This is a genomic window from Spirochaetota bacterium (assembly GCA_017999915.1).
GTDB lineage: Bacteria > Spirochaetota > UBA4802 > UBA4802 > UBA5550 > RBG-16-49-21.
The window spans coordinates 102,800-160,470 of the sequence record JAGNKX010000011.1 but is presented as its reverse complement, the minus strand read 5'-3'; the positions used below and the strand labels follow the sequence as shown (position 1 = coordinate 160,470).

The 57,671-nt window shown below is 56.9% G+C and carries 51 protein-coding genes (1 of these 51 cut by a window edge); 17 read left to right on the top strand and 34 right to left on the bottom strand.

Features of this window, described 5'->3' with window-relative positions; genetic code table 11:
• The 3 genes from KA369_16510 to KA369_16500 all read right to left on the bottom strand — a co-directional run.
• Nucleotides 1–417: the 5' end (the start) of a helix-turn-helix transcriptional regulator gene (locus tag KA369_16510; GenBank protein MBP7737585.1), read on the bottom strand. Its footprint begins 474 nt before the window's first position; the window shows 417 of its 891 coding nt (coding positions 1–417); its start codon is at nucleotides 415–417; its stop codon lies off the left edge, out of view.
• Nucleotides 418–531: 114 nt separating this feature from the next.
• A complete protein-coding gene (locus KA369_16505) occupies nucleotides 532–2,985 on the bottom strand; it encodes a TonB-dependent receptor plug domain-containing protein (protein MBP7737584.1) in 2,454 nt (817 codons plus the stop codon).
• A 476-nt stretch (nucleotides 2,986–3,461) separates the two neighbouring features.
• On the bottom strand, nucleotides 3,462–3,674 hold the full coding sequence (locus tag KA369_16500) for a hypothetical protein (protein ID MBP7737583.1): 213 nt from the start codon (nucleotides 3,672–3,674) through the stop codon (nucleotides 3,462–3,464).
• A gap of 228 nt (nucleotides 3,675–3,902) precedes the next feature.
• Between KA369_16500 and KA369_16495 the strand changes: the two genes are divergently transcribed.
• A complete protein-coding gene (locus KA369_16495) occupies nucleotides 3,903–4,130 on the top strand; it encodes a hypothetical protein (GenBank protein ID MBP7737582.1) in 228 nt (75 codons plus the stop codon).
• 1 nt (nucleotide 4,131) lies between these two features.
• Here KA369_16495 and KA369_16490 read toward each other — a convergent pair whose 3' ends face one another.
• The 10 genes from KA369_16490 to KA369_16445 all read right to left on the bottom strand — a co-directional run bounded on the left by KA369_16490 (nucleotide 4,132) and on the right by KA369_16445 (nucleotide 14,761).
• The gene (locus KA369_16490) at nucleotides 4,132–4,677 is read right to left on the bottom strand and encodes an ECF transporter S component (protein MBP7737581.1); all 546 of its coding nucleotides are present in this window, start codon (nucleotides 4,675–4,677) and stop codon (nucleotides 4,132–4,134) included.
• Nucleotides 4,674–5,183 (bottom strand): hypothetical protein, encoded by a 510-nt coding sequence (locus KA369_16485; GenBank protein ID MBP7737580.1) that lies wholly within the window; start codon nucleotides 5,181–5,183, stop codon nucleotides 4,674–4,676. Before KA369_16485 ends, KA369_16490 begins: the two co-directional genes overlap by 4 nt.
• Before the next feature lie 3 nt (nucleotides 5,184–5,186).
• On the bottom strand, nucleotides 5,187–5,921 hold the full coding sequence (locus KA369_16480) for an energy-coupling factor transporter transmembrane protein EcfT (protein MBP7737579.1): 735 nt from the start codon (nucleotides 5,919–5,921) through the stop codon (nucleotides 5,187–5,189).
• Complete coding sequence (locus KA369_16475; protein MBP7737578.1) at nucleotides 5,918–7,342, bottom strand: ATP-binding cassette domain-containing protein; 1,425 nt, start codon at nucleotides 7,340–7,342, stop codon at nucleotides 5,918–5,920. The genes KA369_16480 and KA369_16475 overlap by 4 nt, the downstream gene beginning before the upstream one ends.
• 181 nt (nucleotides 7,343–7,523) lie before the next feature.
• Entirely contained in the window at nucleotides 7,524–8,213 is a 690-nt protein-coding gene (locus tag KA369_16470) for an ABC transporter substrate-binding protein (protein ID MBP7737577.1), read from the bottom strand.
• 265 nt (nucleotides 8,214–8,478) lie between these two features.
• The gene (locus KA369_16465) at nucleotides 8,479–9,390 is read right to left on the bottom strand and encodes a hypothetical protein (protein MBP7737576.1); all 912 of its coding nucleotides are present in this window, start codon (nucleotides 9,388–9,390) and stop codon (nucleotides 8,479–8,481) included.
• A gap of 41 nt (nucleotides 9,391–9,431) precedes the next feature.
• Entirely contained in the window at nucleotides 9,432–10,289 is an 858-nt protein-coding gene (locus tag KA369_16460) for a hypothetical protein (protein ID MBP7737575.1), read from the bottom strand.
• A gap of 1 nt (nucleotide 10,290) precedes the next feature.
• Nucleotides 10,291–11,037 carry a hypothetical protein gene (locus KA369_16455; protein ID MBP7737574.1) on the bottom strand — a complete coding sequence of 249 codons (747 nt, stop codon included), beginning with the start codon at nucleotides 11,035–11,037 and terminating at the stop codon, nucleotides 10,291–10,293.
• Nucleotides 11,038–11,052: 15 nt separating this feature from the next.
• The gene (locus KA369_16450; GenBank protein ID MBP7737573.1) at nucleotides 11,053–12,114 is read right to left on the bottom strand and encodes a hypothetical protein; all 1,062 of its coding nucleotides are present in this window, start codon (nucleotides 12,112–12,114) and stop codon (nucleotides 11,053–11,055) included.
• 82 nt (nucleotides 12,115–12,196) lie between these two features.
• Nucleotides 12,197–14,761 carry a TonB-dependent receptor plug domain-containing protein gene (locus KA369_16445; GenBank protein MBP7737572.1) on the bottom strand — a complete coding sequence of 855 codons (2,565 nt, stop codon included), beginning with the start codon at nucleotides 14,759–14,761 and terminating at the stop codon, nucleotides 12,197–12,199.
• A 311-nt stretch (nucleotides 14,762–15,072) separates the two neighbouring features.
• On the opposite strand from KA369_16445, the gene KA369_16440 reads away from it, so the two are divergent.
• From KA369_16440 to KA369_16425, 4 genes are all read left to right on the top strand, one after another.
• A complete protein-coding gene (locus tag KA369_16440; GenBank protein MBP7737571.1) occupies nucleotides 15,073–15,894 on the top strand; it encodes a substrate-binding domain-containing protein in 822 nt (273 codons plus the stop codon).
• Between the two features lie 3 nt (nucleotides 15,895–15,897).
• Nucleotides 15,898–16,593 (top strand): ABC transporter permease, encoded by a 696-nt coding sequence (locus KA369_16435; protein ID MBP7737570.1) that lies wholly within the window; start codon nucleotides 15,898–15,900, stop codon nucleotides 16,591–16,593.
• On the top strand, nucleotides 16,590–17,684 hold the full coding sequence (locus KA369_16430; GenBank protein ID MBP7737569.1) for an ABC transporter ATP-binding protein: 1,095 nt from the start codon (nucleotides 16,590–16,592) through the stop codon (nucleotides 17,682–17,684). The genes KA369_16435 and KA369_16430 overlap by 4 nt, the downstream gene beginning before the upstream one ends.
• A gap of 613 nt (nucleotides 17,685–18,297) precedes the next feature.
• Nucleotides 18,298–20,673 carry a response regulator gene (locus KA369_16425; protein MBP7737568.1) on the top strand — a complete coding sequence of 792 codons (2,376 nt, stop codon included), beginning with the start codon at nucleotides 18,298–18,300 and terminating at the stop codon, nucleotides 20,671–20,673.
• Nucleotides 20,674–20,739: 66 nt separating this feature from the next.
• Here the strand turns inward: KA369_16425 and KA369_16420 are convergent, their stop codons facing one another.
• Entirely contained in the window at nucleotides 20,740–21,390 is a 651-nt protein-coding gene (locus KA369_16420; GenBank protein ID MBP7737567.1) for a LysE family transporter, read from the bottom strand.
• Between the two features lie 419 nt (nucleotides 21,391–21,809).
• Between KA369_16420 and KA369_16415 the strand changes: the two genes are divergently transcribed.
• From KA369_16415 to KA369_16405, 3 genes are all read left to right on the top strand, one after another.
• Nucleotides 21,810–23,828, top strand: coding sequence for a HAMP domain-containing protein (locus tag KA369_16415; protein ID MBP7737566.1), 2,019 nt, complete (start codon nucleotides 21,810–21,812; stop codon nucleotides 23,826–23,828).
• A 304-nt stretch (nucleotides 23,829–24,132) separates the two neighbouring features.
• Nucleotides 24,133–24,702, top strand: a complete 570-nt coding sequence (locus KA369_16410) for a flavodoxin family protein (protein MBP7737565.1) — start codon at nucleotides 24,133–24,135, stop codon at nucleotides 24,700–24,702.
• Nucleotides 24,703–24,794: 92 nt separating this feature from the next.
• On the top strand, nucleotides 24,795–25,052 hold the full coding sequence (locus KA369_16405) for a hypothetical protein (protein MBP7737564.1): 258 nt from the start codon (nucleotides 24,795–24,797) through the stop codon (nucleotides 25,050–25,052).
• Between the two features lie 269 nt (nucleotides 25,053–25,321).
• Here KA369_16405 and KA369_16400 read toward each other — a convergent pair whose 3' ends face one another.
• Nucleotides 25,322–26,647: a hypothetical protein gene (locus KA369_16400; GenBank protein MBP7737563.1), complete on the bottom strand. Its 1,326-nt coding sequence runs from the start codon at nucleotides 26,645–26,647 to the stop codon at nucleotides 25,322–25,324.
• A gap of 258 nt (nucleotides 26,648–26,905) precedes the next feature.
• Between KA369_16400 and KA369_16395 the strand changes: the two genes are divergently transcribed.
• The gene (locus tag KA369_16395) at nucleotides 26,906–27,754 is read left to right on the top strand and encodes a hypothetical protein (protein ID MBP7737562.1); all 849 of its coding nucleotides are present in this window, start codon (nucleotides 26,906–26,908) and stop codon (nucleotides 27,752–27,754) included.
• Between the two features lie 16 nt (nucleotides 27,755–27,770).
• Here KA369_16395 and carA read toward each other — a convergent pair whose 3' ends face one another.
• The 6 genes from carA to KA369_16365 form a co-directional block, all read right to left on the bottom strand.
• On the bottom strand, nucleotides 27,771–28,856 hold the full coding sequence (gene carA / locus KA369_16390; protein ID MBP7737561.1) for a glutamine-hydrolyzing carbamoyl-phosphate synthase small subunit: 1,086 nt from the start codon (nucleotides 28,854–28,856) through the stop codon (nucleotides 27,771–27,773).
• Between the two features lie 148 nt (nucleotides 28,857–29,004).
• The gene (locus KA369_16385; GenBank protein ID MBP7737560.1) at nucleotides 29,005–29,688 is read right to left on the bottom strand and encodes an SH3 domain-containing protein; all 684 of its coding nucleotides are present in this window, start codon (nucleotides 29,686–29,688) and stop codon (nucleotides 29,005–29,007) included.
• Between the two features lie 193 nt (nucleotides 29,689–29,881).
• Nucleotides 29,882–30,439, bottom strand: coding sequence for a DUF3592 domain-containing protein (locus KA369_16380; protein ID MBP7737559.1), 558 nt, complete (start codon nucleotides 30,437–30,439; stop codon nucleotides 29,882–29,884).
• A complete protein-coding gene (locus KA369_16375) occupies nucleotides 30,436–30,768 on the bottom strand; it encodes a hypothetical protein (protein MBP7737558.1) in 333 nt (110 codons plus the stop codon). The genes KA369_16380 and KA369_16375 overlap by 4 nt, the downstream gene beginning before the upstream one ends.
• Nucleotides 30,769–30,783: 15 nt before the next feature.
• Nucleotides 30,784–31,545, bottom strand: a complete 762-nt coding sequence (locus tag KA369_16370) for a class I SAM-dependent methyltransferase (GenBank protein ID MBP7737557.1) — start codon at nucleotides 31,543–31,545, stop codon at nucleotides 30,784–30,786.
• 140 nt (nucleotides 31,546–31,685) lie between these two features.
• Nucleotides 31,686–32,141: a DUF4019 domain-containing protein gene (locus tag KA369_16365; protein ID MBP7737556.1), complete on the bottom strand. Its 456-nt coding sequence runs from the start codon at nucleotides 32,139–32,141 to the stop codon at nucleotides 31,686–31,688.
• 108 nt (nucleotides 32,142–32,249) lie between these two features.
• Between KA369_16365 and KA369_16360 the strand changes: the two genes are divergently transcribed.
• Nucleotides 32,250–32,666 carry a hypothetical protein gene (locus KA369_16360; GenBank protein ID MBP7737555.1) on the top strand — a complete coding sequence of 139 codons (417 nt, stop codon included), beginning with the start codon at nucleotides 32,250–32,252 and terminating at the stop codon, nucleotides 32,664–32,666.
• Nucleotides 32,667–32,707: 41 nt separating this feature from the next.
• Here the strand turns inward: KA369_16360 and KA369_16355 are convergent, their stop codons facing one another.
• Nucleotides 32,708–33,187, bottom strand: coding sequence for a GNAT family N-acetyltransferase (locus tag KA369_16355; GenBank protein ID MBP7737554.1), 480 nt, complete (start codon nucleotides 33,185–33,187; stop codon nucleotides 32,708–32,710).
• Between the two features lie 162 nt (nucleotides 33,188–33,349).
• Here KA369_16355 and KA369_16350 point away from each other — a divergent pair, with 162 nt between their 5' ends.
• A complete protein-coding gene (locus tag KA369_16350) occupies nucleotides 33,350–34,003 on the top strand; it encodes a hypothetical protein (GenBank protein ID MBP7737553.1) in 654 nt (217 codons plus the stop codon).
• Nucleotides 34,004–34,071: 68 nt separating this feature from the next.
• Nucleotides 34,072–34,254, top strand: coding sequence for a hypothetical protein (locus tag KA369_16345; GenBank protein MBP7737552.1), 183 nt, complete (start codon nucleotides 34,072–34,074; stop codon nucleotides 34,252–34,254).
• A 47-nt stretch (nucleotides 34,255–34,301) separates the two neighbouring features.
• On the opposite strand, the gene KA369_16340 is transcribed toward KA369_16345, so the two are convergent.
• Nucleotides 34,302–35,057 (bottom strand): hypothetical protein, encoded by a 756-nt coding sequence (locus tag KA369_16340; GenBank protein ID MBP7737551.1) that lies wholly within the window; start codon nucleotides 35,055–35,057, stop codon nucleotides 34,302–34,304.
• A 296-nt stretch (nucleotides 35,058–35,353) separates the two neighbouring features.
• Here KA369_16340 and trkA point away from each other — a divergent pair, with 296 nt between their 5' ends.
• Together trkA and KA369_16330 are read left to right on the top strand one after the other, a co-directional pair.
• Complete coding sequence (gene trkA, locus KA369_16335) at nucleotides 35,354–36,697, top strand: Trk system potassium transporter TrkA (protein ID MBP7737550.1); 1,344 nt, start codon at nucleotides 35,354–35,356, stop codon at nucleotides 36,695–36,697.
• 13 nt (nucleotides 36,698–36,710) lie between these two features.
• Complete coding sequence (locus KA369_16330; GenBank protein MBP7737549.1) at nucleotides 36,711–38,162, top strand: TrkH family potassium uptake protein; 1,452 nt, start codon at nucleotides 36,711–36,713, stop codon at nucleotides 38,160–38,162.
• Between the two features lie 13 nt (nucleotides 38,163–38,175).
• On the opposite strand, the gene hisD is transcribed toward KA369_16330, so the two are convergent.
• From hisD to KA369_16305, 5 genes are all read right to left on the bottom strand, one after another.
• Entirely contained in the window at nucleotides 38,176–39,480 is a 1,305-nt protein-coding gene (gene hisD / locus KA369_16325; GenBank protein ID MBP7737548.1) for a histidinol dehydrogenase, read from the bottom strand.
• A 303-nt stretch (nucleotides 39,481–39,783) separates the two neighbouring features.
• Nucleotides 39,784–41,340, bottom strand: coding sequence for a PAS domain S-box protein (locus KA369_16320; protein MBP7737547.1), 1,557 nt, complete (start codon nucleotides 41,338–41,340; stop codon nucleotides 39,784–39,786).
• Between the two features lie 126 nt (nucleotides 41,341–41,466).
• On the bottom strand, nucleotides 41,467–42,132 hold the full coding sequence (locus KA369_16315; GenBank protein MBP7737546.1) for a response regulator transcription factor: 666 nt from the start codon (nucleotides 42,130–42,132) through the stop codon (nucleotides 41,467–41,469).
• Nucleotides 42,133–42,376: 244 nt separating this feature from the next.
• Nucleotides 42,377–45,112, bottom strand: a complete 2,736-nt coding sequence (locus KA369_16310; GenBank protein ID MBP7737545.1) for a PAS domain S-box protein — start codon at nucleotides 45,110–45,112, stop codon at nucleotides 42,377–42,379.
• Nucleotides 45,113–45,123: 11 nt separating this feature from the next.
• On the bottom strand, nucleotides 45,124–46,794 hold the full coding sequence (locus tag KA369_16305; protein ID MBP7737544.1) for an NAD+ synthase: 1,671 nt from the start codon (nucleotides 46,792–46,794) through the stop codon (nucleotides 45,124–45,126).
• Between the two features lie 353 nt (nucleotides 46,795–47,147).
• Between KA369_16305 and KA369_16300 the strand changes: the two genes are divergently transcribed.
• Complete coding sequence (locus tag KA369_16300; GenBank protein MBP7737543.1) at nucleotides 47,148–47,780, top strand: MarC family protein; 633 nt, start codon at nucleotides 47,148–47,150, stop codon at nucleotides 47,778–47,780.
• Nucleotides 47,781–47,837: 57 nt separating this feature from the next.
• Nucleotides 47,838–49,526, top strand: coding sequence for an AsmA-like C-terminal domain-containing protein (locus tag KA369_16295; protein ID MBP7737542.1), 1,689 nt, complete (start codon nucleotides 47,838–47,840; stop codon nucleotides 49,524–49,526).
• Here the strand turns inward: KA369_16295 and KA369_16290 are convergent.
• The 5 genes from KA369_16290 to KA369_16270 all read right to left on the bottom strand — a co-directional run bounded on the left by KA369_16290 (nucleotide 49,506) and on the right by KA369_16270 (nucleotide 54,289).
• Entirely contained in the window at nucleotides 49,506–50,381 is an 876-nt protein-coding gene (locus tag KA369_16290) for a hypothetical protein (GenBank protein ID MBP7737541.1), read from the bottom strand. The two genes, KA369_16295 and KA369_16290, sit on opposite strands and share 21 nt — an antisense overlap.
• A gap of 350 nt (nucleotides 50,382–50,731) precedes the next feature.
• Nucleotides 50,732–51,937 (bottom strand): InlB B-repeat-containing protein, encoded by a 1,206-nt coding sequence (locus tag KA369_16285; protein ID MBP7737540.1) that lies wholly within the window; start codon nucleotides 51,935–51,937, stop codon nucleotides 50,732–50,734.
• 202 nt (nucleotides 51,938–52,139) lie between these two features.
• Nucleotides 52,140–52,583: a thioesterase family protein gene (locus KA369_16280; GenBank protein MBP7737539.1), complete on the bottom strand. Its 444-nt coding sequence runs from the start codon at nucleotides 52,581–52,583 to the stop codon at nucleotides 52,140–52,142.
• Nucleotides 52,584–52,683: 100 nt separating this feature from the next.
• Nucleotides 52,684–53,787: an acyltransferase family protein gene (locus KA369_16275; protein MBP7737538.1), complete on the bottom strand. Its 1,104-nt coding sequence runs from the start codon at nucleotides 53,785–53,787 to the stop codon at nucleotides 52,684–52,686.
• Nucleotides 53,788–54,097: 310 nt separating this feature from the next.
• Nucleotides 54,098–54,289 carry a hypothetical protein gene (locus tag KA369_16270; protein ID MBP7737537.1) on the bottom strand — a complete coding sequence of 64 codons (192 nt, stop codon included), beginning with the start codon at nucleotides 54,287–54,289 and terminating at the stop codon, nucleotides 54,098–54,100.
• 149 nt (nucleotides 54,290–54,438) lie between these two features.
• Between KA369_16270 and KA369_16265 the strand changes: the two genes are divergently transcribed.
• Nucleotides 54,439–54,633 carry a hypothetical protein gene (locus KA369_16265; GenBank protein ID MBP7737536.1) on the top strand — a complete coding sequence of 65 codons (195 nt, stop codon included), beginning with the start codon at nucleotides 54,439–54,441 and terminating at the stop codon, nucleotides 54,631–54,633.
• Between the two features lie 45 nt (nucleotides 54,634–54,678).
• On the opposite strand, the gene KA369_16260 is transcribed toward KA369_16265, so the two are convergent.
• Complete coding sequence (locus KA369_16260) at nucleotides 54,679–57,402, bottom strand: cation-transporting P-type ATPase (GenBank protein MBP7737535.1); 2,724 nt, start codon at nucleotides 57,400–57,402, stop codon at nucleotides 54,679–54,681.
• Nucleotides 57,403–57,671: the final 269 nt, after the last annotated feature.

The window sequence follows — 57,671 nt, the reverse complement described above, 5'->3', positions numbered from 1 at the left end:
GGCGATCTTCCTGTCCGCCAGGTGCGAGGATATGTACGGAATGTTGTAGGTCTTGCTCTCCGGGTCGAAAAGGTGGCACCAGGCTATGTCGGACTTCGATTCCTTGAGGAACTCCAGGCCCTGGGTGCTGCCGATGTTGCAGGAGAAGATCGAGAAGTGCTCGGAGTTGTTCTGGCTGATGAGGAGGTCCAGGACCGGGTCGTTGCTGCCGGCCGCCAGGATGCGGCTGCCGTGGCCGTTGGCGGTCCTTTTATCGGGGCTGTGGCGCGCCGACGTGTCGATCCACTCGTCGATGAGGTGCTTCGGGAAGATCCACTTGCCGGTGACGCGGGTGCACGGGATGGAGCCGGTCTTGATGAGGGCGTAGACCTGCTTCTCGTTGATGCCGAGGTATTCGGCTACCTCTTTGGTGTTCATCAGTTTTTCCGGCATTGTTGTCCTTTGGAGATATGATACTCTTGATGTTTATATATCGTCAATGAAAAAAGTAGGATATCATCGCGAAAATGTTATATTAATCGTTCATATGGTTTAATATTTAAGATTTATACCGCCATAGAACATCCGTCCCGGCCCTGGGTTGAAGGGATCGGCGAAATAATCATCCAGAATGTTTTTGCAGAGAATATATACCGTAATATATTTATATATTTTTTGTGAAATTTTTACATTCAGCATGAACGGATTATGTAGCTTTACCGGCTCGAAAAAGCTGCGTGAAAATGCGGCGAATTGTACATCCGGCGCCGGGCGGACACGCATGGCATACATGATCTGGTTGAATTTGGCGTTTCCCCATAATGCCAGCATAGTATCACTTTTAAACAGTAGCCGCAGATCGGCGACAATTTGATGCTCGGGAGTCAGTTCAAGATGGGGCCCCTTGTTGACTTTTGCGTTCCATGAATCGTCCATGTTCACGCAGTTGAGATACGTATAATAGAATGAGGCGTTTATCTTTTTGAAAATCGATATGTTTTTCTTCTCGAAGGTAACGTAGGCTTCCGCGCCCTGGGAGACGATTTTTTCTATGTTAACCGGCGGCTCATCGGAGCCCGCAATCTTCTCGATGCGGTTCCTCACCAGGCTGATGAAGTAGTCCGCGCCGAAACTCAGGCTTCTATCCAGGAAATAGAACTGGTACCCGGCGTTGCCGTTGTACGATCGCTCCGGCTTCAGGCCGCGGTCGTACAACGAGGCGATGACCTTGTCATACTCCCCGAGTGTGGGAAAACGCGTTTTCATGGAGCCGGCGATCTTTATGTCGAGCAGGTCTGGAACGGCCGTGATGACGATGCCGGCCACGGGATTGAAGGAGTCGCGTGTTCCCCAGATGGTGGATTTGTCGCGCACGATATAGGCCGGGCCGTAAAAATCCGGGTAATCTTTGTTGCGTGATTTGAATTTTGTGAAATTTTGCGCGTCGTATGATATGCCTGCGGAGAGGCGCAGGCGATCCTTGATGTTGACCTCGTCCTCGATGGCCACGGTGAGGAACGAAGCCTTGAGATATGATACCGTGTATTTGTCGAGGCCGAATCCGGCGGTAATGACGGGCCATGACTCGATCAGGGACTTGGCCTTCTGCCGGGAGGTGAAGCGGTCCTCGCGCCAGGTAACGGCCATGTTCAGGCGGTTCCATTCCGTGATACGGTAGGAGGGGTAGACATTCACGCCATAGGACATGTAGGTTTCGTAATCATAAACGGGGCAGTATCGTCCATCATTGGGCCTCGCGGCAGGGGCGTCCTTTTCATAGAAATGCCAGTTGTCAGCGTATCCTAACTGCGACGCGTAGTCGTAGGAGACAAACACATTGGCCCTGATGAGGAGCCGGTCATAGTCAATGGTGATGTAGGGGTACACGGTGTACCGGTATTTCTTCGGCCACACGAAGGATCGGTTCCTGAGGGCCGCTTTCTTGACGTCACCCTGGGTGGGAACCTGGAACAATGGGTCCTTCCACCAGAGGTTCTGGAGCTTGTAGTCGCTGAAGCAGTTGTTCTCGTAGGTGTTGGTTTTTGCCGATCCATAGCGGAACAGGGCTGCAACGCCGACGTCCACGTGATTGCTGAACTCGTACCCGATCTTGGCCGCCAGGTTGTATTTGCGGTACTCGTTATGGTTCCACTTTCCGTCGTCGAACAGGTAGCTGTACTGGGCGGGCATGGTTACCTGGTCGTAGGTGAAGTTGTACAGGTAAGGCTTGATGAATTTAGTGTACCAGCTTATCTTTTTCGCGCGGTCGAGTTTCGCAGAAGGTCTGTATCCGCCGGAGTTGTGGAAAGAGCCGGTAATCCAGTAGTAGAACTTTCCGAAGGGAGCGCCATGGGCGAAGCTGGCTGACCCGTTTTTATATTGCCCATATTCGCCGTTCGCCTCCGCGAAAAGACGCGTCGGCTTCCTGGTCACCACGTTGATGGAGCCGACCGCGCCACCGGTGCCGTAAAGGGCGGAGGACACGCCCCGGTTCACGTAGATGCGGGACACGTTCATGACCGGTATATCTGAAAGGTCCACATCGGTTGAATAGATGTCGATCACGGGGATGCCGTCTACCAGGACCGCGATCTTGTCCTGGTCGAATCCGCGTATCTTCGCGCGCACGTGTCCCTTGGTATGGCGTTCGATGGCCACGCCGGGCACGGTCTCCAGTGAATCGTCAAGGGTCTTTTCGCTCCGGTCCCGTATGTCCTCCTGGTTTATTGTCGTGGTGATGGCCGCGGCATTGATATTGGCTATCGCTTTTCCGGAGACTATGATTTCCCCGGCTGAAAAGACACCACTATGCTTTTTCTTGCGTTGAAATGGATCCCCTGCTTTCTTCGTGGCGCTCGATTTGCCGAATCCGCCGGTAATATTATTATTGTTTCCCAGTACCTGTGCTTCGATTCCGCGGGATAAAAGAGGAAAAAATACTAATGCGATTGTAATTGTTATAAATGATAGAACGTGATAATTTTTCTTTAATAAAATTATTATCATATCATTTTTATCTATTCCTTGCCAAATAACTTGACAGGAAGTATTCTCAATATACCTCATTGTAACAGCATATTGGAATACTCCCTTCTTGTTTAATAATATCTAAGTCAGCTGGTCATAAACTACATAAATTTTTACGGGCAACTGGTAGAATCAAACATAGCACCTGCGCCGGTGCCGGCGCCCGTAGGAAAATCATAGGTGTCGTTGAATGTTATTGTAACGGATGAAACAGTTGGTATACTCACTGTTGTCGCTTGAGATATGCAATAAGTGCCATCGGCAGTTGTATCATATAATGTATAGAAATCGCCTTTATTGTCAGCATTATCCCCGCTCTTGTAGTCATAGAACACCATAAGGTAATAATCACCCGACCATATGCCTGTAATGGTTATAGTTTGTTGCGTACCATCAGTTACAGGGCCAGATGTTCTTCCTGAATATACGCAAACTGGAGATCTGGTATATGTGGGTCAAACATTGTAAAGATATGCATATATGTATTGTGTGCCAGTACTTGCAACATAAGTACCTGTATACGTCACATTAACCGTCAGCGTCTTGTTCCCTAGTAAAAATAATAAGTTCGTAAGATTTGTTTCATTTTTATTAGCTTTTTCCTCATCGCAGCTGAAGATAGGCGTAATCATTAGCAGCATCACAAAAACCAACAGTTTCTTTTTCATAACTATTTATCCTCCTTAGTAACAAAGTATTACAAATCAATTATACAAATAATTTATGTCAAATACAAATAATTATACAAAAGTAAGAAATAGTCATTATTTGGGAATATTTTTCTTTCATGGAAATTTTTTTCGAAATGGTCACTTCTTTTCCAACTGGTACGTGAAGAACCCCGCCTTCCTGAGGGCCTCTGGGGCACGGCGCTGAACGACCAGGTCGCGTAAGCCATGAGGTATGCGCCGCCCTCGGGGACCACCTACTTCTATTCGCGTAATTTCTTCGACACGGTGAAGCTCCACAACCAGTTCAACCTGAACGTGAAGGTGTCCCAGGAGATATGGAAGCGTTTCACCCTCTATGTTCTTTTCAAGAACATCCTCGACGACTACAACCCTGACCCCTTCAATCCGGGGCCCGGGTTCCTCTGCTACGGAGGGTTCGAGGCGAAGCTGTAAGCTACTTCTTTTCCAGCAGGTACGTGAAGAACCCGGCCTTCCGGAGGGCCCTGAGGGTGAGGGCGCCGAGGAGGCCCCCCAATGCGCCGAAGACGATGTAGCCGACCAGGGCCTTGGCCAGGCCCAGGGCTATAAAACCAACAGGCGCCCCTGCTACCATGCCGAAGATCCACTTGACCATGAACTTGCACAGGTGCCCGAACACGCCGGCCAGGGTGGCGCAGGCGAAGTTCTCCGGGTCGCGCAGGAGGAGGAGCCCCAGGTCGGCGCCGACGCCGGCCATGGCGTAGGAGAGGAGGGTGTTGAGCCCCCCCAGGTCTCCCATCCCGAGGAAGGCGGCCATGATCCCCGACGTGAGGCCCACCAGGCTCGCTGCGCCCCGCTTCGGCACCACCCGGGCCGCGACGATGATGATGGCCATCCAGAATATCCCCGAGTGGCCCGAAAGCTGCAGCGGCAGGTGCAGGGCGATTTTGGCCACCACGATGAGGGCCGCGAAGAGGGCCAGGAGAAAGAGCTGGAAGGTGGAAAAATAGCGTTCCGTCACCGCCGGAGCACCTCTATCCTGTCAACGTCCTGCACCCATCGCTCCCTGGTGTCAAGGCCCTTCATCGTGGAAACCAGCTTCAGGTTTCCCTGCTTCGACAGGGCCAGGATGATGTTGTTCCGCCTGTCCGAAATATCTCTCCACGACACCTCGGCTTTCTTGCCCCGGGCCGTGCTCTCGACGCGCACGATGGTATCCATGGATATTTCTTCTTTTTTAACATACAACTTCAGAACATCCCCGAGGAGCCATCCCTCCTGGAGCTTGTTCTCCGCGCCGTCGCGGAAACTTGTTTTCCCGAGGCCCGCCGATTCTTTCCGGCAGAAGCTCCCTATGACCTTCCCGCCGGAGGAGACCGGAACGCACCCTTCCGAATACTCCTTCTGGCCCTTGTCGCGGGAGCGGTAGAGAAATCCCCCCCTGCGGGTGGACTCTATGGCCAGGATGGCCCCCGTTACAACCGCTATAATGACGACGGCGATGATGATGCGGCGCGTGGTGCTCATTTGTCACCTCCAGAGGATAAATATGGCTGCCAGGGCCAGGGCCCCGGCCAGGATGGCCCAGTCCATCGGCCCGGTGGAGAGTCTCCGGTATGGGCTCCGGCCCGGCGATTCGAAGCCGCGGGCGTAGGCGGCCTCGGTCATGGACCAGGCGCGCCGGGCCGTGAGAACCACCGCCGGCACGGTGAGGCAGACCAGGTTGCGGACCTGCTCGAACAGGTAACGCCACCCGCGCGGCGCGGTAAAGGCGCCCCGGGCCCTCTGGGCCTCCAGGATGGCGCGCCATTCCGCGTCGATGCCGCCCACGGCCTGGAAGGAGAGGCTTACGCTGAAGGCGTACCGGTACGGCACGCGCATCCACACCAGCGCCATGCAGAGCTCCGACGGCGTGGTGGTGGAAAAGAACATGGCGAAGACCCCGGCCATCAGGAGGAGCCTGAGTGTCACCACGACCGCGAGGTCGAGGGAGACCGCCAGCCAGTCCACCAGGAAGAGTACCCCCAGTATCCACTTGAGCTTCCACGCCTGGCGGGCCGCTTCAGGGAGGAGCCGGGCCCACAACAGGAACAGTACATATACCGAAGTGAAAACCAGCAGCTTTTCGAGGGGGAGCATCACCGCCAGGGAGGCGCACAGGCAGAGGGCGAGCTTGGTGCGCGGGTCGACGCTCCGCAGGGGCGATTGTTCCGACAGGGCGGCGACGGCCGTTCCATAGGAAAAATATTTCAGTATCTTCATCATGCCGTTATGCCCTCCCGGCCCGTGTCGGCCGCCCAGGCCGGCACGAACATGCCGGCCCGCTCCCATGCGGCGGCGTCGAGGAAAACCTTTTTCGGCGGCCCGTCGGCGGCGATCCCTTCCGGGCCGAGGAGGATCAGGCGGTCCGCCATGGCCGCCAGGTGCAGCTCGTGGGTGGTGAAGAGGACTATCCTGCCGCCGGCCGCGAGGCCGCGGCAGATGTCGATCAGCATCATCTTGTGGGCCGTGTCCTGTCCCAGGGACGGCTCGTCGAGGAGGATGCCGTGGGCCGCCTTGCGCATCAGCACCGTTGCCAGGGCCACGCGCTTTTTCTCTCCCTCGCTCAGTATCAGCGGCGGCGTTTCCTCGTACGTCCCGAGGCGGAGGGTCTCCATGAGCCAGGCATACCAGGCCATGTCAGGATCCTTGACGCGGTAGAGGATCTCGGCCCGGACCGAGGCGTTGAAGAGCTGGAGGTCTGCGTTCTGGTAGACCTGGCCGAGATCGGGGCGCCCGCCGCCGATGGAGACCGCGCCGTCGTGCTTCTGGAGCCCGGCGAGGGCCCGCACCAGGGTGGTCTTCCCGCAGCCGTTCCTGCCGACGACGGCCGTCACCTCCCCGGGCTCGATCGCAAGGTCAAGATCCCTGAGGATATCCTTCCCGCCTATTCTTACGCCGAGGCCGGCTGCCTGCAGCGGCCAGCCATGGCGGGTACCCGGGGCCGGCGCGGCCCCGGGCCATTTCCCCGGCGCGGCGGCGCGGCCGGGGACGGTAATTTCGTCCAATGCAGCCACCCTCAAGCCCGGCATGGCGGCGAGGTAATCCGAACGGTGCTCGAAGATGACGATGGTGACGCCGGCGCGGGTCAGCTCCGAGAGGTGGCGGACCAGCTCCGTCGCGGCCGTGACATCGAGCATCGAAAGGGGCTCGTCCAGCACCAGCACCGGCGGACGGCGGGCCATGATGGCGGCCAGGGCCAGCTTCTGCTGTTCCCCGCCGGAGAGTGTATGGGGGTTTCTCCGGCGGAATCCCCCGAGGCCGAAGCGCCCCAGGGCTTCCTCCATGCGGTCCCGGATCTCAGCGCGTCCGAGGCCCAGGTTTTCCAGGCCGATGAGGATCTCCTCCTCCACGGTATTGCCCAGCATCTGCATGGAGGGGTTCTGGAACACGAACCCGGCAGTCCCGGCGAGCTTCCAGAGGGGCGTGGCGGCCGTGTCGAGGCCGCCGACGCAAACGCTCCCCTTCATGGCGCCGTGATAGATGTGGGGGATGAGGCCCGTGATACAGCGGGCCAGGGTGCTCTTGCCGCACCCGGAGGAGCCGGTCAGGTGGAGCATCTCCCCTTCCTTCACTGAAAAATCAAAGGGCCCGATTCCCCTGCCGTGCTGGGGATATGCGTATGTCAGTTCGTGTATCTGTATCATATAGTTCTAACCCTCACCCCCCAGCCCCCTCTCCCATGAAATTTTGAAGTAAGGAGAGGGGGATAAGAGAAATAGCCTTTAACGCGGGAAACCCTCTCCTTTTTTCAGATCTTAATGGGAGAGGGTGCCCCGGCTTGTCCCGAGCCCCATCGAGGGGAGGGGCGGGCGAGGGTATATTGTTTTAATTCAGCTTCAGGGGCTCCCAGCGGCCGTCGCGCCATTCAACATAGGCGATGGGCCTGCCGCCGCGGCGCGCGGGCCTGATCTTGTCGGCAAGGACCATGCCGGAGGTGACGGCTTCCTCTTCCAGGGTGCGTATCTCCGCCACGCCCGCGTCGAGGACCGCTTCCGCCGGGACCAGGCCCGCCAGGTCGCGCACCCTGCCGCAGAGGAGGTAGCGGCCGTCGTCGCCCGTTGCGGTGAGCCCCACGGACGCCAGGGCGCCGATGACGCCGTCCTGGGTTCCTCCCAGGCCCTCCAGGGCCATGCCGTGGGACCGGGCCAGGTCCCGGGCTTCATCCTGGGTGACCAGCCGCGTCTGCGCGTTGCGGCCGTGCTCAATCACCTGGACGGGTATGTCGCGGGTCACGCAGAGCCCGGGATCGCTGCCGACCTGGAAATCGGAGAGCATCAGGGCCTTTACCATATCGAAGATCCCGACTATATCAACCCTCTTTTTTTCGCGAAGGATGATGGTGGCGCTGCTGTTATGGCTGGTGAAGGGCACGCGCGGATCTTGGAGGAGCTGGTGGCGCACCACGCCCTCAACGGAAAAATCGGTTGATAGGACGGCGGCGATGTTCCGGGCGAGGCGGCCCGTGCCGCGGGAGTTCAGGGTGTCAGTGTCATCAATGCCTATGTAAATCATCACGCACCGCGATCAATGGGTTTATCCGGATCATGACCAGGACATACCGGTTAAGAGAAATCGGAAGGAAGAACAACCTGGTAAAGTGAAATGTATTTAACCGGGTCTTTGGAGTCAAGGAAATTGATGAAAAACGGTGTCTTTTCGTAATATTTTGTTTTTTTGATATGGGAGACCGCGAAATTATTCCCAAAGAAAAAATATCATAAAATATTACAAATTATCGCAACGATCCGATCACGGGAATGATCCCCGGGACGCCGCCTTTTCATTCTTGGCGGCGCCCGGTAATCTCCATGGTCACCGGAGGATGCCCCGGCGTGATCTCAGGCACATGGTCCTTGCGGATCTGTCCCACCTTGAGGAATTTACCGACGAGAAGGATGTGTCTCGCCGCCGGCAGGTTCCTATAGTCCACTTCATTCAGGAATCTGCCGACACTGCTGCTGATCACTTTCTGCGTGTCCGGGTCTCCGGCGTTTTGCACGACGGCGACCGGGGTGTCTTCGGGATAATACCGCTTGAGCCGCGTAAAAAACCGGGGATAATCAAGGAGCATGGTGTACACGACAAGGCTGCTTCCGGCTGCCATGAGTTTTTCATTCATGTCGACCCTGCCGTTCCAGTCATCCATGGTCAGAATGACCGCGCTGGTGTCGTATCCGAAGGTGGGACTCATCTTGACCGCGGCGCTGGCCGCCTGGAAAGCGCCTATGCCGGGGACGATCTCGGTCGCTATGTCCCCGGGAAGCATCTCGAGCATGAACGTCAGGCCGTATACCATGGGGTCGCCGCTTTGCAGGTCCGCCACCGTCTTGCCGCCGCGGACGGCGGCCGTTACGCGATCGACAAGCGATTTCCTGGCCCTGATGCCGAGCTCAGCCCTGGCCCGGCGCTTCGGGTCCCGTATTTTTGATGGGTCGGCGCCGTACATGATGCGGAGGCCGACGGTGCGGTACCACACCTCTTTTCCCCCGAGATATTCCTTCCATGACTCCCTGTCGCGGTCGCTTTCAACAAGGACAATGTCCGCGTCTTTGATGACATTGACGGCCCGTACGCTGATAAGATCAGGGGCGGTTCCCATGCCGACAATGTAGAATTTTCCCGGCCCCGGTTTTTTACAGGAAAGAAAGGCCATGAACAACAGGGCCAGGCAGACGATCGCTTTGGGCTTCATGATAGCTCCTCGGTGTTAATTAAATATGGTTATACCCGGTTTCACGCTTCGTTGCGTTTTCTCAAAATCTCTATGAAGTACCATGTCATGATGACCAGGATGAGGGTGAAGCCGGCGATGATGATCGGCAGTCCCGGATCCGATATCACCAGCAGCTGGACCGTCTGGCTCGGCTCCCGCTTCCTTTCCTTTGACCTGAATGTTTCCGACCTGTTGCAGGTTTCCTTGTTTTCCACGATCTGCGCAGGCTGATTGAGACGGGCTTTTCCCTGCTTCTGCTTCACCATGTCGAGGTGAAGACGGTAGCCCTTGTATCTCACCGATTCGAGATAGGAAATTGATATATCGCCGCCATCTCCGCCTGTAAGGGTAACCCTGGTCTGCATGATCCTTTTCGAGAGGCGGGATCCCTCGGGGAAATATGCGTCCGCGATCCGTTGTACGGTCAAGGGAGGGACCGAGGGATTGATAACGATTTCAGCGCCTTCGGAGAGGGGAATCCTGGTCCAGGACCCCATGGTAATGGTCATTGCGTGGCCGATCATGACCGCTATGAATAGCATGTGCACGATCGACGGCAGGAGAGAAATGACAAAGCGGTAATCTTTTGCCGATGAGCCCGCTGCAAGCTCCCTCAGACGGTTAAAGGTGCAGGCAACGGTGTTCAGCCCCAGGAGCGCCAGCACGGTAATCAGCGCCGGCAGCCACCAGTTTACGGCCGGTCGGGAAGAAAGCTCCCGTGCCAGCCAGTCCTGGATCCGCAGCTCGTTCATTGTCTTAAAATAGGCGAAGTCCATCGAGGTGTAAAACATCCCCGTGATAAAAAGCGCCGCCGCCGCCATAAGGAGCCAGAATGACAGCCTGATATTTCCGATGGCGTTCAATATTTTTTGTACCATGTCATCCTCCAATCCGGGGAAAGCTGTTCTCGTTCAGGTATGAGCTGCTGGTGACGGCCAGGACGATGAGCGACGCCAGGATGACGAACCAGGCCCGCCGCTTCACGTTCCATCCGGATATGTACCGCAGGTGGATATATGAGGCGTAGATGAGCCAGATAGCGGTGGAGCTCATGTGCCGGGGTCCCCACTGGAAGGTGTTGCCCCAGCCCAGGAAGCACCATACGGCCCCGATAACCTGCGCGATCGAGTAAAGAAGAAAGCCCCAGACGGCCAAATCGTGAAAGGTGTCAGTGTTTTCCTTCCCCGCCAGCAGGGCTGCCGCAAATAAGGCCGCGCAATAGAAACAGGCGTGGCCGAAAATCTCAACGGTGAAAAACGCGATCGCCCAGAGGGTGAGCTTGTTCGGCGTGGGGGGAATTATTCCCTTGGCGTACCACGCGGCGAAACAGACGGACAGGAGCAGGGGTATGAGAACGAGCCCCCATCGTTCGCTTTTTTTCAGACCCATGATGATCAGGATCACGGCCAGGTACCAGGGCAGCAGGAAGGGTCCTTCAACCAGCGGGTTGGGAAGGAAGGTGCCGGCTATCCAGCCCCGGCCGAAGAGGTACAGCGTATACAGGAGGAAGCCGGCGCACAGGACGATGAGGCTGGCCGTTCTCTTCCTGAGGAGATAGAGCAGGGCGGCCGCGGCGAAGATGCCGCCGGCGGCGTACAGATAGACATGGTTGTTGGTGGTGAACATTGCGTCCTCCGTTATTTACTTAAAGTCCCTGATGATGACGACGTGGGTGAGACCCCACACGTCGCGGTCCACGAAATAGTCGTCCACCGGCGCCAGCATGTAGGTGCCGGTGGTCTTCTTGCCGTCCAATTCCTTGAGGATCATGGAGGAGGCGCCGTCGCCGGAAAGGAATATCTCCCGGCCCGACATCAGCACGCGGTAGCCGTCGCAGGCCACGAAAAGAAAGAAATCGTCGGGACCGCAGTCCCTGAAGTTCTTTGTGAGAAATGACCGCAGGCCGTAGCCGGCGGCGGAGGATACGCCCTTGAATCCCTGGCCGTGGCCCACGCGCACCCACCGGTCCGTCTTCTGCTCCGTGACGCCGTTGAAGGTCACGGCCTTCACGGCGGCTCCGTCAATGGAGGAGATGCCGGTGGATTCGCATTTGGCGCCCTTCTTCATGACCGGGAGTTTGTCGTCGGGCGTTCTCAGGACAACGAGCTTGATCTGGGTCACGTCATCGAGGTACCGCGACGTGTCCGGGTCCCGGGGGCAGATGAGGCGCAGCCCTTTTATGTTTTCCTTATACTTGTTCTTCGTGTATTTCTGCGGGTCCTTGCTGGGGAGCACCTGGCGGCGGTGAAAGGCCAGGGTGAAGGGATGGCGGTCGTCGGTCATGATGAGCTCGCCGTAGCTGAAGCGCGCCTTCTTCCCCGAGCTCGAGTGGAACACCACTGCGATGTCCAGGGGCCGGTCGAAAGCGGCGTTCTTCGGCTTCTGCGGGGTGACCCCTTCGAGGATGTTGTACAGGGGTATGCCGGTATACACGTAGGTCCCCTCGAATTCACCGGCTGATGATATTTCCCTGGTGCGGATCCGCGTGGTGGCGAACTTGTTCAGGGTGTATGACGACAGATCGTATTCTTTTTTCACCAGGCCGGAGATTTTAAGGGAGAGACCCGATGGCGCCGATTCCTGCAGTGCCAGGGGGGTCGCGCCGGTGACGGTCATGATCTGGTACAGGTCTTTTCTGCAGCCGATGCCGGATACGATGAAGCACGTGATCAATAAAGCGATAACCAGAATGTTCTGTTTCATGATGTATGCCTGCCTTTGGTATCTGAGAATAAAAATCCCCTGCGCTGGCGCGCAGGGGACGGGTGAATCAAATATTTCCCTGTTAGAACTCCGCGTCGCCGCCGAAATACCAGGTCCTGCCCGGACCGGGGTTAAAGGGATCGGCGTTGTAGTCGTCGGTGACGTTCTTGCACATGACCCACAGGGTGAAATGATCGACGATACGCTGGGATACCCTGATGTTCAGCATCGTGGGATTATGGAGCAGCTTGGTGGTATACACCTTGTTCGTGTATACGGAGCTTGCACCCAGAATGGAAGTCGGGAATTGCTGAACATAGAGCGATTGGTTGAAGAGGCTGTTGCTCCAGAGGGTGATGCCGGTTCCGCTGATGAAGTCGAGCTTGAACTGCATGATCACCTGGTGAGCGGGCGTCCTTTCGACGGTCGTTCCCTTGACGACGGGGTTGTCAAACCAGTCCCGGGCATGGGTGAACACGTAGGTCACCGAGGCGCCCAGCTCCACCACCTTCAGCTTGTCGGTGCCGAGGGTGGTCCCGATGGAGCCTTCCGCGCCATGGACTTCCCGGCCCTTGACGTTGACATAGCGGCTTTGCCTGCCGACGGCGGAGTTGGGGTCCCGTATGGATTCAAGCTTGTTCCTGTAAAAGGCGTAGAAATAATCTCCCCTGATTTCCAGGGCTTTTTTAAAGAAGTTCAGCTCGAAGCCGGCGTTGCCGTTGTAGGATGTCTCGGGCTTCAGCTCGTTGAGCTTGTAGATGAGCGGAAGCCATATGGCCTGCCCCGCCGTGGTCGCGTAGCGGTCTATGTAGTCGGCCAGGTCCGTGTACTGGTGCAGGGTGGGGAATTTCGTCTTCTGCGACAGGGTTCCCCGCAGCTTCAGCATCTCCTTGACCGGCTCGTACACAAACGAGAATACCGGGTTGAATCCGTCCCCGGTGCCCCACACCGTGGAAGTGGGGTGCGGTTTCAGCCGCGGGCGGAGCATCCCGGTGATGTCCTCCTTCCAGCCCGTCACCGCCGGCACACCGGTGAAATAGTTCATCCTGCCGCCGAAGTTCCGTGACAGCATCTGCGCGTCGTAGGATATGCCGAGGGAGAATTTTACGTCTCCGCCGTCGGTATTGAACTTGAATTCATCCTCGATGGCGACGGTAACGTATTTGGCGGTCACCTCGGCGGTCTTAAACCAGGGAGTCGGGTAATTGGGGACGCTCATGAAGCCGCTGGTGGGCGCAAAGGCCGCTATCCGCTTTTTGAATTTTTCAAAAAGATCGAGGCGGTAATGCACAACGGCGTTCAGCTTGTTCCATTCCGCGAACTTATAGGAAGGATATACATAGAAGCCATGGCTTGTTTCCTTGTGCTCGGAGAGCTTGCCGGCGTCAAACATCGCCGTTTCGGCCTGGTTGGTCCATCCGGTCAGGGCGTTCGACTGCTGGTTGAAGTAGTAGATGGCCCTCATGTCGAAATCGCCGAAATCAAGCTTGAGATACGGGGCTACATTGAGGCGGTAGTCCTTGGTCCATTCCCAGGCGCGGTTCTGGACCATGTTTCCGGCGGCGGGATCGCTCCAGGTCCCGTCCAGGTTGTAGGCTGAATAGCTGCTTAATTCAAAGCCGTTGAATTTGGAGCTTCCCTCGTAATAGTCGGTGGATATGCCGAATTCGATGTTTTCCGTTATCGAATACCCGGCCTTTCCCGACGCGTAATACTTTATTGAGTTATTATGGTTCCATCTTTGGGTATCCATGATATATTCCAGGCCTATGGACGTCAGGGCGGTTGTCGCAGCCGTATAGGCCGCGGACGTGGCCCCGTACACATAGAAGGGGACAAAGTTATAGAGCCAGCGCATGCGCTTGTTCTGGCCCAGTTGGCTGGATATGTTATAACTGTTGTTCTTCATCACCGACGCCGAAAGGGTGAAGAAGAAATTCTTGTACGTTCCGCCGCCCGCCGCGTTGGCGGTGAATCCTCCGTAATGATCGAATTCGGTGGAGCCTTTAAAGAAGAGGCGCTCAGGCTTTATGGAAATGACATTGATGGCTCCGAAGGCGCCCCGGGAGCCGTACAGCGCGGAGGACGTTCCCCTGTTGATGACGATTTTCGAGGCGTTCATGACGTTGATCCGGGAAATGTCTCCGCCGCCGCCGTCATAGACCTCCTCAAAAGGAAGGCCGTCCACGAGCAGGGCGACGGTACTGTGCTGGAATCCGCGCATGTCAAAGTTCATCTGCCCCTTCTGGCCCTGGCGCACTATCATGCCGGGCACGGTCTGGAGCGCCTGGTCCAGGGTTTTTTCAGAGCGCGATTTCAGGTCCTCAGCCGAAAGCACGGTGGTGATGGCCGCGTCCTCGACGCTGGCGAGGGCCTTTTCCTTGATGACGATCTCGCCTATTGAATAGCCGCTTGTTCTTTTCGGGGCCACTTCTTTTTTATCTTCAGGGGCCTGCCCTTCCTCTTTTCCGGCAATTTCCTTGTCTTCCTTTTTGTCGGCGTTTTTATTCTGCTTAACGGGCTTCTTCTCCTGCTGTACAACTTTTTTATCCTGTTTCTCCGCTGCCTTTTCCTGCGCCATGACCGGTGAAATACCGATTAAAGCTGCCAGCGACAATAATAGTAGTCCAAACTTTATCTTTTGCATAAATCCTCCAATCAGTTAGTCTGCGCGTATTATTGAAAATGAAGATATCTATTATAAAAAAAATAGATAGATCAATATAAAATATATGTTAATATTAACATGTATTTTATACAGAGATTTTATTTGTCAAGAGAATTGTAATTTTTTGTAATAAATTATCATTTTTTGTAACAAAGTTGTTATTTGTCCGTATTTTATTGCGGGCCGCTTCAACATATAAATCATCATTGACATTTATCGGGAAACCGTGGAAAGAAAATCACAGAGGACCATTCAATATGACAATCATGATTGATTAATCCGGAGGGAATATGAGAAAGACGGTTTTTGTCATGCTGCTCATGGCCGCGTGCCTGTCGGGCTTCGGCCTGTCAGAGGCGAAGCAGAAGGACATCATCTTCGCCACCACCACCAGCACCCAGGACACGGGCCTCCTGGACGAGCTCATCCCGGTGTTCGAGAAGAAGAGCGGCTACCGGGTGAAGACCATAGCCGTGGGCTCGGGCCAGGCCCTGGCCATGGGCGAGCGGGGCGAGGCGGACCTGCTTCTGGCGCACTCAAAGGACGCCGAGGAGAAGTTCATGAAGCGGGGATTCGGCGTGAACCGCCGCATCGTCATGCACAATGATTTCGTGATCCTGGGACCGAAGGACGATCCGGCGAAGATCAGGGGCCTCGGATCGGCGGCGGTGGCGTTCAAAAAGATCGCCGCGTCGAAGTCCCTCTTTGTGTCCCGGGGGGATAAATCAGGGACCCACGTGATGGAGCAGAAGCTCTGGAAGAACGCCGGCCTTGAGCCGGAAAGAGAAAAATGGTACCAGCAGACGGGCCTCGGCATGGGCCAGACCCTGGCGGTGGTCGTGGAGAAGAAGGGCTACACCCTCTGCGACCGGGCCACCTACCTCTCCCGGAAGAAAAAGATCGACGTTGTCGTCCTGGTGGAAGGAGACAGGGCGCTGCTGAACATCTACCATGTCATCGAGGTGAACCCGAAAAAGTTCCCGAAGGTCAACGCGGAGGGGGGAAAGGCCTTCGCCGATTTCTGGGTGGCGCCGGAAACGCAGAGGATGATTAAAGAATTCGGGATAAGGAAGTACGGAGCGATACTCTTTCATCCTGACGCTGTCAAGTGATTCATGGACCTCATCATTAACGGCGTCATCCAGGCCTTCAGGCTCATCGTGTCCCTTGATCCGGAGGTCGTGGCGGTCACGGTGCTGTCGCTGAAGATCTCCGGGGCCGCCACCCTGGCGAGCACCGTCATCGGCGTGGGCGTCGGCACCGCCATTGCGCTTCTCCGCTTTCCGGGCAAGGGCTTTGTCATTAGCGTGGTCAACACCGGCATGGGTCTCCCCCCGGTGGTGGTGGGCCTCTTTGTCACCCTCTTCATATGGCGGAGCGGCCCCCTGGGGGAGCTGGGCCTCCTGTACACGCCGGCGGCCATGGTGATCGCGCAGATCGTCATCGCCGCGCCCATCATAACCGGGGTGACCCTGGCCGCCATGCAGCGCCTGCCGGGGAAGCTCCGCCTCCAGATCCTCGCCCTGGGGGCCACGCGGCGCCAGATGGTGTGGCTCCTCATGAAGGAGTCGCGCCTTCCCCTGCTGACCGCCGTGATGGCCGGTTTCGGCGGCGTCATTTCGGAGATAGGCGCCTCCATGATGGTGGGGGGAAACATCAGGGGGTACACGCGGGTCCTCACGACCGCCACGGTCATGGAAACGGGAAAGGGGAATTTCGAGCTCGCCATAGCGCTGGGGGTGATCTTGCTGCTCCTGGCCTTCACGGTGAATTATATTCTCACCGCGATACAGCAGGGGAGGGGGCGATGAAGGGCCCCGTCATCGAGGTGCGGGACCTCCTGGTCCTGAGGAACGGCATGGCGGCGCTGGCGGTCGACAGCCTGGCCTTCGAGGAGGGCCGTGTCTATTCCCTCATCGGGCCCAACGGCGCCGGCAAGTCGACTCTCCTTCTTTCCCTCATGAGATTGGTGCGGCCCGACCGCGGGACCATCCGGTACCGCGGCGAGGAGATCACCGCCGGAACGTCGGTCCTTCGCTATCGCCGCGCCATGGCCATGGTTTTCCAGGAGCCGCTCCTCTTCACCGCGACGGTCTATGACAACGTGGCGTCGGGTCTGAAGATGCGGGGAGTGAAGCGCGGCGATATCCGGAAAACAGTGGAGCGGAACCTGGAGATGCTGGGGATAGGCGCCCTGGCGAAGCGCAAGGCCCGGGCCCTGTCGGGCGGGGAGGCCCAGCGGGTAAGCATCGCCCGGGCCCTGGCGGTGGACCCGGCAATTCTCCTCATGGACGAGCCCTTTTCCTCCCTGGACGCGCCCACGCGGGAGTCCCTCATCACGGACCTGGACCGTGTAATCCGCGAGCGGGGGATCACCACCGTCTTCGCCACCCATGACCGGGCCGAGGCGATACGCCTGGCCGACCGTATCATCGTGATGAAAGGCGGGAGCGTCGTCCAGGCCGGGAGCCCCGGTGAGATCACCCTGTACCCGGCGAGCGAGTTCGTTGCCTCCTTCATGGGCACCGAGACCATCCTTGCCGGTGAGGTTACCGGGTCCGGGGAGGGATTGTTCACCGTGTCGGTCCGGGACAGGACCATCGAGGCCGCCGGCGCGGCGGAGCGGGGGAGCGCCGTCACCTTCTGCGTGCACCCGGACAATATCGTGCTTTCATCGGCTCCCCTGGAGACAAGCGCGCGCAACTCCTTCCGCGGCAGGGTGGCGAGGATCGTGCCCCTGGGTCTCTTCAATAAGGTCTACGTCGACTGCGGCTTCACCCTGGTGGCCTATGTCACGAACCGCTCCATGGAAGAAATGGGCATCGCCGCTGGGAAGGAGATCACCGCGTCCTTCAAGGCCACGGCGATCCATGTCATAAAGACGGGCACACCGGCGGGATGAAAATTACCGCACGGGTGAAGCGAAACTGATCAGGGAACAGGACCAGCCGGCGCAGGTGAGGGTGATTACGATGGGAATACGATCACAATTAAGGCACATAACGGGAATAACTCCTGAATATGTCCTGGAGCATAGAATGCTGAATGCCCTCACCGTAGTCGGCATAGGCGTTTCATTCCTGTCATGCCTATTGAACCATGTAACGAAGATGCCCGCCATAACGGTCTATGGATCTTTTCTGATCGGCATAGGCTATGTTTCGTTGCTCATATATTCAATAAAATCAAAAAATTTTAGAGTGTTTTACTACCTCTTTTTCTGCTACATCATATTGGTTTTTGAGCCGGTTTTTTGGATCATCAACGCGGGCTCCTCCGGAACAACGCCTTATTTCCTGATCCTTACACTCGTTCTGATAAACATTATCTCAAACAACAAAACATATATATTTTTTTCCATTTTATTAATCCTCGTAATGATTGTTCTCTTGCTGGTTGAGGAGGCGTATCCGCATATCATTATAAATTATGCCAAAAATGAAGACAGACTGCTGGACATCCTGGTCGGCTTCTTATTGGTTGCTTCCGCAATCATTATTTCTTTAAGAATTTTCATGAATATATACAGGAATGCCCTGCAATCGGAAATAGAACAAAAAAAACTGCTGCAAGAGAAGGAAGAAGTAATAAAAGAAGAGATCGCGGCAAAGGAAGAGATACTCGTGGACCTGGTGAAGGCCAAGGAGGAAGCGGAGGCGGCGACCCGGGCAAAGAGTGAATTCCTGGCGAACATGTCCCACGAGATCCGCACGCCGATGAACGCGATAATCGGCATGTCGCACCTCGCGCTCAAGACCGACCTCGATCCGCGCCAGCGCGATTACCTGGTAAAGATCGATCGCGCGGGTCACAGCCTGCTGCAGATAATCAATGATATCCTTGACTTTTCGAAGATCGAGGCGGGAAAGCTCGACATGGAGCGCATCCCGTTCCTGCTCGACGAGGTGATGGCCAACCTTTCCACGGTGGTGGGCGTCAAGGCCCAGGAAAAGAACCTGGAATTGATCTTCGATTGCCATTCAGACATTCCCGGCAGGCTCATGGGCGATCCGCTGCGGCTCAACCAGGTGCTGGTCAACTTGTGCGGCAACGCGGTCAAGTTCACGGAACAGGGCGAGATCATTGTCAGGACCCGCCTGCTGGGCCTGTCCGATGGAAAGGCCCGGATCGAGTTCGCCGTCACCGACACGGGTATCGGCCTGGAGCCGGAACAGGCCGGGAGGCTTTTTGCCTCCTTTTCGCAGGCCGACAGCTCGACCACCAGGAAATACGGCGGCACGGGACTGGGACTCTCCATATCCCGGCGTCTCGTGGAGATGATGGGAGGGACGATCTCTGTGGAAAGCGAGCCTGGAAAAGGAAGCACCTTCAGGTTTGACGCGATTTTCCCGGTCCAGGAGGGCGTGGAAGTCCGGAAAGGGGATGGCATCACCGAGCTGGCCGACCTGCGGGTCCTTGTCGTCGACGATAACCAGAGCTCGCGGCTGATCCTCATGGAGATGATGGGGCGGTTTGCCCTCAGGGCTGCCGCCTCGGCCTCGGGCGCGGAGGCCATTGAAGAGCTCGAACGGTGCTCGGCCGCGGGGGATGACTATGACCTGGTTCTCATGGACTGGAAAATGCCGGGAATGGACGGCCTGGAAGCGAGCCGGCGGATCATAGCGGATACAAGGATCCCGAAGACCCCGGTGATAATCATGGTGACGGCCTATGCCTCGGATGACCTCGTAAAGAGTGCCGGGGAGCTCGGCCTTGCGGGCCTGCTCATGAAGCCGGTCAACCCGTCGACCGTTATCGACACGCTCATGGCGATATACATGAAGGACAGGAGATCGGAACCGGCCGGGGAAAAGTCGCGGCCCGCAGAGAATCCCTCCGAGATGGTCAGGGAGATCCGCGGCGCCAGGATCCTCCTCGCCGAGGACAACGACCTGAACCAGCAGGTGGCCATTGAGCTCCTCGAGGGGGTCGGGCTGTCGGTGACGCTGGCCGTCGACGGCCGCGACGCCGTCGAGAAGATGCGCCCCGACTTCCACGCGGTGCTGATGGACGTTCAGATGCCGGTCATGGACGGCTACGACGCCACGCGCGCCATACGGTCGAGGCCCGAGTTCGACGGGGTGCCGATCATCGCCATGACGGCGAACGCCATGGAGCAGGACCTTGAGCTGGCCCGGCAGGCCGGGATGGTCTCCCATGTGGCGAAGCCGATCGACCCCTATAAGCTCTACCATACTCTTGTCGAACAAATCAGGCCTGACCCTTCGAAGCCTTTCGACGTGAAAGCGGAGGACGGCGGTTCTTCGACAACGGGCTCGCAGGCCGATCGTTTGATGCTCCCTCCCGTGCTGCCGGGGATCGATATCGAAGAGGGCCTTGCGCACCTGGCCGGGAATGTCCCGGCCTACATCAGGCTGCTGAAGCAGTTCGCGGGCGGCCGGCAAACGCAGGACGACCTGTTCTCGTCCCTCGATGGGGGCGACCGCGCCTCCGCGGTTCGCGCCGCCCATTCCTTGAAATCGGTTTCAGGGAATCTCGGCGCCCATGACCTCCATCTCGCCGCTGCGGCCCTCGAGGCGGCCCTGAAAAGCGGGACCGAGACCCCGGCGCTTCTGCGCGATGTCACAGGGCAATTCGAAACAGTCGTGAACGGCCTCGGGGAGTGGATGAGCGGCCATCCGGGGCGGCCGGAACAGGAAGGCCATACCGCGGACCTCAATGGCTGGATGCGCGACCTCGAACAGTTGCGCGAGCTGGCCTCCGGCGAAGAAACCGTTTCGCTCGAAACCTGCGAGCGGATCATGGAGAGAACCCCCGCCGCGATGATGGCGGACATGGGCCCTATCCACAGGGCGCTGAGCGGATATGATTTCGAGCACGCGACCGAATTGATCGATGCGGCCATGTCAAGGGCGCGCGATAACGCTTGATCATTGCGATGGCGTTTCCTGCCGTTGCCGCCCCCCGATTATTGAGCCATCCTCAGCGGGGAAAAATCAGCCTGCGCCGCTCCCCTGATAGGCTGACACCAGTGATATGAGGCCGAAGATAATGAGGCAGAAGCCGGAGATTGCAATTAAGTATCGTTGCACCGAAGGATTGATGATCCTGTGGAGCCTGCTCGCCCCGTAGATAAGGGGAATGAACCAGGCCAGAACGCCCGCCATGATCATCACGACGGTGACAACGGCGAATCCCGCCGAACCGGGGACCCGGTCCCTCCAGAGGATGAAGAAGTTGCCGGCTATGGCGATCCAGCCGATGATCGTCATGGGATTGGTCAGCGTGACCGCGATGCCCGACGCGAAGGTCACCAGGGGCCTTGATTGAAGCTTTGACGCCTCCCTTGCTTCACCGCCGCTTCCCGCCCTGGCGGAGGCCACGGTGATCCCGCCGATCAGGATGAGGAGAATGCCGCACAGGACTATGAGGGCGAGCCTGTTCGCGTCATCGTGGATGAAATTCGTCAGCCCGAAATAGACCAGGCAGATGTACAAGATATCCGCCAGGCTGGAGCCGATGGTGAAGATCAGGCTGTTCCTGAACCCGTACTGGATGGCCCTCTGGCAGGCGATGACCGTGACCGAACCCGGCGGGATGGCCACGATAACGCCCAGGACAAAGGCCGATATGAAATAATTGATCATGATGAGCCCTGCAGCAACAGCGTGAAGATCATGAAACCGGCTTGCAGGTTAATGTCAATTATAAATGAGGCAACTGAGATTAGAATTTTTTATTATGCTCAACTTCACTGGATTGTTTATAAATACCCGTTTAAAATCTCACATCCGGCACAATCCCTGGATAGGAATAGCGTAATCTGTGGCAATGATTAATGGATCATGTTAAGCTTTTTTAGTCATTTACAACATGAAAATTATCTGGCATTTGATATTTTATATAATAAGAATGGCATATGATGACTTCTGATTCATACCGAACCTGATTATTTTGTGGCGCCTTGCTTCGCGATAACCCCTTGCGGCGCAATTCTACTTTCTGGAAGCGATGAAGGTCAAGGCCTTCTTCATATACTGTACATAGATCAGCCAGGAAGTGTGCTATGCAATTACAACTCAAAAGCCTGAAAATCTTTCTTTCCATCATCGTCGTCGGGATCATCACGGCCATGACCATCGTGCTGGTCGTCGTGTCCTATAACGTGGCCTATAATGCGGTCGACAAAGCCTATCTGAACCAGCTGCATAATTTCAGCAGGGACATCGACGGGCAGGTCGCCCGTTTTTACGACCAGCAGATGGCCAACGCGGAATTCTTCGCGAACAACAGGGCGGTCATCGAAGCGGTCGAGTCGGGAAATTACGAGAGGGTCACCGCCCTGTTCGCATCGTTCCAGCAGAAGCACAAGCTGTACGCGAACATACTCATACTGTCGCCGGAGAGCAATCCCCGGATCCTGGCTGCCCTTTCAGGGGTCGGGGCCAGGGTCGGCAATACGGGCTATGATGATTGCATAACACATAACCTGAACGGCGAGGCCTATTCCAGCGAGCCCCGCATGTCGCCGGTGACGCACATGCCGTCGTGCCTGTTCTCCGCTCCCATAAAGAGGGGCGACACCGTAATCGGCATCATGGGCCTGCTGGTCAACATCGGCGAGTATTCCAGCCAGGTGGTCAACCAGATCAAGGTGGGCAAAACCGGCTTTCCATACATCTGTACCCTTGACGGTATCGCCTTCGCGCACCCGAAAAAGGAGCTGATCCTGAAACTCGACGTGAAAAAATACGACTGGGGTAGGAAGATCCTAAAGGCGTCGAGCGGCGACGTTATACGGTATTCCTTCCAGGGGTCCGATAAGATAATGGTGCCGGCGAGGAATGAAAAATACCGCTTCATATCGGGGGTCACCATAGGAACGCAGGATATCGCGGAAGAGGCGCGAACCCTGGCGATCATAATGATCGTGCTGGCACTGGTGGCGGTCGCCGGGGCCGGGGCCGGGATCTATTTCATCATCACCAAGCGGCTCAGCCCCCTGGAAGAGTGCAAGAACATGGTGCAGAACATGGCCGGGGGCGACCTGACGGTCCGCTATGCCGGAACGTATAACGACGATGAGATCGGGGACATGGTGAAGGCCCTCAACAGCGCCATCGAGCAGTTTGAAAAGACCATCTCCGGCATCATCTTCTCGGCGCAGAATGTCGCCCAGGCGGTCGAGCAGATCGCCGGCGGGAACCAGAACCTATCCCAGCGCACCAGCGAGCAGGCGTCGTCCCTCGAGGAGATCGCGTCCACCATCGAGGAGGCCACGGCCGCCATCAACCAGAACGCCGATAACGCCGCCCGCGCCCGCGACCTCACGGAGCTGGGGGCCGGCAAATCGGTGGAGGGCAACAGGGTGGCGACAGAGGCGGTAACCTCCATCACCGAGATGAACGAATCGAGCAAGAAGGTCGCCGACATCATAGCGGTGATCAACGATATCGCCTTCCAGACCAACCTGCTGGCGCTCAACGCGGCGGTCGAGGCGGCCCGGGCCGGCGAACAGGGGCGGGGTTTCGCGGTCGTCGCCGGGGAGGTGCGGAACCTTGCCCAGCGGGCCGGCAACGCGGCCAAGGAGATCGAGGACCTCATCAAGGACACCGTGAACAAGGTGGAGAAAAGCACCGACCTGGTGAACAGGACCGGCGTTTCCCTCGCGGAGATCGCGGAGTCGGCCAGGATGTCGGCGCAGATCATCAACGAGATAGCCACAGCCGGCGTCGAGCAGAGACAGGGGATCAACCAGATCAACAACGCCGTTGCGGAAATGGACACCATGACCCAGCAGAACGCCTCCCTGGTGGAGGAGACGGCGTCGGCCAGCGAGGAGATGGCAAACCAGGCGCAGGAGCTTCTTGACATGGTGGGCCAATTCAAGATCAGCGGGTCCATGAAAGCGGACATCGCCCAGGGACAGCGCCGGGGAGTGCGCCTGAAATCCCTCAATGGCGCGGGAATAATGGACGGCCGGGAGAAAACCGCCTCGGGCGCGGCAGCGGGCAAGGCTTCGGAAAGGAAAAACGGGGAATATATAAAGGATGTTCTGAAAAAAGAAGGATTCGAGGAATTCTAGAACTATCAGCAGTGCATCGGCGCATGGAACGATATTGTGCTTACCGACGCGGGCAAGACCCTGGGGATGCAGCTGATCCAGGCTTTGGCCAGGCAGCTGGATGCCGATATCTCGATAAGCTGCAATGGCGGGACCTGCTTTTCCATAACAATACCGGATAGTAGATAGCCGGGATTGACGGGCCGGCGCCGGGACATTGGCCCTCCACAGGCGTATACAGGGTCATCACGAAGGAAAAATAGTGGACAGGGCCTCAACTCTGTGTCATTGCATGATGTATGATGATTCAAGCAGGAGGTCCATCATGAAGGTACTCGGCATCATGGGAAGCCCGCGGGCCGGCGGCAACAGCGATGTTCTCCTTGACGACGCCCTGTCCGGGGCGGAACAGGCGGGCGCGGCGGTGGAAAAAATCATTCTGGATAAATTGAAAATCTCCGGGTGCAGGGACTGCAAGAAATGCAACGAAACCGGCCTCTGCATTCTCAGGGACGACATGCCGGAGATACACAAAAAAATAGTGGAAGCGGACGCCATAATTCACAGCGTGCCGGTCTACTTCTGGTCCATGACCGCGCAGACGAAGGCGTACCTGGACAGGTGGTGCGCCCTCTTCGACGCTGAATGGAAATGGCACAAGCAGTATTATCCCCGGATGAAGGGCAAGAAAATCGCCCTGATCACGGTGTGCGGGGATTCCAATGTCCGCACCGCGGACCCGATCGTGCACAGCTTCAAGTCGACAGCCGAGTTTACGGGCATGAACTGGCTCGGGACGGTCATGGCCTCCGCAAGCGACAAGGGAGACATTCTTAAGGATGAGAAGGCCCGGAAGAGCGCCTTTGACCTGGGGCAGAAGGCGGCTGGCGCCTGAGCGGCCGTGACCCGGGAGGTCCGTCCAAGGCGGGGATGGGAATCCTCGCCTTCGCTATTGCGAATAAATGACAGGTGTCGAGAGGCATATCCATGAAACAATCGTTCATCATGCTATTCCTCGCAGGGACAATGCTGCTTTGCGTTTCGAACGTCCGGTGCGCGAAAAATGAAATGGAAGAGATAGAAAAGAAATGCGAAGACGATTGCAGGCGAAGACACAGGGAGTGCAAGAAGGACCCGTCTGCAAACGCGAAAAAAGAAGGCACGGAGCTTTCGCTCTGTGACAGAGAGTATTTTCGCTGTATCAGAAACTGCAGCGACTATCCATCGCCGAAGGATCCCAGGTGAAAATAGATAACAAGTTGCCGCGCAGGAAGCGCGGTAGTGCGAGGATGCCACAGGATGTGGCTTCCGGAGCGAAAGCCGTCAGTCCCTTTTTACATTCTTAAAAAAGCTGAATAAAACAACCAGCTTTGAAAAACAGATAAGCATTGAAATTTTCAATAGCATCAACCTTAAGCCGGTCGCGGCGATTGAGCGACCACGCGGGGGGTTGATAGGGGGGCCATCGTGAAATGGCTCCCCTATCCCATGCCCGGCCCGCTTTCGGGCCATGATCAATAGGCGTAGTCATTATCCGCAAATTTCGCCCAGTTGAGGAACTCGTCCCAGCGCGTGTCGGCGCACAGGTCAAGCTTCCGGTACGCCGCGGTGGCGAACTTGAGCGTAACGGCCAGGCCGAAGGCCCCGTCCTCCCAGGCGGACCCGTGCCATTCCGATACGATGAGCTTTTTGTCCGTGAGCAGCTTCATGGAAGCCTCCGCCTTTGTCCTTACCGCGGCCGGGACCTTTGAAGATCCCCGGACCGCGCGCAGGTACCCGTAGAGGTCCTTGGTGAAGTAGCAGTTGCGCTCGCCGTCGCTGTAAAATCCGAACATGGGGAGGCCCTTTGACAGGGTGCGGTAGGCGGCGCCGGAGGCGCCGCCAGCCATGGCCGACGCGGCGAAATCGTCCAGGGACCTGGCGAAGGCCGCTGCCTTGGCAAGGTTAAGAACCGATATGGTCACGTCTTCCTCTTCCACCTTCTGATAGTACTTTTTATAGCACGTGGCGATATGCTTGGCCAGGGTCTGGGCGGTGACGGCGGGGGTTGAACTGATCTTCGAGAGAAAGGAGTAGTCCCAGCCGTCGCCCGGCTCAGACTGCTCCGAGGCTACGAGGTACGACGCCACGTCCCTGTACTGGTAGGCGATCTCCGCGGTCGCCATGAGGCAGGCGTCGAAGCCGACGATGTCGATCTTTTTCCCGGCCTGCTCCTTGAAATAGGTCATGACCTCCTTCTGCTCCGTTTCCGAGAGATGGTCGCCGCTATTGGTGTCGTCCCAGCACACGCCTTTCATGGAGAAGGCGCGGTCCACGGCGCCGCCGTGGTTCCACCAGATCCACAGGTAGCGGTCGGCGGGAAAGTTCTTTACGGCGTAGGCGATGAAGTCCTTCGCGGTTTTGGGGCTCCCCATGTTGACCTCGCCCGTGTCCTTCATCAGGGTCACGCCGTCCCGCTCCACGTAGTAATAGCCGTGGCGATTCGCCGCTCCCTGAACGTCCTGGTCCGGGTCGTTGTCCCAGAGTACGACGATGTTCATGGCGTCGCCGGAGCCGGCACCCATCATTTCCCTGATGTCCTTCGATGAATAGCGCGACAGGTTGTTGTCGCCGTCCATGTATACAAGGACCGTCCACTTCTTCTTCTGCTGGGGCAGGGGCATCCCCCGCGCCGCGCTGCTAAAGCGCGGAATGGCCTCCTCCGTGGTGGCGGTCGTGTCCTTCGCCAGGTTGAGAAGGGCTGAAACCTCCTGGCTCTTCGTGTTGTCATCCTGGTACTGGCAGGAGAAAAGCATTGTCCCGGCCAGGAGGGCGGCAAGCAATATTCGATTATTTTTCATGGTACCTCCGTTTGTGTGATGTTCGCCGGCCCGCGGCCGGCGGGGACGCCGCGGCCTGACGCGTCCGCGGGCCCTCTGTGGAGGTAACGAAGGAGACGGGCAATACGGAAAAAAATTTTATGGATTGGTGAAAAAAATTGCCCGGTCCTGCATCGGCACGGAGCCGGGTGAAACAAAGTCCCTCTTGGAGATGTCTAACATATAAGATTGCCGGGCAGGGCCATGCAAGGTCTGTGCCCTTAAACAGGGAGCATGTTCATGAAAAAATACATAATACCCATCCTTATCATCCTTGTCACCGTCACGGGCTGTGAAAGCTCGCTCTACAAGGTCCTGTATAATTCCCTCGATTCCTTTATTTATCACGGGATAACCGGCTACGTGGACCCGAACCCGGAGCAGGAGCGGATGCTCCGGGGAAAGATCGACGTCTTCATGGGGTGGCACCGTCGCGAGGAGCTGCCGAAGTACGCGGCCACGCTGCGGCAGCTCCGGGGCCGCGTGGCCGCAGGACTCAGGGAGGCTGACATGCTCTGGATGAAGCGGCGCGTCGAGGCCCACGGAGCCGACCTCTTCAACGCGGTGTCGGACGATGTGGTCGCGCTGCTCCTCTCCCTCGGGCCGGACCAGGTGGACCGCATGGAGCGGAAGATGAACGAGAATATCGCTAAAATGGAGAAGGAGTCTTCGGTGAGCGATGATAAGCGCTTCCGAGAGTCGGAGCGTTCCGTGACGCGGATGATGGAATTTCTTTACGGCCCCCTCTCGGAAAAGCAGAAGGCGGAGATAGGCCGGGGCGTGCGCTGGGTCGACAACCTCGACGCAGAGCGGATCCGCCTGCACAGGGAACGGCAGGCCGAGTTCCTGGCCCTTATCAGGGGAAAGCCGGACCGGGCCGCCCTGAAGGGGTACCTCGCGCGCCTGATCATCAACCCGGAGCGGTCCTATCCGGGCTACTACCGGGAGCGGGCCGAGCGCCGCGACAGGACCATCGTCGAGGGCTTTCTCAGGTTCGACCGGGAGCTGGTCACGGCTGACCAGAGGGCCCATGCCGTGAAGAAGATCGACATGCTTATCCAGGTGCTGAATGAATTGAACAGGGGATGACGCGAAAGCGTCCGGATCAATCGCCGCAGACCAGGCGGTGGAACTGCTCGAAGAGATAGTGCGAATCCTGCGGGCCGGGGCTCGCTTCCGGGTGGTACTGCACGGAAAAGATGGGCAGCGATTTATGACGGAGCCCTTCCACGGTCTTATCGTTCAGGTTCACGTGGGTGATCTCGATATTGGCGTCGTGCTTCAGGGATTCATAGTCGACGGCGAAGCCGTGGTTCTGCGACGATATCTCCACGTTCCCGGATTCCATGTTCTTCACCGGCTGGTTCGCGCCGCGGTGGCCGAATTTCAGCTTGTAGGTGCGTCCCCCCAGGCCCAGGCCCAGGATCTGGTGACCCAGGCAGATGCCGAAGGTGGGGACCCGCTTTTCCACAATGCCCTGGACCAGGCCTTTGCCGCAGGCGACGGCGGCCGGGTCTCCGGGGCCGTTGGAGAGGAATATCCCCTTCACGCCGTCGGCCAGGACCTTTTCCAGCGGCGTCGTGGATGGATACACCCTCACGGAAAAGCCCGCTTCCGCGAGGAGGCGGAGAATGTTCGTCTTGACGCCGAAATCGTACACGCCCACGAGGGGCTTTGACGGGTCGATCGTTCCGAAGTCATAGGGCTTTTTACAGGAGACGCCCGACGCCAGGTCGAGCCCTTCCATCAGGGGATGGGCCAGGAGCCGCTGCACCGCGTTCTTCCGGTCGAGGAAGATGCCGCCGCGCAGCGCCCCCTTGTCGCGGATGTGGAGGGTGAGCTTCCGTGTGTCGATTCCCTCGATGGCCGGGACCCTGGCGTCGATGAGGTACTGCCCCAGGGACCCGGTGGCGCGGAAGTTCGAGTAGCTCTTGCTGTACTCCTTCACCACGAAGCCCGCCGCCTGGACGCGGTCGGATTCGACGTCCTCTTTGTTTACGCCGTAATTGCCGATCATCGGATAGGTCATGGTGACGATCTGGCCGTTGTAGGAGGGATCGGTGAGCACTTCCTGGTAGCCGCTCATGGAAGTGTTGAACACGACCTCGCCGATGGTCTCACCCTCGTATCCGAACATGACGCCTTCGAACTCGGAGCCGTCTTCCAGGATAAGGTAGGCTTTGGCTGGCATGGGGCAGTGCTGCTCCTTCTAAAGTTACCCGTGGTTAATTCGGGGGCTTGTTATTGTCAATAGCATTAATGGGCCTTTGTATAAAAATTTACATTAATGTAATAGACAGGATCCGCCTTTCAATGATTCCCGCTTGTTATGGTGATGATCATTTTCCGACTGTGGCGTCCAGCTTCTTGTCGACAATGTCAAGGCAGCCGGGCATCCTGAAGGTTCCCCGGTAGACGCCTTTTTTCCTGGTGATGATAACCTGGCCGTTGCTGAAATTCTTCGTCCAGTGCGTCTCGGTTTCGGCCACATGGTGGCCTTTGCCGGTGCCCTTGATTATCAATTGAATAACGCCTTTTTTCACCACGGCGCGGTAGGTCCCCTCGAACTTCATGTCGCCGCTCCCGTGGAGGAGGCAGTCTCCCTTGAACTGCCCGTCGGGGAGGATCTCGAATCCTGTCGAATCTGCTCCCTCGACCTCCTCAATGGAAAAGGAAAAGGACCCTCCGATGATGTCGTTCAGGGTCAACTCCTCCTCTATCTCGACGAGGAATCCGCCGAATACCCAGCCGAGCCATTGTTCGCCATAGGAGATTCTGGTCCACTTTCCCTTTTTGCCGTCAATGGTGATCTCCCGGTCCTGTTCTTCCAGTGACATCACCTTTGCCCCGTTCGGGATTGTCACCAAAACTGCCGCGTTGAGATCCGGGCTTTCCCTGAGGCGGAGACCCCGCGGCGCGTCGACGCGGCAATAGGTTTCGGCACGGGCGGTTTCAATGTTTCCGGACAGAAGGGTCATGGCGATAAGTATGGCACATATGGAAAGGAGATATATACGGTTCATGGAATCACCTCGATTGGGATTTATCTATGGAAGCCATGGCCTCCATGATCTGTCAAGATTTTCATCACCAGGTTCCATCTGAATATCAGCGCTCCAGGAATGCAGTATAGAATCCCCGCGGCTTTCTCCAGATAAAAAACGGCTTTCCCGCTCAACCGGGCCCGGCAGGTCTGCGGTTCCATGGCGCGGGCCGCTACACCTGTATTATTCCGGCCAGTGCAAGGGAGAAAAGGACAGCCGTTATGACGAACGTGACCAGGCCCGCCAGGATCGGAAGGAGGCCCTTTCTCTCCAGGAAGGACTCCTCCGGCCGCGACGGATTGTAATAGACCTGGACGGTCTTTCCCTCGGGGAACCTGCCGGCTACTTTTGCGGCCATTGACGGGAAGGAGGAGCTCCAGCTGCCGGAAGGATGTATGGTGCTGGAGGAATATTCCGCTGCGCCCACATTATACGTGTAGGAAATATTGGGCCGGTATTGCACTCCCTCTGAATCGTCGATTTCGCTTACCCGGGAATCGGTGATAATGGCCCGGGCGGTGCTCCAGCCGTATGATCGGAGGTAGCGTATCAGGATTTTTAAAAAATAGGCCGCTCCGCAGAGGGCGACGATGATACCTCCGGCGTGAAAATAGCTGCCGGGGAGCTCCGGGATGGCGATCCTGTTTTTCGTGATGCCGATGGCGATGCCGAGAAAGGCAATGATAACCAGTATGTTCCACGGCCTGAACACGATGATTCTTTTTTTCATATCTTTTTCATCTCCCACACGGTCCCCTTCGGGTCAGGGCAGTGGAGCTTGTATATCTTCCGGTTCTCGCCGTTCCATGAGGGGAACCCGAGGGTAACCCGCCAGGTGTAAAGTTTCAATACATGCATCAGGGCTTCGCACACACCCTGCGGTTCCTGATAAGGATTCTTGAATATGAACACATCGCCAACGTTGTGCGGGCACTCCTCGTTTTTTTCAATGCACCGTATTTCGATCGCGCCGACCCTGTTCCAGAACTCCCTGTATTCCGCATGGTTGCGGATCTTCTCCATGTCCACATGGAGGTCCAGTTTATCCATGTCGCTCATGATATCCCCCTTTTTTTACTTTTCGGCAATGACCAGCATCTCGAAATCCTCCGTGGTGAGCCTGTCATTCCTGCTGAAGGCGCCCAGCTTGGCGCCGAAGATATCGATCGTTGTGAAGCCGAGGGATTTGAGGAGCCAGGTGATTTCCGAGGGCACGTAATACCGCTCGTTGCTCTGCAGCTCCTTTTTGTTCCCGGAATCGTCTTCGAAGACCGTCGTGTTGTGGTCGCGGAAGGTCATCAGGTCAAAGGTGTTGTTCTCGTAAGTGGCGTTGCCTTCTTTTGTGACTTTCTCCATGAAGTCCTTTACGGAATGGAACAGGGGGAACAGGCCGTTCAGGGTGGTGAAGATGAGCTTCCCCTTCGGTTTCAGGCTCCGGGCGGCGCTCTGCAATATTTGGTAGTTCATCTCGTCGGTTTCCATGAGGGGAAATCCCCCTTCGCAGAGCATGATGGCCAGGTCGAACTCCTCTTTAAAGGGAAGGTCCCTGGCGTCGTGACGCCGGAAGTCTATGGCCAGGTTTTCCTTCGCCGCCTTCTCCCGGGCCCTGGCCAGCTGGGACTCGGACAGGTCCACGCCGGTGATCCTGTAGCCACGCTTTGAGAGCTCGATGGCGTGCCTGCCGGTGCCGCAGCCGATATCGAGGATGCCGGTTTTCTTGTCGTGGCCGATCTCCTTCTCGATGAAGTCGCATTCACCCACCGTTCCCTGGACAAAGCATTCTTCGTCGTATTTCCTTCCGTAATTTTCAAATAGCGCTTCATACCATTGCTTCATGAATGTTCCCTCTATTGAACTATGTTTCGGGAGATATTATAGTACAGGGTTCCTGCGATATCTATAATTAATTACTATTATTTAAAAAAATAAACATGACCATGGCGGCGGTGAAGACCAGGGTAAAGACCTTTATGGCGCTATTTGACGTAATATCCCGACACCCTCCATTTCCCGTCCCTGTCCTTCATCGGGGTGACCGTTTCAACTGAATCCTTTTTGTTTTTGAATTTGGTCCTGTAGGTGATGACCACGTACTCCCCGTCGGGGGCCCCCGGCAGGGACGTGACGTATTTCCTGGAATCGAGGGCCCTGATCAGCACAGCGCCGAAGGGCTTCCGCGACGAAGACATGAGGCCGATCCACCGCTCCCGCGGCACCGATCTCTTGAAGAAGTCCGCCGTCTCGTCCCAGCTCCGGCCATACTCTTTTTCGTCGACCAGCTGGAGCCACAGGGTCGAGACCACCACGGCGTTGTTCTCGATCTTTGAAACGTCGGCCGGCGCCCGGCCCGGTTTGTCCTTGGCGCAGTGCGTTGACACGACCGCAAGGGCGATTAATAACATGGCAATGCCGGCCCGGCCGATTGTTTTCATGGATGGCTCCTTTGACAGGGTGTTAAGTGATTGACATGTTGAATAATCATGAACAATGATCTGTCAAACAATATTTATATCGAATCCGGATCATACCAGGGTGCTGTCATGCCAAGAGAATTCGCCATTATCATGGGATTGATATTGTTCGTCATAGCCTCGGTGAACCTTGTCATCATCCTGTACGAGTGGCACTGTGACAAAAAATTGGTCCGCACCGGGGCTGAGGCAACCGGAATCATAACGGACGCTGCCACCTACCCGGAAATAGAAAACGTCAATTCCGGCCAGTACCGGTTTTACGCTGAATTCATGGCCGGTGGCGTGACCTATCACGCAAGCTCCCGCTTCGTCAGCGGATCGAAGGACGAATTTCTCGGAAAGGAAATCGCCATACTCTATGATCCGAAAAACCCCGGGAAGTCGCGCTTCAAGAACGACATCAGCGTGATCCGCAATGAATTTCAATATGTTGTTGTTTTGTTGGCCGGCATCGGTCTTGTTGTCTACGGCGTTTTCTTTTAGGCCGTAGTATACGATTCAGCCCGGGCCCCGGGAATTCCGCGTTACAGCTTCATCTCCATGAAGCATACGGTGAAGGGGAGGTGATCGAATTTTTTCCTGTTCACCTCCCTGAATCCGAGTTTTTCATACCATTGCTTCAACTCGGTGTGCTCGTCAATAATGCCGATGGAAACGACCGTACCGCCGCTCTTTTTGATATGATCAAGGGCAAACCGCACAAGCTGCATTCCGAACAATCGATGGCGATAGGCGGGCGCCACCGCCAGTTTTTCAAGGAAGTAAAGGTCCTCTGTTGATTTTTCTATGGCGACAAAGCCGACCTGCGTGTCGCCGTCAAAGAGACCGAAAAACCGGGAGCCCTTCTTTTTTAATTCGAGCATCCTGTCATGGGTAACAAATGATGGATGGGTGGGGCAGTTTTCGCGGGTCAGGTTGAACCGGTCGGCCACCGATTGAAACGAATTTCGTATGACATCCACGCTTTGCTCAAGTTCGCTATCTATGGTTAATTCTTTAATCATGGTGTAGTCAAAATATGTGCAGTATTACTGTTGATGAATATAGTATGCGGAAAATTAGCGCAACAATAAAATTAATGACATGAGATGGCTTTTAGTTTACGATTGTAATCACAGTGCATGGCGCCTGAAGGTCCATTGAATATTCTCATTACAGGTGATAAGATGAACAAAATGTTATTGATTACAGCATGCGTCGTCCTGTCGCTGTCCTGCTGCGGCATGCGGATAAGTCACGACAATGAAGTCCATGTAACCGCCAAGCCGCTTCAAATCGATCAGGCCGAGTACGGCGCGATACGGAATACCTTTAATCTGTATCAGGTCATGCCGGTCAATGACCTGGCAGGCTCCCTGACGCCGGCATATCCGATGGCCATGGGAAAGGAGCGCATAAAGCGAACGGACTGCCTCTTTTATAGGGGCTGCACGGCTCCGGAAGGGTTTACCCTTATAATCAAGACCGGGGATGGATACAGGATAGCCCGGAACCAGGATGACCTGAAGAAATTCTTCGCCCCCATAGAAACGAGGGAAGAGGCCCTCAGTTACGCCTTTATCTCAACGGGGCTGAAGCCGGAATATAAATTTGACCTGGGAAAAAAACCCAGGACCTTTGTCTGGAAAATCAACAGCACCTATTCCATTGAGAAAGGCAACGGCTATGAAGTGAATCTTTTTGATTACCGCGAGTGCGGCTGCGGTCCCCATCCCTACACCATGAACATCTATCGTGTGGGCAGGAACGGCGACCTGATAAAAATCGAAACCGTGAAGTACTATGAAGACCCGGACCAGGACGGCCTGTGCGTGGATTGATTGATTGCAGCATGAAAAAGGATTGCAATGTATAACAGCGCGTTGTATCATTAGCCCGAGGTGGCCCTATGGATGAATTCAGGATGTGCCCGTCGTGCGAGTATACCCGCGGCTTCCACGCGGCCTTCAGGAAGGACCCGGAGGGGATCCGCATTGTCTTCATCTGCCCCGAGTGCGGCGCCTCCTTCGACATCGGAATCGTCGACAGCCTGGTCAGCGACCTGAAGCCGAAGCGCGGCGCCGATTATTAACGGACCGGGAGGCGTTTCCCGATCCGTTATTCCACGCCGCCGTCACACTACTTGATCTTGACGAACTCGCCGAACATCCACGCCGGGTCGGCCATGCCGGCCTTCACGTAAAACCAGTAGTTTTCCCAGTTCTGGACCTTTTCCTTTTTCTCGGTCCTGGCGTAGACGGTTATCTCGGTCTTTGCCGGCACTGAAAGGGAACGGTAGTCCGGATAGAGACGGAACTCTATCTCCTTTGCGCTGACGGAGGGCTTTGCCCGTAGCTTCACGTTGGAGGTCGTGACTGCCTGCTTTGCCCCGATGGCGATCACCGCGATTCCGTCCACGCGCTTTTTCTCCCCTGCCCTGACCGCGGAGTCTTTCACCGGGTACTCGAACTTCTGGTTCTTGAAATCGGCAGCCTGGGGATAACTGTAATTTTTCGGCCTGCAATGAAGATAGAGGGAGTAGAACACGGAATCGTCGTTCCTTACCACATTGCACACTATGTCGCCGGTGGCTTTTTTACAGTCCAGGACCGGGCCGCTCTGTTCCTGCCGGCATTTCACCGGCCGCAGCACGATGTCGTTGCCGGCTATCTCATAGGTCCCTTCGTTGTACCATAGGAAACCGCCGTCGATCATGTAATGCATGGAAAAGGAGTTGTTTTTCAGGAATTTGAGCTCCGACCCGCCGATGCCGCAGCAGCTGAAATAAAAATCGGTTTTCGATAAAAGGTTATGGTCCGGAGCCGGCATGGTAGTGGTTGCCGCGATGAGAAGGGATGAAAAAAAGATAAACCCGGCCATTGCTGTTCGTTTCATGCTGTCAAACCTCGAAAATTTCTAATCTGTAGCCTGAATAGATGATATTCCCCGATCGGGACGCTGACTGACAGAAGCCCCAATGCAGGCCCTTGTCAATGAGGATTTAAGGGGGCGCCGTTTTTTAGGAACAGACATGGATTAACGAATTGGAAAAAAACAATAGCGCCGGTAAGGACAGCCGCGCTTTCCAGCACCTCCTTCTTCCTAGTTCTTGACAAGATTTCAAGGGATCTATATATGTGAATCGGAGTTACTTTATCCGCATACCGGCAGACACAATGGGTGTGAGAACTATGCGTGCAGTGATACTCGGCGCGGGCGTCGTGGGAGTACAGATCGCCGCCCAGCTTATTTCCGAAGGCAAGGACGTGGTGATAATCGAGAAGGACCCGGAACGGGCCAAATACGTTTCGGGCAGGCTCGATTGCATCGTGGTGAACGAGGAAGGTACCGGGATCTCGGCGCTGAAACACGCAGGCCTGGAAGACGCCTCAATCTTCATCAGCGTCACCAATTCCGACGAGGTCAACATGATCGCCTGCGGCCTGGTGGCGAGCGAATTCAACGCGCCGGTGAAAATAGCCCGGGTGAGGAACCTCGACTATTCCCGGGCGAAGATCATGGAGAAGTCCTTCCTCGGCATCGACTACATCGTCAATTCCGAGGTCGAGACGGCGCGGCAGATCGCCAATACCATAGCCCTGGGGGCCGACAGCGACGTGATGCTCTTCGAGAACACCGACCTCCAGATGAGGAACGTCGTTGTCAGCATGGCGTCCTATTTCGCCAACAAGGCCGTCAAGGACATCCGCCACGCCATAAAGGAGCCCTTCCTCATGGCGGGCATCGTGCGCGAGAATGAATTCATCATACCGACGGGGGACACCGTCATCAGGGAGCATGACAATATCTATCTCCTGGCCACCCAGAAGGACTTCACGAAGATATTCATCCAGGCGGGGAAGCGGCAGGAAACGATAGACCGCATCGTCATCGTGGGGGGCGGCCGTATCGGCGAGCTGGCCTGCCAGTACCTGATCAGGACCGGGAGGAATATCACCATCATCGAGACGAATTACGACCGCTGCAAGGTCCTCTCGGACCGGTTCCCCGACGCCCTGGTGCTGAACGCCGACATATCGGATGAAACCATTTTCGAGGAGGAGGACCTGAACAACCGCGACCTCATGGTGGCCGTCACGGACAACCAGGAGCTCAACATGCTGGCGAGCCTCTACGCCAAGATCATGGGCATCAAGCGCACCGTCGCCCTGGTGACCAACGCGGGCTACCTCTCCATCGCGTCGCGCCTCGACATCGACGTGGCCATCAGCCCGAAGAACAGCACCGTAGACGCCATCATGAAGTACATCAGGCGGGGCAACATCAAAAGCCTTCACAGCCTCTTCGGCGGGAAGGCGGAGGTTATCGAGTTCCTCGCCAACGAAAAAAGCGGCATCGCGGGCAAGCACCTCAAAGACCTTGAGTTCCCGAAGCAGTCCCTCATTCTTTCGGTGGTCCGCGGCGAGAAGAATATCCTTCCCCACGGTAACATGATTATCGAGCCGGGTGACCTGGTCCTCATGGTGGCGGCGAAGGAATCGATCCCCGAGATCGAGCGGTTCATCCAGGACTGACGGGCGGAGCGCCATGAATCCCCTTATCCTCGCCAAAATAATTTCGATACTCCTCATCATCATATCCGGATTCATGACGATCCCGGCTGGAATCGCCTTCTACTCCGGTGAAAGCCGCTCCTTTGGCGCCTTCGCCGGGACCATCGCCGTCACCGCGGCATGTTCGGGGGCGGTTTTTTTCATGCTGAGAAGGAAGAGGGCCGTGGCCCTGTCGACCCGGGACGGGTTCCTCATGGTCACCCTGAGCTGGGTGCTGGCGTCGCTCATCGGCGCCATGCCCTTTTACCTTTCAGGGAGCATCCCCTCGTTTACGGACGCCTTCTTCGAGACCATATCGGGCTTCACCACCACCGGCGCGTCCATTCTCGCCAATGTGGAATCGCTGCCCCGGTCCATGCTTTTCTGGCGCTCCCTGACCCACTGGCTGGGAGGGATGGGGATCGTCGTTCTCACCGTGGCCGTCCTGCCCCTCATGGGCATCGGGGGGCTGCAGCTCATCCAGGCGGAAGCGCCGGGCCCCACGGTGGACAGGCTCACGCCCCGCATCGCCGGCACGGCGAAGCTCCTCTGGTTCATCTACATCGGATTCACCGTGGCCGAGACCATTCTCCTTATGCTGGGGGGGATGGACCTCTTCGACGCCCTGACCCATACCTTCGGCACCCTCGCGACCGGGGGATTTTCGGTGAAAAACGCCAGCGTGGGCCATTACCAATCGGCCTATATTGATGGGATCATCACGGTGTTCATGCTCCTTGCCGGCATTAACTTTACCCTTCATTTCCGGTTTCTGACCGGCAGGTTCAAAGTCCTGTGGCGGGACAGTGAATTGAAGGCGTACCTCCTGATTTTTACCTCCTCTACGGCCGTTCTGGCTTTTACGCTTTACGGGACATCGCAACAAACGGCCGGGCAATGCCTGCGATACGCTTCCTTCAATGTGGCCAGCATCATGACAACCACCGGGTTCGCCACAGTGGATTATGAACAATGGCCCATTATCAGCCAGATCATCCTTTTTATTCTCATGTTCGTGGGGGGGTGTACCGGTTCCACCGGCGGCGGGATCAAGGTGATGCGGCTGGTGGTGCTCTTCAAGCAGGCGCTCAATGAGATGAAGCTCCTGATCCACCCGCGCGGCGTTTTTACCCTGAAGCTGAGCGGGACCATGGTTAAAAAAGACATCGTCTATGGAGTGCTGGGATTCTTCTTCCTCTACGTGGCGATGCTGCTGGCTGTCACCTTCATCGTGGCGTCCGCCGATCATGACATTACCACGTCCTTCACCGCGGCCCTCACGACCCTGGGCAATATCGGGCCGGCCTTCGGGAAGATCGGCCCGATGGAGAATTATTCGTTTTTCGAGGACTACATCAAGTGGGTCCTCTCATTCTCCATGCTGGCGGGCCGCCTTGAGCTCTACACGGTCCTTGTTATCTTCCTGCCCCGCTTCTGGCGCCGGTGACCCTTTCCCTGTCCTACGATTCCTCAAAACGCACGTTCACGGACCCCCCGTGCTTGTCCTGGAAGCCTTCCACCTCCGACATGGCGCTCACCGGGCCCCGGGCCCGGGCCAGGGCCTGGCGGGACATGAGCTGGTAGGTGGTGCGCCTCATGAAGGTGTCCACGGACGTTCCGGAGGAGAAGCGCGCCGCGCCCCCCGTGGGCAGAATGTGGTTCGTGCCGGAATAGTAGTCGCCCACCGCCACCGGGGCGTAGTCTCCCAGGAAGAGGGAGCCGACGTTCCTGATGCGGCCCAGCCACTCCATCGGGTTCTCCACCATGACCTCCATGTGCTCCGGGCCGTAGCGGTTGGAGAATTCCACCGCCTCGGCTACGTCTTCGACCAGGAGGATCAGCCCGCTCTTTTCGATCGACTTTTTCTTGATGTCGTGGCGGCCGCCGCCGGAGGCGATGTCTTTCTCGATTTCGTCGCGCACCCGCTCCGCCAGGTCCCGGGACGTGGTGAGGAGGATGGCGATGGCCATCTCGTCGTGCTCGGCCTGTGAGAGGAGGTCCCAGGCGACCCATTTCGGGTTCGCGCGGCCGTCGGCGATGATGAGGACCTCGCTGGGGCCTGCCAGTGAGTCGATCTGGACCGCGCCGAGGCTGAAGAGGTAGGTCTTGGCCGCGGTCACGTAGATGTTTCCCGGCCCCACGATAATATCGGCCTTGGGCACGCTCTCGGTGCCGAGGCCCGCGGCGGCTATCCCCTGGGCGCCGCCTGACTTGACCACCGAGGATATGTTCAGCATGGAGCAGATGGCTCCTATGATGTCCGGGAGATTGCCGTTTTTGGCCGGGGGCGTGATGAGGGTGATCTTCTCCACGCCGGCGATCTGGGCCGGGATGACTCCCATGAGCACGGAGGAGGGATAGGACGCCTTGCCGCCGGGGACGTAGACCGCGGCGCTTTCGATGGCTTCGTACTTGACCCCCAGGACCGAGCCGTCGCCCCGGTCGCGGGCGATGTTTTCCCTGACCTGGAGCCGGTGGAACTCTTCTATATTTTGCTTGGCTTCCAGGAAGGCGCTGTAAAGGCCCTGGGGCGTGTTTCTCCGCCCCGCCTCGAGCTCCTCATGGGTGGCGATAATGGAATCGAGCTTCACGCCGTCGAATTTTTCAGTATAGGCCGCCACGGCCCTGTCGCCGGACTTCCGCACGTCGTTGACGATGGGTATGACCGTGTCGATCATGACCGAGGTGAAGTCCTCTCCGAAGCGGTTGAAGAGGCGGTCGAGCTCGGCCGTGGTGAGATCGCTCAGCGTTCTGATGGGGATCATCCTTCTTCTCCTGTGGTAATCATGCTTTTCCCGGCCATGACCAGTAATGTGTCAGGGCACTATACCATGGGCCGTAGGGTTCATGTCAATACTAATAAGGGATCGTTGAGAAGGGTGGCGCAATGGGAGGAGTTTTCATCTTCCTCCTCCCATTGAACGCCGGGGGGTTATGAGGTTGTTTATGAAGATCTACTATAACTGTCTTAAGTATACTCCTTAACGCTCCCTTCGTCAATAGACGTGTCCGTGGTTTATCGGAGACGGCTTACGTTATGGGTTCGTCAGGGAATCCCTGATAGCGTGTCAGACGGATTCCGACAGGGTATCGCCCTTAAAGCGTATCGTATAGGCTGTGCCGCCGTCCGAAACGACCGATACGCTCCCCTTGATCTGCTTGGTGAGCTCGCTGACAAGCTCCATGCCCAGGGTCGTCGCCGTTTCGAAGTTGACCCCGCCGGGGAGGCCGATGCCGTTGTCGCCTATCATCAGGGTGTTGACGCCGCGGCGGCTCCGTTTCAGGCTTATGGTGATGACGCCGTCCCGTCCCTCCGGGAATGCATATTTCATCGCGTTCCCCACTATCTCGGTGATCATGAGGCCGCATGGAACGGCTTCCTTGATGCCCATGAAAATCCGGTCCACATCGGCGGTCACGATGGATACCTGGCCCTTCTTCCCGCTGGAATGGAGCAGCTCCGCCGCCAGTTCCCCGATGTATTCGCGGATATCGATATGGCCCGGGTTGTCCGATGTGGACAGCTTCTCATGGACCTTCGACATCGAGCAGATGCGCTCGCTGCAGCTGCGGAGCATACCTGCCGTCTCCCCGTCGCCGATCCTGGACGACTGGAGGTTTATCAGGCAGGCGATGGCCTGCATGTTGTTCTTTACGCGGTGATGTATCTCCGTGAGGAGTGTTTCTTTTTCGCGGACCAGGGCTTCCGCCTTCACCAGGGCTTTTGTCAGCATCTCTTTTTCCGCGGCATGGCGCTCTTCCGCCTCGTCGAGCTCACTGGCCGCGCTGCGGTCCAGCTGCTCCAGGCTCTTGCGCATCTCGTCCATCACCTGTTCCATTCTTTTTTGGTCGGTGATGTCGCGGGAAACGACCATGAGCCGCTCCACCTTTTCCGAGTCGCCCGCCATGGGAGTGATGGTGACGTCCCACCACGTGGGGTCCATGCCCTCGGACCCGGCAAGGGATCCCTGGAAGGAGCCGCCCATGCCCATGACGGCCAGCTTGATGGCCATATCGACCGCCGCCTTTTCGACGCCTTTCCAGAAGTCGGCGAAGCTCCCATGGATGGCGTCATCCATGCCGCTGACGCCCATCTGCCGCAGGGCGGTTTTGTTCATGTAGAGGATTTTTCCCTCATCGTCCAGGAAAATGATGGAGTCGCCGCTGCTGCCGATGAAATGATTGAACAGCTGGTTGTAGTCCCTGATGGCATCATCGGCGGCCCGGGAGGCGGTAAGGTCTTCCATAATAAGCACCCAGCAGACCGGTCCTGTGTCGCGGTCTTTCATGAGATGAAACCAGAACCGGCCGCGGCGTATGCTGCCGTTCTTGCGTATGTAATCGGCCTCTATCTGGCAGCCGGCGCCCAGCTCCAGGTCCTGCGCGCGGGTATCGGCGTTCTCAGGGGCGTTCGCTATCAGGATGTCCTGCAGGGTAAGGCTCATGAGGTCGATCTCGGAGTAACCGGTCACCCGGGAAAAGGCACGGTTGGTGCGCATGATGCGCCGGTCAAGGCTCACGATGGCCTGGGGCGAGCTCGACATGTCAAAAGCGGTGTGATAGATCTCCTTGCTCTTGAGGATCGTATCCATTGAAACGCTGGATCTGTTGATTATTGTGTTCACAATGCCCCGCCTTTGCCTCGTGATGGCTATAATATACCGGCAGGTGCACCGGGGGACAATAGCATATGATGGGGTTTTGAGCTTCAGAATCTGTTATAAACGGTGGTGGATTCTGTTATGGGCATGTCAGCTTTGCTGGGACGAGACCCACTGGACGGCCGCCTTGACCAGCTCCGAGCCTTTTTGAATTCCCAGCTTGTCTTTTATCTTCTTCCGGTGGCTCTCGATGGTGTTCACGCTGATGTTGAGCTTTTTGGCTATATCGCCGGTGCTCAGGCCTGAGCCGATCATGCGGAAAATCTCCAGCTCCCGGTCGGATAGGGTCTCCGGCATCGATTCCGCGCCTCCCTCCTTTCCCTGGAACAGGCGGTCGATGATCTTCATGGATATCCTGCTGCTCAGGTAGAGCTCTCCCTTCATGACGACCCGGATCGCCTCGATGATCACCGCCGGGGCCTCTTTCTTTGCCACGTAGCCCCGGGCCCCGGCCTTGAGGGCCCGCTCGGCGTACACGTTCTCGTCGTGCATGGACAGGACCAGGGTCTTGATCCTGCCGTAGCGGTCCCGCAGGGCCTTGATCAGGTCGATGCCGCTGACCTCGCTTTCCAGGGAAATATCGACGATGGCCAGGTCCGGCTCCTCGTGGTTGATGCAGCGGATGGCTTCCTCGGCGCTGCCGGCCTCGCTGATGACCGTGAGGTCCTGCTCCCGCTCTATGACCTTTTTCATGCCCTGGCGCACCAGGGGATGATCGTCGACGATTATGATCTTGATGTTGTTTTTATCGGCCATAGCGCATTTAACCATCCATGGGCTGTTGGAGACGTTATTTTTGCATACTTCGTAATGATCTCCCCCTCCCTTGATGGGAGGGGATAGGGGAGGGTGTCAGTGATTAGTTTCCCCCGCCTGGCCTCCCCCATCAAGGGGGAGGAATCTAACTGTCTTAACATTTTATAGTATAGTACACATACCGGTGACCTGTCAATAATGATTCAGGGGATTTAAGGAATAACAGATTCCGCTATAAATAGTTTTAGAGATATGTCTCTATGAATTCCTTCCGTATGGCCGTCCGCACAATAAATCCACCGGGGGTGCTCTCAAAGGCGCAGGTGCCGCCGATGATGCCGGCCCGGTACTGCATGATGCGCAGGCCGATGCCGGTCTTATTGCGGAACGAATCCGGAGCGCCCGAGCCGTTGTCGAGGATCTCCAGGTGGATACACTCCGGATCGTCGGAAAGGACTATATCGATTCGGCCGGCGCGGCCGTGCTTGATGGCGTTGTTGATCGACTCGCGGCAGATGAAGTAGAGGTTTATCACCACGGATGAGTTGACGATCGGCTCCGTTACCCTGTTCTCGAGATGGCAGGTTATGCCGAAGAGTATTTCCGTGTCGTCCGCCAGCTCCCGCAGGGCCCCCTCCGCGTCGTACGACTCCAGGCGCGTGGTCCAGAGGCCGCTGGATATCTTCCGGGCGTGGTCGATCGATTCAGCTATGTTGGATGAAATCTCCTCGATGTCCTCCACCTCCGGGTATCCCTTTTCCTTCATGGAGCCCTTCAGCGCCTCGGCCAGGAAGGCGATGCCGGTCAGCTTCTGGCCCAGGCCGTCGTGAAGCTCCTGGCCGATCCGCTGGCGCTCCAGCTCGCTGATCGCCATGATGTCCTTCTGCAGGCGCCGCGTCTCGGTGATGTCATGGGCGAAGACGGCGAGCTTGGTCACGGTCCCCCGGTGGTCCGGCACCGGGTAGATGATCGTGTCGTACCATCCTCCGCCGAGGTGGTGCTCGAAGCGCACAGCCTTCCCCGTTCCGAAGACCGCGCTTATCTTCTCGCGGTAGCGCGCGGAACTCACGTCATCGATGAAGTCGAACAGCGATTTCCCCAGGATCTCGGCCTTGGGGCGGTGAAGCCGCTTTTCGTACTCGGCGTTGGCGTCCAGGATGGTGCCGTCCACCGTGACGAGGATGACCGGCTCGCTGGGGGAGTTGATGAGGGCCCGCGCCACCTCCTCGCCCTCGCGGAGCTTGATCTCGGTCCTCACGCGCTCCTCGATCTCGTTAACGAGCTTCTTGGTGCGCTCCCGGACCCGCAGCTCCAGCATCTCCTTCGCCTCCTGGAGGTTTTCCTCGAGTTTTTTGCGCGCCGATATGTCGCGGGCGACCACCTGGAAGCCGGTGATCCGGTCGTTTTTCATGATGGGAGAGACGAAGATCTCGACGAACATCTTCGTCCCGTCCCGGTGATAGATGGGCAACTCCAGCCGGTGAAGCTGGCGGGACCGTATGATCTCACGGTAGAGGGCGATGTAGTCCGGTATGGTTTCCCTGTCGAGGATGGGAAGCTCCGTCAGGTTGAGCCCCACCGCATCCTCGCGGGAATAGCCGGTGTGGGACATGTACGCCGGGTTGACGTTGAGGATGAACCCGTCGATGTCGAAGAGAACGATCGGCTCCGGCGACTCCTCGAAGAGGGCGCGGTACCGCTCCTCGCTTTCCCTGAGGGCGTTGTCGGCCCGCTTCCGTTCGATGATCTTCCATATGTCCTCGGCCAGGAGCTCCAGCATGTTCGCGTCGCTTTCGTCGTAATCGGTATCCTTGTTGCCCACGCCGATGATCATGGCGACGCGGTCCTGCTCCATTACCGGCACGGACATGTGCCGGTACACGGCGGTGTGCCCCGGCGGGAGCCCCTTTCTCCCCGGCGCGGACCCGTAGTCGTTGTGCATCACGGGCCTCCCGGTCCGGGCGCAGTCCGCCCATATGCCTGCCTGGCCCAGGGGGTGATGGGTGCCGGCGGTCGCGGTGCAGGTGCTCATGGCCTCCCGGGACCAGGCGTAATACTGCACCATGTTTTTGTCGGATTCTATGAAGTGCAGGTAGCCGATCCTGCTCCGGGTCAGGCGGACCGCCTCCTCTATGCCCAGGTCGATGATCTCCCGCTCGTGGAGGTGGGCGGATTTCTGGCCCAGGCTGATGAGGGCCTGGAGGCGCGTCTGGTTCAGCTGCAGGGCCGCTTCGGCCTCTTTCTGCTGGGTGATGTCGCGGAAGATCCCCTGGATCACGACGCGCTCCTCCATGCGGGTGACCGAGGTGTTGATGGTTACTATCTTGATCGCGCCTCTCTTCGTGACGATGGGAACCTCCACCGGCTCCGCGCTTCCCTTGGTCTTTTCCTCGAAAACGCTCTTGATCGCTTCTCCGTAGGTCCTGGGATGGAGCGCGGTGAAGTGGAGACGGACCATTTCATCCCGCTTCATCTCGAAGAGCCATTCGGCGGAGCGGTTGCAGTCGATCACCATGCCGGTCACCGCGTCGGCCCAGATCATGGCGTCCATGGCGTTTTCGAAGGCCAGGCGGAACCTGATCTCGCTGATCCGCAGCTTCCGCTCCAGGTCGCTCCGCTTCAGCGCGGTCTCGATGGTCGTGTACAGGTCGTCCATGCTGACCGGCTTGACCAGGTAGCCGTAGGGGTTAGTCTCCAGGGCCCGCTTGAACATCTCCGGCGAGCTGTAGGCGGTAAAATAGATCACGGGGACGTCCAGGTCCTTCTGGATCACGTGGATGGTGTCGATGCCGTCAAGGTCTCCCTCGAGGGAGATGTCGGTGATGATCAGGTCGGGCTTGATCTCCTTCACCTTGGCGACGGCCTCGGCCCCGGTGGCCACGGGGTCGCTCACGCTGTAGCCGATGCGGCGGAGGGTGTTGCGGAGGTCCAGCGCGGTAAGGCGGTCGTCCTCGATGATCAGTATCTTCGTGTTCTGCACCGGGCCTCCTCTCAGGGCCTGAAGCGCTGGGCCAGGGGGATGCGGCGGCCCACGCCGAAGGCCTTTGCGGTCACTTTGATGCCGGGCGCGGCCTGGCGCCGCTTGTACTCGTTTATGTTCACGGTATGGAGCACCGGTCGCACCGTGCTCTCGGGGAAGCCCTGCGCGATGATCTCGTCGGCCGACAGGCGGTCCTCGATGTAGAGCTCCAGGATCCGGTCCAGCACCTCGTAGGGAGGGAGGGAGTCCTGGTCCTTCTGGTTGGGACGGAGCTCGGCCGAGGGCGGCTTGGTGATGGATGAGTCCGGTATGATCTCGCTGTCGCGGTTGATGTGGCGCGACAGGTCGTAGACCAGGGTCTTGGGAAGGTCCGATATGACCGCGAGGCCGCCGGACATGTCGCCGTAGAGGGTGCAGTATCCCATGGCCAGCTCAGACTTGTTGCCCGTGGACAGCACCAGGCTCCTTTCCTTGTTGCTGACCGCCATGAGTATGTTGCCCCTGATCCGCGCCTGGATGTTTTCTTCGGTCACATCCTCGGCCTTGCCGCGGAAGAGCCCGGCCAGGCTCGCGCGGTACTCGTCGAAGAGGGAGCGGATCGGCACGGTCTCGAAGCGGATACCCAGGTTCTCCGCAAGGATCCGCGAGTCGTCGACGCTCCCCTCCGAGGAGTAGACTGACGGCATGGTGATGCCGGTGACGTTCTCCGGCCCCAGGGCCTGCGCCGCCAGGGCGGCGGTGAGGGCGGAGTCGATGCCGCCGGAAAGGCCTATCACCACGCTTTTAAAACCGCACTTGCGCACGTAGTCGCGTATCCCCAGGACCAGGGCCTGGCGTATCTCCTCGATGTCGCTGTCGGCGATCTCGATCGCCGCTGACGCGTCGATGTCGACGAGGGCCAGGTCCTCCTCGAAGGATTTCGCCCGGCCGATGACCGCGCCATCCCTGCCGAAGGCGATGCTGTTCCCGTCGAAGACCAGGCTGTCGTTGCCCCCCACCTGGTTGACGTAGACCACCGGAAGGGCGTGGTGCCGGGCGATGTCGGCGATCATGGCGCGCTTGAAGGCGTTCTTCCCGCGGGTGAAGGGCGAGGCGGAGATGTTCACCATCAGGTCCGCCTTCTGGTCCGCCAGCTTCTGGATCGGGTCCGTGTCATAGCGGCGGCGGTAGTCGAATTTCTCCAGCGAGCCCGCGGGGGCGCGTCCCTGGGAGTAGAAGTCAAGGTCGTTCCAGATGTCCTCGCAGATGGTGATGCCGATGCGGCGGCCCATGAATTCGACGACGGCCTCCTCCCGTGCCCGGGAAAAGTAGCGGAGCTCGTCGAAAACATCATAGGTGGGAAGGAGCGTCTTGAAGTGCCGCGACACGACGGAGCCGCCGGCCATGAAGGCGGCGGCGTTGAAGAGGAGGGGGTGGTTCTCCGGGTCCGTGTCCACGTAGCCGCAGATGACCGCTGTCTCCGTGCAGTGGCGCGCTATTTCCCCGATCGAAGCCAGGTTGTCGCTGATGAGCTTCCGGTTCTCCAGGAGGTCCATGGGGGGATAGCCGATGGTGGCCATTTCCGGGAATATAACCAGGTCGGCGCCCTGGCCCGCCGCTCTATTAATGAAGGATATGATCTTATCCCTGTTGCCCGTTATGTCGGCGATAGTCGGGTTTATCTGCGCCATGGCGATCTTCATGTAACGTCCTCCGGGAAAAACATTTCAAGGATATAGGGGGGGAGGATTTTATCAATTCATATTTTATACAGCACGGGGGGGTATGTAGGGGCACAGGGGGATATGTAGGGGCACGGCATGCCATGCCCCTACATATCCCCCTGTGTTACATTATACAAATAGTGTCTACTTTTTATATGAACATTAATTATAGATGTTTAATAAAAAAGAATAAAATGACATAAAAATATATTATGTCTAATTAAGATTATGTCTACTGAGAGTTTTCAAAAAACCCCCGCCCTTTTTAATTGACTTTTTTTCATGTCGTCATATCATGTTAAGTAACCCAGGTATAAAACCCGAGGTCAAAAATGGATGTACAGTTCATCCCCACGGTTTTCTTTACTCTTTTTTTTGTGGTGGATCCGCTGGGTTTGATCCCGGTTTTCCTGGTCTATCTGGCGGGGTATCGTGACCATAAAAGAAAAAGGATAATCATACGGTCTATTGGAATTTCCATAGCGGTTTCCGTATTCTTTATCCTGTTTGGAAGATATCTCCTCGGGTTTCTGGGGATTTCGACAGGATCCTTCCTGGTAGCAGGGGGGATCCTGCTTTTTATTATCTCCATGGAAATGCTGCTGGGCCAGGCGTCGCGGATCAAGATGCGCGATATCGGCGACCATGACCAGCCGGAGGAGGAGCGCGACGTGTCGGTGTTTCCACTGGCGATCCCGATGCTCTGCGGCCCCGGCAACATCGCAGCCCTGGTCATGTTCAGCACCGAGGCCCAGGGAGATATTATTAAGCTCGGCATCATCGTGGGTGTCTCAGTCATGGTGTTCCTGATGGCGTTGGTGGTGATGTTCTTTTCGGACCATATCAGCGACGCCCTCGGCGCCACGGGGATTTCCATAACGCAGAAGCTGATGGGCCTTATCCTGTCGGCCATGTCCGTGCAGTTTATAAGGAACGGGCTTTTCGAACTGGGTATTATCAGGTGACATACCGGGATCCGCGGCAGCGCCGCCGGGCTCCCTCCGGTGACGCCGCGGGTAGCTATGACACAGCACGTAAAAAAAATTTTCATATATATTCTCTTCTTCATCATCGCCGCGGCCTATACGGCCCTCAGGTCCGTTGACGACATCAACTATGCCCTCAACCATGCGCCGGTAAAAAGCATCCTGGTGCGGTACCTCCAGAGGAAATTCAACGCGCCGGTCAACGTCAGCCGGCTCCATGTGGCGATGTTCCAGGAGCCGGGCATCAGCTTCACACGGGTCATGATAGGGCCCCCCGACGGATACCACGTGTCGGCCGGCGAAGTGACCCTTATCTTCTCGCCGCTCCAGCGCTTTACCGAGGGCGACTGGCTGAAGCGCATACGCCTGGACCGCCTCCGCCTCGAGATAACGGCCGATTTCCCCGCCGACAGCCCGAAGCTGCCCGAGTTTTCCCTGCCGGAGATCGAGGTTCGCGACCCTGACATCACCCTCCATCTCGGCGCGAAGATCATCTCCATCGACGGCCCCATGACCGGGTACGCCCGGGTCAGGTCGAACGGCAAAATCTCCATCACCGGTCAGATCCATTTCGACAATACGCGGTTCCGGTTCAGCGACGATATCATCAGGCTGCGCGGCTCCGTCATGATCCGTAACCGGGACATATGCTCGCCCGGCCTCGACTTCATATCGGAACCTCTCGTGGTGTCCGCCTCCGGGACCTACACCCGGGAAGACCGGAGGACCTTCCACGGAAAGGTCCGTATCAGGAACCTGGAGGTCGGCGGGGGCCGCGGCGGCGGGAGCCCCATCCTAGATGTGATCCTCGAGCAGCTCAACGGCGGCGCCGATTTCGGCATCGAGGGCATGACCCTCTTCGGCGTTCCCATAGAGAGCGTCACATCACGGGCGGTGGCGAGGGAGGGCTCCCTCATCCTGGAGGAGCTGCAGGCCCGGGGCTCCTTCATGAACGGCGGCGGCACCGTGATCGTGACGCCGGGGCGGAACACCGCCTTTGATGTCGCCTTCGTGCTGAGGAATTTCGAGATAAGACGGGTCCTGGACACGGTGTTCCCCGGGAAGCAGCCGTGGGTCGAGGGGGCCATGAACCTGGAGGGCAGGGTCTGGGGGAACAGCGGCTCCATCTACGGGGACCTGCTCTTTTCGTCGTTCAACGGCAGGCTCCTTAAGTTCGACTCATTGTCGAAGATGTTCGGCGCCTTCAATTTCTACAAGCTGGTGCTGAACCGCAACCCGGACTTCGTGCAAAAGGGGTTCCACTACAATTCGGTGCTGTCGCGCCTCACCATCAAGGAGAGCGTCATATCCTTCGACAACCTATACCTCGACAGCAACTCCATCCAGATGTCGGCCACCGGCAAATACATGATGAAAGACGACAGGATCGACGCGCTCCTGGGCGTCAGGCCCCTGGAGACCATCGACCGTGCCGTGGGCCTGATACCGGTCATCGGCTGGCTACTGGTGGGAGCGAACGAGGGAATGATCGTCATCTACTGTCGAATGACCGGGACCTTCGACGATCTCAAGGTCGTGCCCGCGCCGATGATAACGATCGCGCGCGGCATCAGCAACACCCTGATCCGCACCATCATGCTGCCCTATACCATCTTCACGAAGCCCCAGAAGCTGATACCGGGGCTGGCGGGCAGGCCTGACAACATGCCCTCCCACCTGGCCCCCGAGGTCAAAGGACCGCCGTCAAAAGGCGTACGCCGCTGAACATGTCACCCCGCCGAGCTGGTCGAATTTTGTCGTGTAATTCCTGAAGAACTCCCGGGGGGACGCGCTCATCAGGGCGAAGGTCATGGCGTGGTACCTGCCGCCCAGGGTGATGGTGGTCCGTGCGGCCTCGATATGATACGACAGCAATACCTCCTCGATGCTCTTGAAGGCGAGGTGGGTGTTGACCCTCCTCTTCTCGAACTGGATGTATCTCTGCAGCGTGCCCCCCATGACATAGAGGGAGAGCCGCAGCTGCGCCGTGAGGTTTTTCGCCAGCTCGAGCCTCAGGTTCACGCCAAAGCCGGGGCCGCGGTCGTACTGGAAGGAGCGGAGGGACCCCGCCAGGGGCAGGGTAACGGGCAGGACCGGCCAGAGATTTATCAGCACCCGGTAGTCGCCAAAGTACTTGTCCGCTTCCATGTTGACCGCGATGAAGATATCGGCGTACCTGCCGGCATTGTAACAGGCGCGCAGGTCCGCGTCGTACCTGTTGACGCGGTCGATGGCGGTCCGGGCAAGGTGGAGGCCGTCCGTCGCCATGGTCAGGTTGGTCGACGCGGCGGAGATCTGGCCGTGGACGGCCATGAGGAGGGTGAAGGAGAGGTTCCAGGAGCCGGAAACTCGGTATCCCAGCGCCGGGCCATAGAGGGCGCTGGAGTTTTCCATGTGAAAGGTGGTCCGTACCGGCCACTTTCGGTCAAGCTGTCTCAGGTAGTTGGCCGCGAAGGGCTTCCACCACCCGTACATGACTACAGCGCCGGCGCTGAAATCGCCGGCCCGTGCCGTGGCTCCTCCGGCTACAATCGACATGGAAACAAGGAGAATGAGAACGAGACGCGTTGTTCTGTTCATGACCATGCCCCCTCGATGTGATTGGATTGCATCTTTATATCATGAATAGATGGATAAGGCAAGTGTTATTCTACGGTGAATATCCGAGATTGTGCTCCTACATCGGGTCCGGTTAAGGCGACACAATCGGTATTATCCGTATTATATTTTTTCATGATAAAAGGAAATACTATGAACAGGGTCCTTTAATTTGTTACCTTTACCTGCAATTATCGGTTCTGCACCTTCTGCAACCAAAGAAAGCAGTACATCTGCCGATACATCTATCGATCATCCATCGTGATACAGTAGCTCTCCCGCTTCCATGGGACTTCCACGCAGACCTGCCACGACTTCCCCGTGCGACTACCTTAATGACTCACGGCAACATTCGCAGAATCCACAAGGTCGGTTTCAGACCGGCTGTCCGCTGCGCCAAAGCCGGAACCGTCTTTTAGATTTGTAATATACCTGAGTTCGGCTTGAAGCATTCCAATATCGGCGCCAGGGATTACCCCTGCTGTTTTTTCATTGGCAGTCCATCCCTTGAAAGAAAGAGAATAGTTGTCCTGTAGGTTGTCCATATCAACCACTGATGAATACAAAATAGCAGGTTGATCTGTAAACCAATCGTTGGGATTATATGACACGTCTGTTTCAAAATATACCGTGAATTGGCGGGGGGCGTCCACCGGTAGATTGAATGACACGGTGAAGTTGGTATTTTGCTGTGTAGCCCCTGTAACAGCATCAATCTCGGCGTCTTTCATATGTGGATACTTGTTGATTTTCCAATATGGAAGGGCCGTGCCTGTCAATGCTCCCCCGATTCCCTGGAGGCGGTTGCAGATATAAATTGGATAATAGAATCCTTCATCGCTATTTTCGGCCCATATGGTATAAACATTTTTATACGAACCGGAATACGTGCCGAAATCAAAAACAAAGGAAAAGGTAATCCATTTCGCGTACAATACAATATTAGATGTGCCCATGATGAGGGTCTGTCCGGGCGAGTAATTTGTCCCGGTTCCATCAGTCAGTGTGTTCCATCCTGCAAATGTAAAGTTGTTCTTTTTCAGGCTTCTTGAATTGCCCAGGATGGCGACTGTTGTACCCTGTAGATAGTTAGTCGTACCGGCTGGGACAGCACCGCTGGTGCTTCCATTACTCATATATGTTATCGAATATGTAGGTCTTGACGTCCAGAGTGCGTATAATGTTGTATTTGACGTTCCCATGGAGAAGGTCTGGCCTTCCTGATAGGTTGTACCGCTGCCATCACCATTGAAGGCCCAGCCAATGAAGGTGTATCCATCTTTCATGAGATTGCCGGTATTGCCGAGTATGGTTACTGTCTGGCCCTCCCCGTAGGAATTGGTATCAACCGGCACAGAACCGGCCGAATTGCCATTGCCATTATAAGCAACCTCATGGGTTCTGATAGTCGGTTTTGTGTTATAAAGGGTCGCGAGTTTCTTTATTATCCTGTTATCTCGCTCTTCGATGGCAGAATAACTGCATCCGGCTGTCAGCAATGTTGCAGCCATGCAGCAAAAGAATAGTGTATATTTCATATGATCCCCACCCCAGGGAATTTTGATTTTAATGGTTCATGAATTATCAGGCGGATAAATTTTGCAATAAAAAAGCAATTGGTATTATTTGTTTCATTAATAGGGAATTTGAGTCTTGTAAGATTAAAAACATGGTAAATGGATTAAGGAGCCTTATAATTTGAGATTCGTTGCGAAAAAATAAGGCTTGAGAATGCCGGTTTTATCTGCCGCCGGAGCCAATTTTTTCAAAGACATCCCTGAAGCGCCGGGGCATGTCAGCGGATTTTCTCGTGTCATGGTTTAAAAAAAGCATTCCCATTTTGGCGGAAGCGGTCTCCCTGCCAGTTCTCCGGTTTGTGATCCTGAAATGGAAATCGAATCCCGCCCTGGTGAAATTGCCGGCCGCGACATCGATCTTTAAAAAATCCCCGTGAAACGACTCGCTTTTATAGATGACCGCGAGGTCCGCGTTGATGAGCACGGCTCCGTCTATTTCCGGCGTCGGGAAGCCGTACTCGCGCAGGCAGAGCATGAGCGCCTCGTTGAAGTATGAGACGAGGACATGGTTGCCCAGGTGAAATCCGCCCACAACGTCGGCGAGGCGCACCTGGAGCTCGGTCGAGAAAATGAATGTATCCGGCATGGTTATGTGAACGCGCGACATGAAAACACCCTGTTGTTTATGGCATTGCTGAATTCCGGTTGAATTCTTATGGCAAATCTAATTCATCAGGGTAATATATCAAGGAAAATGCGCAACGCCGTCACTTGATCCCGAAAAGAAACCTGATCCCCTTGATCCTTTTTACCGCTTCAAAGGTGGCCAGGGTGAATATAAAGCTCAGGGCCAGGGTGAGAATCACCTGCAGGACCATCATGTCTGGCATCCAGGCAATAATGTAGTAAGCGAACAGGTTGACCCAGGCTATGTGGAAGATATATATGGCGAAGGACGCAGCTGACATATAGATTGTCATCCGATTTTTGAATTCCAGGTAATGCTTGCCCATGCCCATTACGCTCAGGACTCCCAGCCACAGGAGGGAGTTCTCATATATTTTTATTCCAAACATCGATGGCAGGGCGGACAATGAGAATGTGGAGGTGCCGGGGGCGCTTCTCGTGGTGCCAAAGCCGGGTACGGTTATCGCAAGATAGATGGCGGTCAAAGCCAGGAACAAAATGAAAAGCGGCCATCTCTTGTCCTCCAGTTTTTGCTGGATGCCGTCGTCTGATAAGAGGAAGTAGCCGAACATGAAGAGCAGGAAGAATTGCACAAGGCTTTTTTCAGGATAGAGGTCCAGGAAAAAGCTTCCAATTGCCAGGGGGATAATCAGCGACAGCAATAGGGGCATGGATATCTTCTCTATCGGAATCCTCCATTTTCCTTTTTCATATTTCATAATGAGGGGGAACGCGGCAAGGGACACTATGAAAAGGTATAACAGGAACCAGAGGGGGCCTACGAGTAGGCCAATCCCGAGGTAGTGCAGAGGGTGGGAAAACATGTCGAGCCAGAAGCCCGGGAATCCGCCGGTATTGCCATTGTAGAGGGAGCCATAATAGGTGCTTACCGGTATCACCAGAATAACGCCTGTCAACGCGGGGAGGAGGAGCTTCGACACTCTTTCTTTCAGATATTCCGCCGCCGCCCTCTTTTTGAGGGAATGATATGCGGCGATTCCGGCAATGGTGAAGAGCAGTTGCATGAACCAGGGAGCGAAACTGAGTATGAAGGCATTGGCAATGGCCGAGTTGGCGGCGTGGAAATAGTAGGACCCTATGCTGCTGTATATTAATAGGACATGGTAGGGGAACAGGACCACAATCATGAGCCAGCGCAGATTATCCAGGTAATATTTTCTCATTATTGTCAATCTCCCCTTATTAAAAATGAAACATGGGGTTTACACCACGTTCATGAGTCACAAGAGCCTTATCCGAAATGATAGTGGTATATACGGTGGCTGAGGGCAAGCAAAAAGTTGATGATTCACTATATTACTTGAAAAAAGCCAAACCCAAAAAACCTCTGCGACCTCTGCGTTGAATATTTTAAGGTAATAACAAGAGAAAAGCTTTTAACGCAGAGTACGCTGAGTAGGCCGCCGAGCTGGTCGAATTTTGTCGTGTAATTCTTGAAGAACTCCCGGGGTGATCCGCTCACCAGTTCGAAGGTCATGGCGTGATGACGGGCAGGACCGGCCAGAGATTTATCAGTACCCGGTAGTCGCCGAAGTACTTGTACGCTTCCATGTTGACCGCGATGAAGACATCGGCGTGCCTGCCGGCGATATAACAGGCGCGCAGGTCCGCGTCATACCTGTTGACGCGGTCGATGGCGGCCCTGGCAAGGTGGAGTCCGTCCATATGGCAAAGGCCCTGAATTCAGGAACTGCGTCGCCAATAAATAATATTTTTAATTGACAGTTTATCATTCGTAACATTTTTTTGAAATGAAATACACAATTGATGAAATAAAACGAGCAATACAAAATAATGAAGAATGAGGTGATTCTATGCTGACAAAAAGCGGAAAAACATTGGAGGAAGTCATCAAAAAGGCCATCGAAGACCATGTTATCACCAACGCGGAGTACGAGGAGATAATTCACCTGGCCCATGAGGACGGTGTTATCGACAAGCATGAAAAGATACTTCTCAACGAGCTGAAGGACATGATATCCGACAAAACCGTCAAACGCGTGCCCTGAGGCATCAGGGAAAACAGAAACCAACAAAGCCGGACGATACAATCATCACCCGGCTTTTTTATTCCTCCGGCGGCGCAGCCGCCCGCTGATCATTTTCTCCATCCCCACCATGGCGTAAATCGCCACGGCGCAGGCCACGATGTATCCCCAGTGCGCGGGCCCTATCGGGGCGCTGTGAAAAAGTGAGTTCATGGCGGGTATATACGTGAACCCGAGCTGCAGAAGAATCATGGCGGCGACACCGGCGAAGAGGAGGGGATTGGTGAAAAAACCGACCCTGAATATTGATTCGGTGAGGGACCGGCAGTTGAAAAGGTAGAGCAGTTCCCCCATGACAAAGACGTTCACCGCCACTGTCCGGGCGACCGCCAGGTTTCCCGACGCGGCCATTTCAAGCTCGAAAAGGCCGAAGGCGCCCGCCAGCAGGAGCGCACCCACCAGCACGATCCGGAATATCAGGGCGCCGGTTATGATCGGCGCCGCCGGGTCCCGGGGCGGGCGCGTCATCAGCCCCGGCTCCTTCGGCTCGAAGGCGAGCATGAGCCCGAGCAGGACGGCGGTGGTCATGTTGATCCAGAGGATCTGCACCGGCAGGATCGGCATGGCGACGCCGGCGAAGACCGCCGCGAGGATCACCAGGCCCTCGCCGAGGTTCGTGGGGATGGTCCAGACCATGAATTTGGTGAGATTGTCGAAGACGCCCCGACCCTCCTCGACCGCCGCCTCGATAGTGGCGAAATTGTCGTCGGTGAGAAGCATGTCCGCCGCTTCGCGCGCCACCTCGGTGCCGGCGATGCCCATGGCGATGCCGATATCGGCCGTTTTCAGGGCCGGCGCGTCGTTCACGCCGTCGCCGGTCATGGCGACCACGTGCCCCCTGTCCTGGAGGGCGTCCACCAGGCGCAGCTTCTGCTCCGGGGTGACGCGGGCGAACACGGCCGTGCCCTCAATGCGGACGGACAGGGCTTCGTCGCTCAGACTCTCGATCTCCGCGCCGGCCATGGCCCCCGACGGCGCCGCTGGATTGGTTTCCCCCGCCAGTATCCCCAGGCGGGCGGCAATGGAGCGCGCCGTGGCCAGGTGGTCGCCGGTAATCATCTTGACCGCAATGCCGGCTTCCTGGGAGGCCTGTACGGCCCCCAGGGCCTCGGGCCGCGGCGGGTCGATCATCCCCTGGAGCCCGAGGAGCGTCATGCCGGAAAGGGTTTCCTGCGACAGGCCTTCGCCGCCGGTGTTCTTTTTGGCGAAGGCTATGACCCTGAGGCCCCGCCCCGCCATCGATTCCGCCTTCCTCGTCACTGCTCCGGCGTCCAGGGGCGCCATGGAGCCGCCGCCGTCCGCGGCGTTTTTGCAGAAGCCGAGGACCACCTCGATGGCTCCCTTGACATAGATACGGGATTCGCCGCCGGCTTCATGGAGCGTCGCCATGAACTGGTTCTGCGACTCAAAGGGGATGACATCCCTTCGCGGCATCGCCGCCTTGAGTGAAGCGAAATCCAAGCCTCCTTTGACAGCCGCGGTGATGAGGGCTATTTCTGTCGGATCGCCGTGGACGGTCCACTCGCCGCCGTCCGACCTTCTCAGGTCACTGTCGTTGCAGAGCAGTCCCGCAACGAGGCATTCACGGAGAGCCGAGTCAGCGGCGATATCGGCGGCGGTGCCGCCGCGGAGTATCGAGCCATCGGGCCTGTATCCCGTGCCGGTTACCTCGTACAGGGATCCGCCGGCATATACGGCCTGCACCGTCATCTGGTTCTGCGTGAGAGTTCCGGTCTTGTCCGAGCAGATGACGGTCGTACTTCCCAGTGTCTCGACGGCGGGGAGGCGCCGTATCACGGCATTGCGCCGGGCCATGCGGGAAACGCCGATGGCCAGCGTTATGGTGAGGGCCGCGGGGAGGCCCTCGGGAATGGCTCCAACGGCGAGGGCCACGGCGGACATGAACATCTCCATCGCCGGCTCCCCGCGCCACACGCCGACGCCAAAGGTCGCGCCGGCCAGGACCAGGATCAGGTACAGGAGAAGCCTGCTGAAGCGGGCCATTTTTTTCGTCAGCGGCGTCTGCAGGTCCGGGGCGGCGGCTATGAGCCCGGAAATGGCTCCCAGCTCGGTGCCGTCGCCGGTGGCCACGACGATTCCTTCCCCCTGGCCGTAGGTGACCAGGGAAGACGCGTAGGCCATGTTGCGGCGGTCCGCGAGAGTTGTGTCCTCCGCCAGGGGCTCCGCTGTTTTTTCGGCCGGGAGCGACTCGCCGGTCAGGGCGGACTCGTCGGTCCGGAATTGCTTCACGGAAAAGAGGCGCATGTCCGCGGGCACCTTGTCTCCCGACTGCAGGAAAATGATGTCGCCGGGAACGACCTCCGACGCGTCCACGCGCTCGCGCTTTCCGGCCCGCATGACCGTCGCCTCGGTCCGGACCGTTCCCGCCAGCGCTTCAATGGCTGAAACCGCCTTCGCCTCCTGCAAAAAACCGATAAGTGCATTGACCAGTACCACGCCGAAGATGACGCTTGAGTCGACCCACTCACCGAGGACGCCGGTGACCATGCCCGAGGCAATGAGGATGTAAACCAGGGGCTGATGGAACTGCAGGAGAAAGCGGACCAGCGGGCCCTTCCCCTTTTTCTGGGTGATGGTGTTGGGGCCGAAATGATCCAGCCGGCGCCTGTGTTCGTGAATATCCAGACCGTGGGAGGTGTCCGTTCCCAGGAGGCTGGAGACCTCCGAAATGTCAATATGGTGCCAGTGCTTGCCTATGATTGATTCCATCCGCTTTTCCTTGTAGTGGTTTTCAATATAGTATAATTATCCCTGAAAAATGCGAGATTGATTTCATGGATGTCACTATCTTGCTGATTTGATTAGAAGGCGTACTATGAATTATATCAACTATAGCATTGATATCAATTATAAACAATAAAAAAATTTTTTCGAGATTACCGACAATGATTTATGTACCGAGTTATTGGAAGGGGATTACCCCCCGCCCACCCCCCCCCCCCCACCCCCATCCTCAAAGTGTAGACCCTCGACTATCC

Coding starts and splice junctions, on each gene's coding strand:
- KA369_16485 (MBP7737580.1), bottom strand. CDS start 5,183: ATGAGCACCACGCGCCGCATCATCATCGCCGTCGTCATTATAGCGGTT.
- KA369_16350 (MBP7737553.1), top strand. CDS start 33,350: ATGAACAAAATGTTATTGATTACAGCATGCGTCGTCCTGTCGCTGTCC.
- KA369_16500 (MBP7737583.1), bottom strand. CDS start 3,674: ATGAAAAAGAAACTGTTGGTTTTTGTGATGCTGCTAATGATTACGCCT.
- KA369_16290 (MBP7737541.1), bottom strand. CDS start 50,381: ATGAACAGAACAACGCGTCTCGTTCTCATTCTCCTTGTTTCCATGTCG.
- KA369_16280 (MBP7737539.1), bottom strand. CDS start 52,583: ATGTCGCGCGTTCACATAACCATGCCGGATACATTCATTTTCTCGACC.
- KA369_16480 (MBP7737579.1), bottom strand. CDS start 5,921: ATGATGAAGATACTGAAATATTTTTCCTATGGAACGGCCGTCGCCGCC.
- hisD (MBP7737548.1), bottom strand. CDS start 39,480: ATGATCCCCATCAGAACGCTGAGCGATCTCACCACGGCCGAGCTCGAC.
- KA369_16440 (MBP7737571.1), top strand. CDS start 15,073: ATGAGAAAGACGGTTTTTGTCATGCTGCTCATGGCCGCGTGCCTGTCG.
- KA369_16375 (MBP7737558.1), bottom strand. CDS start 30,768: ATGAGCGACATGGATAAACTGGACCTCCATGTGGACATGGAGAAGATC.
- KA369_16425 (MBP7737568.1), top strand. CDS start 18,298: ATGAATATATACAGGAATGCCCTGCAATCGGAAATAGAACAAAAAAAA.
- trkA (MBP7737550.1), top strand. CDS start 35,354: ATGCGTGCAGTGATACTCGGCGCGGGCGTCGTGGGAGTACAGATCGCC.
- KA369_16330 (MBP7737549.1), top strand. CDS start 36,711: ATGAATCCCCTTATCCTCGCCAAAATAATTTCGATACTCCTCATCATC.
- KA369_16365 (MBP7737556.1), bottom strand. CDS start 32,141: ATGAAAACAATCGGCCGGGCCGGCATTGCCATGTTATTAATCGCCCTT.
- KA369_16435 (MBP7737570.1), top strand. CDS start 15,898: ATGGACCTCATCATTAACGGCGTCATCCAGGCCTTCAGGCTCATCGTG.
- KA369_16505 (MBP7737584.1), bottom strand. CDS start 2,985: ATGATAATAATTTTATTAAAGAAAAATTATCACGTTCTATCATTTATA.
- KA369_16460 (MBP7737575.1), bottom strand. CDS start 10,289: ATGGTACAAAAAATATTGAACGCCATCGGAAATATCAGGCTGTCATTC.
- KA369_16370 (MBP7737557.1), bottom strand. CDS start 31,545: ATGAAGCAATGGTATGAAGCGCTATTTGAAAATTACGGAAGGAAATAC.
- KA369_16465 (MBP7737576.1), bottom strand. CDS start 9,390: ATGAAGCCCAAAGCGATCGTCTGCCTGGCCCTGTTGTTCATGGCCTTT.
- KA369_16300 (MBP7737543.1), top strand. CDS start 47,148: ATGGATGTACAGTTCATCCCCACGGTTTTCTTTACTCTTTTTTTTGTG.
- KA369_16385 (MBP7737560.1), bottom strand. CDS start 29,688: ATGAACCGTATATATCTCCTTTCCATATGTGCCATACTTATCGCCATG.
- KA369_16340 (MBP7737551.1), bottom strand. CDS start 35,057: ATGAAACGAACAGCAATGGCCGGGTTTATCTTTTTTTCATCCCTTCTC.
- KA369_16395 (MBP7737562.1), top strand. CDS start 26,906: ATGAAAAAATACATAATACCCATCCTTATCATCCTTGTCACCGTCACG.
- KA369_16405 (MBP7737564.1), top strand. CDS start 24,795: ATGAAACAATCGTTCATCATGCTATTCCTCGCAGGGACAATGCTGCTT.
- KA369_16455 (MBP7737574.1), bottom strand. CDS start 11,037: ATGTTCACCACCAACAACCATGTCTATCTGTACGCCGCCGGCGGCATC.
- KA369_16360 (MBP7737555.1), top strand. CDS start 32,250: ATGCCAAGAGAATTCGCCATTATCATGGGATTGATATTGTTCGTCATA.
- KA369_16285 (MBP7737540.1), bottom strand. CDS start 51,937: ATGAAATATACACTATTCTTTTGCTGCATGGCTGCAACATTGCTGACA.
- KA369_16270 (MBP7737537.1), bottom strand. CDS start 54,289: ATGGACGGACTCCACCTTGCCAGGGCCGCCATCGACCGCGTCAACAGG.
- KA369_16265 (MBP7737536.1), top strand. CDS start 54,439: ATGCTGACAAAAAGCGGAAAAACATTGGAGGAAGTCATCAAAAAGGCC.
- KA369_16260 (MBP7737535.1), bottom strand. CDS start 57,402: ATGGAATCAATCATAGGCAAGCACTGGCACCATATTGACATTTCGGAG.
- KA369_16380 (MBP7737559.1), bottom strand. CDS start 30,439: ATGAAAAAAAGAATCATCGTGTTCAGGCCGTGGAACATACTGGTTATC.
- KA369_16355 (MBP7737554.1), bottom strand. CDS start 33,187: ATGATTAAAGAATTAACCATAGATAGCGAACTTGAGCAAAGCGTGGAT.
- KA369_16450 (MBP7737573.1), bottom strand. CDS start 12,114: ATGAAACAGAACATTCTGGTTATCGCTTTATTGATCACGTGCTTCATC.
- KA369_16495 (MBP7737582.1), top strand. CDS start 3,903: ATGAGGTATGCGCCGCCCTCGGGGACCACCTACTTCTATTCGCGTAAT.
- KA369_16315 (MBP7737546.1), bottom strand. CDS start 42,132: ATGGCCGATAAAAACAACATCAAGATCATAATCGTCGACGATCATCCC.
- KA369_16275 (MBP7737538.1), bottom strand. CDS start 53,787: ATGAGAAAATATTACCTGGATAATCTGCGCTGGCTCATGATTGTGGTC.
- KA369_16475 (MBP7737578.1), bottom strand. CDS start 7,342: ATGATACAGATACACGAACTGACATACGCATATCCCCAGCACGGCAGG.
- KA369_16430 (MBP7737569.1), top strand. CDS start 16,590: ATGAAGGGCCCCGTCATCGAGGTGCGGGACCTCCTGGTCCTGAGGAAC.
- KA369_16400 (MBP7737563.1), bottom strand. CDS start 26,647: ATGAAAAATAATCGAATATTGCTTGCCGCCCTCCTGGCCGGGACAATG.
- carA (MBP7737561.1), bottom strand. CDS start 28,856: ATGCCAGCCAAAGCCTACCTTATCCTGGAAGACGGCTCCGAGTTCGAA.
- KA369_16415 (MBP7737566.1), top strand. CDS start 21,810: ATGCAATTACAACTCAAAAGCCTGAAAATCTTTCTTTCCATCATCGTC.
- KA369_16295 (MBP7737542.1), top strand. CDS start 47,838: ATGACACAGCACGTAAAAAAAATTTTCATATATATTCTCTTCTTCATC.
- KA369_16410 (MBP7737565.1), top strand. CDS start 24,133: ATGAAGGTACTCGGCATCATGGGAAGCCCGCGGGCCGGCGGCAACAGC.
- KA369_16445 (MBP7737572.1), bottom strand. CDS start 14,761: ATGCAAAAGATAAAGTTTGGACTACTATTATTGTCGCTGGCAGCTTTA.
- KA369_16305 (MBP7737544.1), bottom strand. CDS start 46,794: ATGAAGATCGCCATGGCGCAGATAAACCCGACTATCGCCGACATAACG.
- KA369_16420 (MBP7737567.1), bottom strand. CDS start 21,390: ATGATCAATTATTTCATATCGGCCTTTGTCCTGGGCGTTATCGTGGCC.
- KA369_16345 (MBP7737552.1), top strand. CDS start 34,072: ATGGATGAATTCAGGATGTGCCCGTCGTGCGAGTATACCCGCGGCTTC.